This is a genomic window from Niabella drilacis (genome assembly GCF_900101395.1).
GTDB lineage: Bacteria > Bacteroidota > Bacteroidia > Chitinophagales > Chitinophagaceae > Niabella > Niabella drilacis.
Map to the genome: position 1 here is coordinate 57,672 of NZ_FMZO01000017.1, position 54,988 is coordinate 112,659.

Genomic DNA, 54,988 nt, shown 5'->3' on the forward strand with positions numbered 1-54,988 from the left:
CACTCTGCGCATTGGGAATTGATGTGATAGACCTTGGACCCAGCACAACACCTACTGTAGAGATTGCCGTTCCATTGGAAAAAGCAGACGGCGGCATTATTTTAACGGCAAGCCATAACCCCAAAGAGTGGAATGCACTTAAACTACTGAACAGGGATGGCGAGTTTATTTCAGCAGAGCTGGGTAAAGAACTGCTGGATATTGCTGCTGCAGAAAATTTTGATTTTGTATCGGTTGACAAACTGGGTAAAATTGAGCAGAACGACACCTATATGCAAAAGCATATTGATGCCATCCTGGCCTACCCACTGGTGCAAAAAGAAGCCATTGCAAAGAAGCATTTTAAAATTGTGGTGGACGCCATTAATTCTACCGGCGCCATTTTTGTTCCGGCCTTACTGAAAGCATTGGGAGTGGAAAACGTTATTGTTCTGAACAGGGAGGTAACCGGCAACTTCGCCCACAACCCCGAGCCGCTGCCCGATCATCTGACGGAGCTGTCGAGCGTGGTGGTTAAGGAAAAGGCAGATCTCGGAATAGCCGTGGACCCCGATGTGGACCGTCTTTGCTTTGTGAACGAAGACGGAAGCATGTTTGGGGAGGAGTATACCCTGGTAGCTGTCGCAGACTATATCCTCTCCCAACGGAAGGGCAATACGGTAAGCAATATGAGCAGTACCAAGGCACTGAAGGAAGTTACGGTTAAGCACGGCGGCGCTTATTATCCTTCAGCTGTTGGGGAAGTCAATGTTGTTACAAAAATGAAAGCCGTTCAGGCGGTTACCGGAGGTGAAGGCAACGGGGGCATTATTGTACCCGATTTTCATTATGGGCGTGATGCGCTGATCGGCATCGCATTATTCCTGAGCCACCTGGCCAATCAGAAAGGGAGCATCAAATCCCTCCGCGGTATGTATCCTGATTATTTTATCAGCAAAAACAAAATAGAGCTGGATCAAAATACCGACCTTCCGGCCATCTTTGCCCGGATAAAAGAAAAATACAGCAAGCTGCCCCTGAACGACGAGGACGGTTTGAAGATCGAGTTCGACGAGGATTGGGTGCATTTAAGAATGTCGAATACAGAACCCATTATCCGCATTTACTCCGAAAGCGATTTTGAGTTAAAGGCCCGGAATATTGCGCAAAAGCTCATGCAGGATATTAAGGAGAGCATGTAACAGAAACAGACTTTAGACGACAGACCTTAGACAATAGACTTTGGATAAGAGATGCTAAAGGAAGTTTCTGCGTTTGCTTCGGGTTGAAGGTAGTGGAACCTTGTTGCATGTGGTTGAATATCGTTTAAGACGCTTTGATAGCGGAAGACGCCTATGTTTGTTTAAAGTTTCAGGTTCAACGTTTAGATCCGTGTGCGTGACTCAATGTTCTATTGAAAGCTGATAACTAAAGACTGCCTGCTGACCGCTCCTCCTATATTTGTTTGACGTTCCGGGCTGAGTTATCCGTGAATGATCGACTATGAACCATGCTCCCCGTCAGGGCAAACGCATCTAATTTCAGCATTGTTCAGCTCCGGAGGAGCAGCGTGTTTATGGTAATCTGCTGTTTTATCAACCCGGCTCCTTTAATATCCTGCTATAAACACGAGGCACTTACAGTGCCTGAAAATGCTCCCGGTGTGCTCTTTTCACCCAATTTAGATGCGTTTGCCCTGTGCTCCCCTGTAGTCTACAAAATCAATATGCCATAGCTTTCGTAACTTTGCAGACCGTTTTTTGTTCCAATCCCGTCCCGGATGATCGGGATTCAGGATCGGGAAAGAGCACCGGGTAAAAAGGAAGGAATATTTCAATGGAAAAGATCTACTTAGACAACGCCGCAACCACTTGCCTTGATAAGGAAGTACTGGATGCGATGCTCCCCTATATGACCACCTATTTTGGAAACCCCTCGTCGGTTTATTCTTACGGACGGGAGACCCGTCTCGCTGTAGAAACAGCGCGTAAGACAGTAGCCCGGCACCTGAACGTAAAGCCCGGCGAGATCTTCTTTACCTCCGGGGGAACCGAAAGTAACAATACGGCCATCAGCGCCGCGATCCGCGACCTGGGCTGTACACATATCATCACGGCAGCTATCGAACACCACGCAGTACTGCATACAGTAGAACATTATTGCGATGGGAATACTGTCAGCCACAGCCTGGTAAAGCTGCTGCCGGATGGACATATTGACCTTAAGGACCTGGAGCAGCAGCTCGCATCACAGGAACGCAAATGCCTGGTAACCCTGATGCATGCCAATAACGAGATCGGGAACCTGCTGGCTATTAACGCAGTGAGTGCATTGTGCCGGAAATACGGAGCTGTTTTTCACTCAGACTGCGTACAAACCGTTGGTCACTACCCGATCGACCTGCAGCGTATCGATGTTGATTTCATTTCTGCCTCGGGCCATAAATTTCACGGGCCCAAGGGCTCCGGTATCCTCTATGTGAACGGCAACCTGCAAATAAAGCCTTTTATAATTGGCGGCGGGCAGGAGCGCAATATGCGTGCGGGCACCGAAAACGTATACGGCATCGTGGGCTTTGCAAAAGCACTGGACCTTGCTATGAGCCACTATGAAAAAGATGCGGCCAATATTAAAGAGCTAAAACAATATATGGCCACAGAACTGCAAAAAAGGATCCCTTCCGTTACCTTCAATGGCGATGCGTTTGGCAGTTGCCTGTATACGGTCCTCAGTGTTTCCTTCCCCCAAACCGAACGCTCCGAAATGCTGCTGTTCAACCTGGATATCCACAACATTTGCGTTTCCGGAGGCAGTGCCTGCAGCAGTGGCGCCAGCCAGGGCTCTCATGTTATTGCGGCTTTAAATACGCCCTCTGATCTTGTTCCGGTACGTTTCTCCTTCAGCAGGTATAATACAACAGAAGAGATCGACCACACCATTGACACCCTGGCAGCGTTAATATGATCGGAAGGACAGAGCAGCCAGTTGTCCCCCCCCAAAGTTCAGGACAGTTATCAGCAATCAGTCTTCAGCTTTCAGCCTCCGACACTTTGCATGCGCGTCAAGATAAAAAACAGGTCTATTCCCATAAAATACAGCACGAATAAGCCTTTGAAGGCCCAAAAAGATCGGATCTTTTGGTAGTAGGCAGACGCAGCAACTGATTGCAACAGGAACTTGCAGTAGTCGCAACGCGACGGGGATCATTGGGGGAGGTTTATATTACCGGTGCGCCGCACTTCCATTCTATCTTATGTTCGTTGCAAATAAGCGCAACGCTGCGCCGCAACTTTTACTTTTGACCACTAAATTCGTAAAATCAACCTGACACACATGCGATGTTTCAGGACTGAAACAAACATTGGAGCCATCAGTTTTCAGTTTTCAGCGTCCATTAAACAATATTCAACCGCATTCAACAATGTTCCACCACGTTAAACCAGGAACCTACCTTTAATCTTTGAGGGGGCCCCACACGGATGTGACGTGAAACTTGAAACCTTATCCCGATGGCAATCGGGGAAACAAACACAGGATTCTTTAGTTTTCAACGCCCTTTAAACAGCATTCAACCATATTCAACAGGAAGCCCGCCTGTGAACATTGAATTCCTCCTAAGCATTCGGGGCTCGGAAGAATTTCGGTTTTGTCTGACCCTCATTTTCATATTGCACACCGGTTTCTTGACCAATGTTGCCCAACCTGGTTTAGGACGGTTTAACATTGCGTTTCTTTTATCATTCTCACTCCCGAACGATCGGGATCCACATTTCCACTCCCGTCCCGAAGCTTCGCATGCCCGTCAAGCTAAGCAACGAACCCCAAATGGGGTTATGCCTGTATAGCCGGTGGTGTAACCGCGGGTTGCATTGAACCCCGTCGGGGTTCAACCAGGATCTTGATCATGAAGGTGTATCAAAAGGTTTTTGAAGGCGCTGAGAATCGCGTATTTGACTTCACGCTCCATCACCTTACCGAATAAAAAGAGGCTGTCTCGGACTTTTGAGACAGCCTCATCAAATAAAACCCCTTGCGGGGCTATCATGGTAGCGGCCCCGGGAAAAGCTTCGGTTTGACGGTAAGTTATATATAGAACCTGTACCAATCCTGATCCATTGTTACCTGCAATCACCTACTGGCCAAAATTAACCTGACACATATGCGAAGCTTCGGGATCGGGATTCATATTTCCAAAGCATCATAACTAAAAAAGCTGCCTCTATACAGAGACAGCTTTTTTAGTTTAAATCTTATTCTTTATCCAACAATCCGGAGATTGCTGTTTAAAATATGATCTTATTTACCGTAAGACTCAGCGAACCGAGACAGCGCAGCAACGTTATCCACGTTAACGCCTTTAGCAGCAGCAGCCTTTACGATATCTCCAGGAACAACATATACCTGAACCTGGATCAGCGGTTTGCCTTCAAACCATTTTGCTGATTTACCATTTTTAATACGGATTTCAGGTAACACGTTCCAATTCTGGAAGTCGTTGTGCACACCTATACCGCCAGGACCAGAGTATGATGCATTAACAGGTACTCCGTTAATCCAACCAAACAGGTTATTTTTGTTTGCCCTGTAATAGTTATTGGCAGGTACACCATCTTTCCAGTAAGGAATGCTGTTATTACCCACACCCAGCATAGCATTGAAGTAGTTGTACTCGCCGGTGTAATAGTTACCACCGATCCAGCTATCATCAACAGGGTTGATGGAGTTGTTGGGGTTCACCAGGGTAATAGGACCAAAAGGAACTTTAGTAGCTGTATCGTTCCAGTTTGTACCGGTTCTAATGCTCCAGTTTACTCTGAACACACCGCTTCTCGCGATCGGGCTCTTACCATCGAAAAGGTTGTTGCCTACCACTTCCAAGCTCTGGTCTGCATCAATCCAGTACTTATGAGTATATTCACCAAAGGATTTAGCAGTACGGTTCGCAAAAGTGAACGGACCATTTACTGCATATCCCCACAGGTATCCCTGGTTGAATACATCAAAGCCCTGAACACCACCACCCGGTGCGCTCGTTCCATGCAGCGGATCTGTTAAACCGAATGCAGGCCATGTTTGTGTAGTCATCACTTCACCAGGGCCGTATTTAACACCACCGATGGTATAGCTGTACAGGTAAGGAGTAGCCTCGTACCAACCAGCCTGGGCTCCGTTCGGATAAGTATCATGATGTGCATCTGCATTGTTACCATTATCATCCCCAAATTTATTAGCGGTAGCAAAGATTGTTGCACCCGTCATCGGGTTCACGTAACGGTATTTCAGGAACACTTTACCATCCTGCTTGTATTTTTCCAGCTTGGTTTTTAAACCATCGATTTCATTCAGGTTCAGGTTGGTTTCAGCAGAATACTGTGCATGATACTTACCATCAACGTTGGCTGCATCATCGCTCAAATCATTAACCTGAACGTTTTTAATCCGCCAGAAGTTAATACGATCGCCATCATTAACCTTGCTCAGATCTGTGTTATGGATCGTTGGAGTTGCCTGGGCGCTGGAATATGCAAACGCAGCATAAGTCCAGTATTTGAAACCTTCGCCTGCTTCAGATTTCATACGATCGATATCTACCTGGCTCAGGGTAAACTCCTGGGTGGCAGAAGTCTGCGTATTGTCATAGTTGGTATAACCGGAGAAGTTCTGGGTATAACGGAACTTCATACCCACCTGGGCCCAACCCGGGAAAGGACGAATGATCAGCGGCTGTCCCAATTCGGTTGTGCTCCATCCAAAATCACCTGCATTTTGGGGAACCCTGTTAAAGATACCGGAACCTGGATTGGTTTCAAAGATCATCTCACGGTTATATCCCCAACCATTGTATTTAGAAATACGGTTGCGGTCATCCGCGTTAAAATAGAATTCGCTGGCGCTGATCTCTGCCTTATCGAAAGCAAATGAATGATCTTGCGCATTTTTCCTGTAAACCTGTTTTACATTTTCCAGGCCTCTTGTCAGGTAGAAAGTTTTAGCAGCGTAAGCAGAACCGATCGGGAAGATATTGGTTCCCCAGGTATTGTCCACAGCCTTCGGACCATAGAAAGTCGAAGTCTCTGTATCAAAATAGTAATCCCCTGCGGCACCGGTTCCGGCATTAGGAGCACCTGCACCTGTTAAGAACTGTGTTCCAGGATCACCTTTATCACCTTTGTCGCCTTTAGGACCAGCGGCACCGGGAGCACCAGTGGCTCCAGTAGCACCGGGAGCACCGGTATCACCTTTGTCGCCTTTATCACCTTTATCACCTTTGGCACCGGTTTGGCCAGCTGCACCGGCCATTACTGTACCGGTTCCCCAGCCATTGGTGGCATCTTTAGGACCATAAAGTGTTTTGGTGGATTTTGCAAAATAGAAATCGCCAACAGCGCCATCGCCAGCTGCTGGAGCGTTGTCCCCGGCCCACATTTTGGTGCCATCTTTACCTGCAACACCTTGAGCGCCTGCAGCGCCCTGAGCACCCTGGTCCCCTTTGTCGCCTTTGGGGCCCGCAGCGCCGGTGTCACCTTTCTTACAGGCATCCAAACCTGTAATCAGGGAGGCTAGAACTAGGACGGATAAGAATGTACGTCTCATAAAAGTTTAATTTAATTTTATTTACTAGTTAATGATTAAATAATGCCTACTCTAAAAACTGCTTTTCGGCTTACGCAGGGTTGATTTTTTTATTATCCCACAAGAATACGATGTTCTGTTTTCACATTCACCAACAAAGGACATAAAGTGATTTTTGAAGGACGAAACGATATTAAAAAACAATACGTCCTTCGTTTTTGCGGTTATTGGAGACAATTTTATACAAACGGGTCATGCCAATTTTGCTAAGCGATTTGTTAATTTCATTGCCGTTGCTCAATTTTAACTTACACTCTTTATTAAAAACATCACTATCAAGATATACGATCTTTGAAATGTTAATAATGGTGCTTTTATCGATCCTTACCAGCTCCTTCAGGTGGATCCGCTGGTCGATAAAAGTGATGTTCTCATTCACTGTTTTCTGGGTCCCGTCCTTGAATGTAATTTCGCAGATGTTCCGGTTGGATTCTACAAAAAGGATATCCCGCTGATTCACATACAGCAGGGAACGATTGGCCTTCAGGGTTATAAAATGATCCTCAATAATGTCCTTGGCGTCTTCATGCAACAAACCGATCACCCGGCCCATGGACTTGCGGAGATCATTGGAATTGATCGGCTTCATGATCAGGGAGGTTACGCCTATATCAATAATATTCTGAAGCTGACTTAGCTGGTTGGGGGATGCCGTAACCATGATCTTAACCCTCAATATCTTTTGATTGATCAGGTTTTCAATAATCTCAAATTCCCTGTTCTTCAAAAGTTTAAGGTCGAAGATAAGAATGTCAGGGCGGTGCATAAAGATAGCACCGATGGCTTGTTCCATAGAGGAGCAATATTCCAGGAATTGCAATTGGCTATCGGTTACGCTTTCTATTTTAAATTTCAGCAAATTCCATGAAACCCTATCCTCTTCAACAATCTGAATTTTAAAACTCATAGATAATTACAGCTTGTTTAAATGATTGTTTTTCGCAGTTATGTTTTACAAACGTCAATAATCCCAGAACCATTACCCATAACAGAAAAAAACATATTGGTAGCTGCAATATATATTAACTTTTAAAAAAATATTAACTTTTTCCCATAATTTTTTTTTGACAAGCAACCCTCATAATATATATTACGTTGATAATCAATATATTTGATTGATTATAATTCAATGTTACTTCTTTTGCACATAGACGCTCCCTGTATTGCTCACCGTTCCGGATATCCGGAACCAGGGATCTTCACGGGATCCTGTACGTATCTCAAAGATCGGCACCAATGATACCTTTAAGAAAATACATTGAATAATCATTGGTGCATTCCGTTTGCCGGCAGAAACCCGGCATTGTAATAATCCGGAAAGATCCTTCCCGTATCAGGGACGAGGCCATCAGCAGTCACATTTCAGCGATCAGCAATCAGATTCAGCTACGCAGTGTCCCGGTTTTCAACCACACCCAACCCGCCGGTGCAACCAGAAAACAGGGCCTGACTTGAAACGTCAAACCCGGCGCCTACAGAACGGCTTCTTTTTTACGTTCCCCGATCTGTTGCCGCCACATGGCATAATAAAGTCCTTTTTGCTCCAGCAGCCGTTCATGATTACCCATTTCAACAATTTCGCCCTTTTCCAGCACATAGATCCTGTCTGCATGCAGGATGGTGCTTAACCGGTGAGCGATCAGCACGGTGATCTGGTTTTTCTTTGATGATACCAGTTTGATGGTCCGCGTGATCTCTTCTTCTGTGATCGAATCCAGGGCAGAAGTAGCCTCATCAAAGATCAGGAGATGCGGATGCCGCAGCAATGCACGGGCAATGGCAATGCGCTGCTTTTCCCCGCCACTCAGTTTTAAGCCCCCTTCCCCGATCACGGTATCCAACCCGTTCTCCGCACGTAACAGCAAACCGGTGCAACTCGCCTTTTCCAAAGCATCATTCAGGTCATTGTCTGTCGCCTGTGGATTTACAAATAACAGGTTCTCTTTTATGGTGCCCGCAAAAAGCTGGGTGTCCTGGGTTACAAAACCGATCTGCACCCGCAGCTGGTCAAAATCGATGGAATCCCCGTCTACATGGTCATAAAAAATCCCCCCCTTTGCCGGCCGGTAAAGCCCTACCAGTAATTTTACCAGGGTGCTTTTCCCGGACCCGCTGGGTCCTACAAAAGCGATCGTTTCTCCCTTTTCTACCTCGAACGAAATATCATTTAATGCATTGAAATGCGCCGTCTGATGACGGAATACCACATTCCGGAACTCAAGGGTCTCAATCATCCCGATCTGCCGGGGTTTGACAGGCCGGGGCTCCGCCTTCCGTTGCATCAGCTGATGAAAGTTATTCAGCGATGCTTCTGCTTCCCGGTAGGAAATAATGATATTTCCGATCTCCTGCATGGGACCAAAAATAAAAAACCCATAAAAGGACAGGGACAAATACTGTCCCGGGGAAATGGCATCTTTAAAGATCAGCCAGAGCAGCGTAAACGCTATTACCTGTTGCAGGAAATTTACCATCGTTCCCTGTATAAAACTCAGCGCCCGGATGCTTTTGACCTTTTTTAATTCCAGTCCCAGTATCTTAAATGTATTGTTGTTAAGCCGCTGTACCTCCTGCTCTGTCAGCCCAAGACTTTTTACAATTTCAATATTGCGCAGGCTTTCTGTTGTGGTTCCGGCCAGCGCAGTTGTTTCCTTTACAATATTTTTCTGGATCACTTTGATCCGCCGGCTAAGCAAACTGGTTACATAGGCGATAGCAAAAATACCGACGGCGTAAACCGGCATAATGGACCAATGCAGCTGAAACGCATACACAGCAACAAAGACGACGCTGACAATGATAACAAAAAAAACATTGATGAAACTGGTGATAAATTTTTCTGTATCGGTCCGCACCTTGGTAAGGATCGAAAGGGTTTCCCCGCTCCGCTGATCTTCAAAATCCTGGTACGGAAGCCGCATGGAATGTTTTAGACCATCCGTAAAAATGGTAGCCCCGAACTTCTGGATGATCACATTTACAAAATAGTCCTGGAACGCTTTCGCAATACGGCTTACCATGGCCGTACCGATAAGCAGCATCAGGAAGAACAGCAGCCCCTGGCGGCCATTTCCTCCAAAGAGATACTGGTGCTCCGTACGCGGTATGGTTTTGCCGGCATCAAAATAATGGGGGTTCGTGGCAAAAAGATCCAGCAGCTTTCCGCTGATCAGCGGGGCAAAAAGGGAAAAGACCTGGTTGACCGCAGCAAGGAACAGTGCCAGTGCTACCAGCCATTTATAGGGTTTAATGTATTGCAGAAGAATGCGCATAATAATTTAAAAAATATTTTTTTAGAACAACTTTTTCCGCTTTTTGTTCGATCGTTCGCCGGACCATCGCATAAACACCATTTTAAAATATTCTGACATATGCGTATATTCACTACCTATATGCACATTACCAATGAAAGCTGCATTAAATTTACGATTCGATAAAGATACGATTGAAGCGGCAAAAGAATATGCAAAAAGACGGTATATCAGCCTGTCTCAAATAGTTGAATCCTATCTTAAAAAGTTGCTATGCAAAAGCGGGAGAAAAGAACCGGCCCCAGACAGGTGGACAGGTATACCCGGCCGGCACAAAGGCCTTTCTGATGATGCGTTAACGAATATACCTGGAGGAAGCACCATCACGCGTAACATATATTCAGATGCTCTTGTTATCCCGGACCCTGTCATACAACGGCAGAGCTATATGCAGGCAATGCAATTTTTCCATCTTGTGGAGTCAGCAATTATTAAATATGATACATCAACGGCAACATTTTTAACGCTTGCATTTTTTTGCGAAAAGGGGAAATGCCCTTTTAATTTTTCAGGATCCCCAGTGCGGCCATCATTTGTTCCGGATTATTGAGAAAGGTTTTATAAACGGCATAATGATCCGTTTCTGCGAATGACACCACTTTGGGGCCAGATGATGTAAGTTCAATGATCTTCGCATGGGGATATGCAAGAATAATGGGAGCATGCGTGGCAATGACCAGTTGGCTTTTTGCCTGCACCAATTCATGCATCCGTACTAAAAATGATAATTGCCGCTGGGGCGACAGCGCTGCCTCCGGCTCATCCAGGATATAGAGCCCCTGGCCGTGAAACCGGTGCATAAATAAAGAAAAAAAGGATTCCCCATGGGATTGATGGTGCAACGATTTGTTGCCATAATGCCGTAGCAATCCCGGCTTTTCTGTTTCCAGGTCATCCACATAAGACGCAGCATTATAAAAAGATTCAGCACGCAGAAAGAAGCCGTCCCGGGGCTTTATGCCTCCTCTTCCGATCCGCAAAACATCCGTCAGGGAAGAATGGGTCTTTTTTGTTGCAAAGCTAAAATCCCTGGAGCCTCCTTCGGCATTGAACCCATATTGTACGGCAAGTGCTTCAAGCAAGGTTGACTTGCCGGATCCGTTCTCCCCGATGATAAAGGTTACTTTGGGATGCAGGATCACTTTTTTTAATCGCTGAATGGCGGGAATACAAAACGGATATACAGACGCATCTGTGATATGGCCCTTAACAATTTCAAAATAGTTGATATATTGCTGTTCGATCATTTACGCTTCATAAAACAGTTTTTTTCAAATCTTCACCTCAAATGCTGCAGCGTCCTAACCCGCCCAGCCAGCCCGGTCCAGGCTCCGGTACTGGATCGCTTCTGCAAGATATTCCGGCTTAATATTTTCAGAGCCTTCTATATCAGCAATGGTACGCGACATCTTTATAATACGGTCATAGGCCCTTGCCGAAAGGTTGAGCTTCTCCATTGCCTTTTTCAGGAGTGCCATTCCCACAGCATCGATGATACAAACCTCTGTTAACTGCTTGCTGCTCATTTGAGCGTTACAGTAAATGCCGGGTAGATCCTTAAACCTTTCCAGCTGGGTTTCGCGGGCACGGATCACTTTTTCCCGTATTTCTTCAGAACGCTTTTCGCGATTGCCGGTGGAGAGTTCATTAAAAGGGACCGGGGTCACTTCCACATGCAGATCGATCCGGTCCAGCAATGGCCCCGAGATCTTGTTGAGGTATTTTTGCACTGCACCGGGCGGGCAGGTACATTCTCTGTCCGGGTGATTATGAAACCCGCAGGGACAGGGATTCATAGATGCTACCAACATAAAACTGGCCGGAAAATCGATGGCCATTTTTGCCCGTGAGATAGTTACTCTCCGTTCCTCCATGGGCTGACGCATCACTTCCAGAACCGCCCGCTTAAACTCCGGCAATTCGTCCAGGAATAAAACCCCATTATGAGCCAGTGAAATCTCCCCGGGTTGTGGCGTACCGCCCCCACCCACCAGGGCTACATCGGAAATAGTGTGGTGGGGAGACCGGAAAGGTCTTTTTGAGATCAGCGTGGCATTCTCCGGCAATTTTCCGGCAACAGAATGGATCTTGGTAGTCTCCAGCGCCTCCTGCAGGGTCAGCGGCGGAAGAATAGTGGGCAGGCGGCGGGCAAGCATGGTCTTTCCCGCACCGGGCGGGCCAATCAGCAGTGCATTATGCCCTCCTGCCGCAGCGATCTCCAGTGCCCGCTTAATATGCTCCTGCCCCTTCACATCTGAAAAGTCGATATCAAAATCATATTGTGAGAAAAAAAACTCATCGCGGGTATTAACTGCTACCGGTGTTAGTCCCTGCTCGCCATTTTCAAAAAAAGCAACCACTTCCTGTATATGATCCACCCCGTAGACCGCCAGGTTATTGACCATTCCGGCTTCCCGGGCATTTACCCTGGGTACGATCACCCCTTTAAACCCCTGCTTGCGCGCCTGGATGGCAATCGGCAACGCACCTCTGACAGGGCGCAGGGCCCCGTCCAGGCTCAATTCGCCCATGAGCACATAGCCCTCCAGCGCCGCTGCATTTTTTAGTTGTTCGGTTGCAGCCAGTAACCCGATGGCGATCGGGAGATCAAATGCCGCTCCGCTCTTTTTTATATCCGCAGGCGCCATGTTCACCACAACCTTGGTCCGGGGCATTTCAAATCCATTCGTTTTGATGGTGCTTTCTACCCGCTGCCAGCTTTCCTTAACGGCATTATCCGGCAAGCCAACGATCATAGGGTCTTTACCAGAAGGCATCCAGTTTACTTCTATAATGATGGGGATGGCCTCTACTCCATAAACAGCACTGCCATTGATTTTCACCAGCATGAAATGAAGTTACTGCATTTTATGCAAATTGCCCGGCAAACTGCAATGTACTCAGGGCAAACGCATCTAATTTCAGCATTGTTCAGCTCCGGAGGAGCAGCGTGTTTATAGTAATCTGCTGTTTTATCAACCCCGCCCCCGTAGGAGCCGCGTGTTTGTTGGGCCCGAAATTTTACGCGGCTCCTACAGGAGCCGGGGTTTCCCCTTTAGAGCCTGTTTAAATTTTATTGATGGAATTTATTATGAAGCTATTTTGGAGCGAAACAAGGAAAATTTTGCAGGCATAGCAGGCCACTATGGCGAAAAATTTAACGCAGTTGCAGCCCAAAACAGCCATAATAAAGCCATTGAATGAATTTTAAACAGGCTCTTAATATCTTGCTATAAACACGAGGCACTTACAGTGCGTGAAAATGCTCCTGGTGTGCTCTTTTCACCCAATTTAGATGCGTTTGCCCTGGCAATGTACTTCCGGGCGGCTTTTGGGTAACAGACCAACTGAGGAGCACATGATCCGATGCAGGCCACGACTACCTACTCCGGGATATGCTCCGAAAACCCGGAACCGGTGCCCGTGGTAAGCCCATGAAAGCGGATCACTACCGGGGTCGCAGACCTCCCATGGCCGGATCTGCGGGAAATGACGCCCATCCGGAACAAACCAGATAAATACCAGGGATAAAATGGAACAGAAAACCCGGTGTCTAATACACCTCCCGGTTGGTTTTATATTTGCGCAGCCGTTTTTCGGCCCGTTGCAACTTCCCATAGATCTCATTCTGCTCCTTAGGACTCAGATAATCATCGGCCTTTGCCCGCTCCATCGCTTTCCGGATCACCTCCTGTTCTTCCTGCAGTTTATAATACTCTTTGGGCGTAACCTGTTTCTTTCTGAATGCCGATTGAATCGCAGCTTTCTGCCGCTGCTGCATCTTCTGAAGATCCTGTGCGTTTACCCGGGTGGCTAAGCCCGACAGGAGCAACATCAACCATAATAAGACTCTTTTCATTTTTTTTTGATTTATGGCCCCGTTTTAAGCGGTAAGGGGGCTGCTTATAACGGATCATTTAATAACAACCAGACCCTTTTGCGTAATGGTCATTCCTCTTAAATTCATCCGGTTCTTTTTTAAAAACCGGTGGTATACGGCATCCGAGTCCTGTTGTTGCCGGGCTTTATTCCCTGCTTTCCGTGAGCTTTCGTATGGTTCATTGGCAAAAATGAGATCATATAACAGGTATTCTGCGCCCTCCTGCTTCTTCCGGTTCGTCCACCCATCTGTATTTATTGCAGCAGCCACCTGGTTGCGAACGGCACGGATCTGCCCTGCCGAGGGATCCGGCTGCTTGTTAGCGATCCGCCACATACCCAGTATGTAAGCCGTAAAAGCATCCGCGTAATTGTGCTGCACATCCAAACCCAGGTTTCCCAGGTAGCTCACATACGCAGGAAACGGGTTATCCCTGTTTAGTGCTGTTTCCAGATGCTGACCCGAAACAGCGTTCTTCCGTTTCAGATCATCAATAATGGAGCGCTTTACAGCTGCCGACACCCTGGTGTCCGGATCAAATAAAAAAGCAGGGGTACGCCCCGTATTTTTTGAATTACTGGCATTAAGCCCCCTGTTCCCGTCCAGCCGGCTCTTTTCCCGTTCATACTCGCTCCTGATCCGCTCCCGCTGAAAATCATGCACCGCAATATTGGCGATGGTAGCCGTAAGCATATCCTGGCTTCGGGCATTGCCGGCAAACAGGCTTAACAAGTACAGGATAAAAAAAGCACGTTTCATGATCTTGATTTTGATATACCTCATTTACAAAACCTGCTGATCCAGGTGTTGCTACCAATGCCTCATCAGGGCAGCTCCGATGCTTTAAAATAATCGACCTGCACATTCAGGCCTTTCCCTGCGCCCAATCCCATTAAATCCAATTTAGCATTGTTCCCGGCGGCCATACTATACACTTCCCGGCCATTGATGCTGAAATGATATTGCCCCTGCTTTAGCTCAATCCCAAGTTTATTGAATCCATCCGGTCTGACGATGCTGTTAGTAGTCCAGTCCGCATAGGTTACACCCGGGTTATTCAGGCCATTGGGAAACCCATATACCGTGTAACCGCCCCTCGGGGAAATATAAAAATAATAAGCAGTCCTGGTAGCGCCCGAACCGGATTTACCCCATACAAGGCCTGCCCCGTAACTGTCTGTAGTCTGATTCCGGGCCACTTTTAAAGAAATCTCCACCGCCGTATTTTTTTGCCCCCCGGTAAAAACGCCCTGGGTAAGCGTATTATTCTGCCCGTTACCTGTAGGAGGGGTAACCATGTTATAATAGCCATTACTGATGAAAGTGGTGCCATAGACGTCTGTGCCGGTCCACCAGTATCCGTCATCGCTACTAAAATCGGTCTCATACAATACGGTGTTCTTTTTAGATACATCCTTTTTTTTACAGGATGGCATCCATACAAATAAGGTTAGAACGGCCAGTAACAATTTTTGATAATTCTTCATAAATTTTCCTTTAGCTTTAGACGACAATGATCCTGCTAAAATGATTCAAATACCGGTCACAAACAATCAGCAGAAACCTTCATTTTTTTTATCCATGAAAACCGGTAGATGAAATACGGGTATCCGGGTATTGACCTTATCAACAGGAAATTCGATTTTTGCAGCTCCGGGAAGCATCATTGCGTTGATGCGGTACCAAGATAAATGATCTGAAAAATGGCAGCAACCGTCTCCTATATCAAAAAAAGCAGTTTCCTTTTTGCCATCCTCTGGCATGCTGTAAATCTCTTTGCACAATACGGTTCTGCTGCTGACAGTTTGCTACAGCTGGCCAATCATCAGAAAACAGACACGGCAAAGGCCCGGATCCTTTACCTGGTGGGCGACGAACTATCCGCGACAGATACCGCCAGAGCCTCCCGCTTTATACAACAGGGGCTGCATCTCTCCGGGAACCGGTCCTATTACCAGGGACTCGCTTACTTTTATTGGGGACGGTTGTACATGGATTACGACATACGCAAAGGAGAAGCCTTTTTTGACCAGGCCCTTTCCCTGCTGAGCCGGCATACAACACCTGCTTCCTATAGGTACCAAAGCCGTTCGTGGGCAAATAAGGGAGTCATAGCACAGTACCAAAACGACAACCAAACCTTTATTGATATCGTATTAAACCAATCGATCCCGCTTGCCCTGAAAGCCGGGGACAGCCTGGCTGTTGCGCAGGGTTATACGAACCTTTCGCTGCCGTTTTTAAATTTTGGCAACTTTGAAAAAGCTATTTTGTATGCCGGCAAATCGATCGCTATCTTTCAGCGCAACCAGCCACGGGACCTGCGGCAGGCAGATAACTTTATTAACCTGGCCAAGATCTATTTACAAAAGGAAGATAACATAAAGGCAAGGGCTAACCTGGATAGTGCTCTCAGCATCATCCGGACCCAGCCGGGCTCCCTCTACGACCCATACTATTATACCACCGAAGCCCAATACTATATCAATACCCATCAGCCGGCGCCGGCTATGCAAAATATCGACAAAGGGCTTTCCGTTGCCCGGAAAATAAAGAGCCGCAACGACCTCCGCACGCTGCTTTACCAGAAGGCGCGGTTATTTCAAAGCCAGCACAAAACCCTGGAGGCGCGGGACATCCTGCTGCAGCTATACAGGAACGGCTATATTACAACGGACCTTGACCGGAAACAGATCTATCGCGACCTGGCCACAACCGAGGCCGACCTTCAGCATATGACGGCGGCCTTTGACTGGCTGAGCCAATACGCCGCGCTTTCGGACAGTATGAACGATGTGCAGACGCGGGTCCAGATCGCCAGGCTGGAAGCTAAATTTAATTATGTACAAAAGGAAAATGAGCTGCTGGCCATCAGCAGCAAAGTCAAAACACAACGGATCATCATGTGGGGCAGCATTGGCGGACTCCTGCTGGCGTCGCTGCTCTTTGTATACTTCAGCAGGCTCCGGCGATCAAGGGCCGAACAGCAGGTACGGTCATTAAAGCAGGAACAGGAGATCGCTGTAACGCAGGCGCTGTTACAGGGAGAAGAAAAAGAAAGGGCGCGCATGGCCCGTGACCTCCATGACGGGTTGGGAGGTATGCTCGCCGGTGTAAAAATAAACCTCACCAACGCGCTCCACGATGATCCTTCCAGCGAAATCAACCGGGTCATTATTCAGCTCGACGATTCGGTAACAGAGTTACGACGCATTGCCCGCAACATGATGCCCGAAGCCCTCCTGCGTTCGGGATTACGCACGGCCCTTTCTGATCTCTGTCAATCTTTATCCAACGAGCAGTTACGGGTCGACTTCAGCTTCATGAATATCAGCAACAGCCTGCCCCGGCAGGTGCAGATCATCATTTACCGGATCATACAGGAGCTGCTGGCGAATATTGTAAAGCATTCCGGCGCTTCGGAAGCCTTTGTGCAGTGCAGCCAGGATGGCACCGTTTTTTTTATCACCGTAGAAGACAATGGCAGCGGGATCAACCCGGATGACCATGGAAACCGCCGCGGGATCGGGCTGGATAATATCCGGAGCCGGGTCGACTTTCTCAAAGGCAGCATGGATCTTCACTCCGAACCCGGCAAAGGCACTATTGTAAATATAGAATTAAGGATCCATGATAACCCATAAATTATCCGTACTTGTGGTAGAAGATCATTCCATCATTGCAGAGGGATTAAGCAGTATCCTGCAGGGCAGTGAGGGACTGGAACTAAGAGGCGTTTTTTCAACAGCGGAAGCAGCACTGCTGTTTTTAGGTTCCCAACCGGTAGATGTGCTGTTGCTGGATATCAGCCTTCCCGAAATGTCGGGAATTGAAATGTGCCGCACCGTAAAAAAGCAATACAAAAAAACGAAGATCATTGCACTTACCAATCATACCGAAAAGAGCGTGGTCCAGGAGATGCTGGAAAGCGGAGCCGACGGATACCTGCTGAAGAATACGTCGAGGCAGGACCTCGTTGCCGCTATTTCCCAGGTAATGAACAACCAGTTCATCATGCAGTCAGAAATACAAAAACTCCTGTTCAGCCCCACGCCCGCAGGCAAGGCATTGCCCCGTCTTACCACACGTGAAAAAGAAATACTCCAGCTGGTTGGCCAGGGCGCCACAACCAGTGCCATTGCCCGGCAACTATTTATCAGCCCCCAAACAGTAGAAACCCACCGCAGGAACCTGATGCAGAAATTTGAGGTTAATAACTCCGCCGCGCTGATAAAAAAAGCTACGGAAAAAGGGCTTCTTTAACCTGCGCAGCGGAGCTGTTCCGCCACTTATTTACCTGCTGTTTCCTTTTTCAGCTTCAGCAGTTCTGCCTTCAGCATTTCAATTTCTTCCTGCTGCTGCTTGATGGAGGCAACCAATACCGGTATCAGACCGGATTCATCAATCGTGGATACTTTTGCATCCCGGTAGGCATTTTTGCCAAACATATAGGACACTTTTTTTTCCTTAACAAGGCCGGGAAATACCTTTTTCACATTATCATCCATAAAACCATACTGCGCCCCTTCTGACAGCTTCAGGTATTTATAGTCCTTTGTTTTGTATTCGAATTGCCGGGGCTCAAGCTGTACAATTTTCTGTAGCGGGTTTTCAATTTCGGCCACCCGGGTTTTGAGTTCCTTATCGGTTAAGGTTTGCGCACCGGCAACGGATGCCAGGCTAAAGAAAAGAAACGCACCCAGTGTACGCACAACAATTTTGCGGTTGATCATGATCATCAATTAAATTAAGGGAATAAAAAATAAGAACCCGGGCATCATAACCCGGTAAACATAAAGCGATCTTTAAACTGCTAACCGCGGAGGTGGTGTTGGTATGGGGCTGTGAAGCGGATGAACATAGGGCTGCAGGAAAGCACCGAATATTTTTACAAAAGAGAGCCCCGGGATCGGTTCCACGCAGCCGTTATTGTTAATAAATTCTTTTTCAGGCAGCAGCTCTTTGATTTCGCTGGTCTTTTCCTCCATGCCCGCATCGGCCGCGAGGGCAATATGCTCCTTATTGACAGATTTTTCATACATCAGAACGATGTCCGGAGAAAAAGCTGCAAAAACGATCACCAGCATTAAAAAGCCGGCAAAAATATGTCGGAGCAGACCAGCCATGAATGCAGCAAAGATAGACGAACCGGCTAAAGCATACAAATGGCAGTAAAGGAATTAACCTATAAATGTACCCCCTGCCGATGCGGGCACTGAAGATCAGCCCGGGCAATCATATATGGGAAATAACAAAAGCTGCCTGGCGGGCCGCCTCCCCTTTTATGTACATCGTTTTAAAATGCATTCCCTTCTTTCCATGGTAGGGGCGCCCCAACTAAAAATATCCTAATTTGCGGGCATGGAAATAAAGATACGCAACGCTGTGGCAGCCGACTGCCAGCGGATACTGGAACTGGTAAAGGAACTGGCAGATTATGAAAAAGCCCCGCAGGAAGTTACCGTGTCGCTGGAGCATTTTACAGAAAGCGGCTTTGGCCCCAACCCGGTTTGGTGGGCATTTGTGGCGGAAACCGAAAACGGGATCGTGGCTTTTGCACTTTATTATATCCGCTTCTCAACCTGGAAGGGACAGGCCATGTACCTGGAAGATATTCTTGTAACAGAAAATATGCGCGGCCATAAGATCGGCGCCCGCCTGTTTGACCGGTTATTTGAAGAAGCAAAAGAAAAAGGATTCAAGCGGATCTGCTGGCAGGTGCTCGACTGGAATGCGCCCGCTATCAATTTCTACAAGAAATACAATGCCTCATTTGACGGCGAATGGATCAATTGCGCGGTCTCTGTATAAGCCTGTTTTCAGGAAGTTTCCCTTTGCGGAAAGAAAAGGCCCCGCCATATGCAGGGCCTGGAAATAACCAGCAGCAATGGTCTTAATCAGAAAGCGTATACAGCAGCCAATAAAAAGGTACCGGTACTTTTTGTTCCGTCACCGGAGTTTTTCATAAAAATGGGATCTTTTGCACTATCGATCCTGAATTCGGGTATGATCGTTAGCCCGCTGGCCGGTTTAATATTCAATGACAGGGTGCCCTGTATAACGGAAGTGCCCAGTAAAGCGCTGCCATCCGGGTTGGTGATCACACCTTTCTTGTCGTCAAAATATTCCCCGCGCAGCGTTATGCCAAACTTTTCAGAGGGATCAACATTTACATATAACGCGGATCCCCACCAGCTTTGGGAAGAGAGCTCCTCAGGCTTCACCATTTTCACGGTGCCATCATAACCCAGCGAGAACAGGTCGCTGATCTTTGCTGTAGCCGTCAGCCCCAGTTGGTTTGATGCGATGCCCGCCGTATCCTTTCCGCCCACATAGTTCAGGTAAACATTTACCTTTTCAGAAGTTTTGCTGAACTGCCCGATAATGAATTTTTTATTCCACGGAGCGGAAAGATAGTCGGTCGGATTGGTGACGCCCGCCATCATCCCAAATCCTTTGCCCAACGAAAAGTCGGCCTTCAGACCGGTATGAGAGAAGGGGCCATAAGAGAACATATAGCTCATACTATAATTCCGGTTCAGTTGGGGATCGAGCAGTTCGTAACCCACATGGGTACCCCATTTCCCTGCAGATAACTTAATGGCATCTGTGGGGGAATAGGTAATATAAGCCTGTTTAATGGCCTGGGTAACTCCCGTCTCATTATAGGAAAACTCTCTTGCTCTTGTACCAAACCCCAGGTCAACCACCACTCCGGCCCGACCCTTGGTGTACCCTGCTTTCAGCGATGCCATACCCAATTCAAATGAATTATGCGAGTTGGTAAAGCTGGTAAAATTATTTGCCTGCTGGACGGATTTTGCATGATTAAAATTAAACCGGTAATAAGCATCCACAGAACCACTGATCTGCAGATCGCCTTTTTCTTCTCCTCCGCCGGTGGTTCCATCCTGGGCAAATAAGGCTCCGGAAATAAAGATCGTTTTTGTGAGCAACAGAATTTTTCTCATTCAATAAAATTTTAATTTGTTTTAAAACTGGTTTATGTCCATCCACTGGCAGGCCCTCTTCATGTTAGTTTTGGTGCTTTTACCGGTTAGAAATGAGTGTCAAATCCTCAGTTTAAATAATATTATTTATATTAATAATGTATATAATTTATTTAAATAGTCATAAAAACAAGTAAAACTAAAAATATAACTGATATTATTAGCAATAAAAATACATAATTAAGAACAAATGTTAAATATTTTATTATATATATTTTATTATAATGTATAATACAGTCTTGCATTATTTTTCTTTCCGGGGATATTTTTCTGGTGGTAAGTTTGCGAACTTATCAGCAACTATTATCTTTGCGCCTCCCCGAAGGGGTCCTTCGGACAAAAAAATTTACATGGCAAATACAGCAGACATCAGCCGCGGCATGATCTTAAAACTCGATGGCAATCTTTATTCGGTAGTGGAATTTGGTGAAAACAAAACTGCACGTGCGGCAGCAAAAGTTTGGGCCAAGTTAAAAGGTGTGGACAACAGCCGCACTATTGAAAAAACGTGGAATTCCGGAGATACGATCTACCCCGTTCGTGTTGAAAAGAGGGCTTACCAGTACCTGTACCAGGATGAAACCGGCTACAATTTCATGGATAATACCACTTTTGAGCAAATGAGCGTTGCAGAAAGCCTGATTGATGCGCCGCAATTCCTGAAAGAAGGACAGGAAGTTGCCATTGCCATAAATACAGAAACCGAACTTCCCGTTAGCGTGGAGCTTCCCGATAAGATTGTTATGCTCGTTACCTATACCGAGCCGGGACTGAAGGGCGATACCGCTACCCGCACGCTGAAGCCGGCTACGGTTGAAACCGGGGCCACGGTGAGCGTTCCTTTATTTGTGAACGAAGGAGAGCTCATTCGCGTTAATACCAAAACGGGCGAGTATGTTGAACGTGTAAAGGACTAAATTAAAATAACCTTGAAAAATGGCTTAAATCATCCGGTTTTAAGCCATTTTTCGTATAAATTGTAGTGTTTTTCTAAAATATCAAAAGAAAATGCTACTGAATTGTTTACCTTAGCTTTCTTCTTTCTTATTAATTTTCTATTGAGAGAAAAAATAAAGAAATCAGACTCCAAACTATTTTAAATCTTGAAGAATATGGACTTTAAGCAAATCCAGGAGTTAATCAAAATGATTAACAAATCGAATATTGGCGAATTAAGTATTGAACAAAAGGATTTCAAAATCTGCATCCGCCAGAAAGAAGAGCAGGTGACCCAGGTTGTTACCGCAGCACCTGTACAGCTGCATCAACCCCAGGCGCCCATAGCTTCGCTTCCTGCACAGGCGGCACCTGCAGCTGCCGGCGCACCAAAGGCTGCTGAAGCTCCTTCTAATGCCATTACTATTAAAAGCCCGATGATCGGTACCTTTTACCGGAGACCGGCCCCCGACAAACCCAACTTTGTGGAAGAAGGTGATGTACTGGCACCCGGCAAGGTTATTTGTGTAATCGAAGCCATGAAGCTTTTCAATGAAATCGAAAGTGAAGTAAGCGGAAAGGTGATCAAAGTATTGGTAGATGATGCCTCCCCGGTTGAATTTGATCAGCCCCTTTTCCTGGTAGAGCCTTAATTTAATTTGATAAATAACCAATTTGAAGATTTGAAAACAGGGTGCTGTTTTCAAAATACTTTTAATTGGTTTTTTATTTCCAAATCGGCCTATTATCAAATTATCAAATTAGAAACATGTTTAAAAAAATATTAATTGCGAACAGGGGTGAAATTGCCTTGCGTGTGATCCGGACCTGCAGGGAAATGGGCATCCAGACCGTTGCGGTTTATTCTACAGCAGACAGTGAAAGCCTGCACGTGAAGTTTGCAGATGAGGCTGTTTGTATCGGAAGGCCTGCCAGCGTAGACTCATATTTAAATGTACCCAATATCATGGCGGCGGTGGAAATCACCAACGCGGATGCCGTGCATCCCGGTTATGGATTCCTTGCCGAAAATGCCAAATTTGCCAATATCTGCAATGAAAACGGGATCAAATTCATTGGCCCCACTGCCGAAATGATCAACAAAATGGGCGACAAGGTTACGGCCAAGGAAACCATGATCAAGGCAGGTGTACCGGTGGTTCCGGGAGGCGAAGGCCTGCTGAAGAGCCTGGATCATGCTAAGAGCGTTGCAAAGGAAATCGGGTACCCGGTTATCTTAAAAGCAACAGCCGGCGGTGGCGGAAAAGGCATGCGCATCGTTTGGGAAGAATCAGAAATAGAACGGGCCTACGATACCGCAAAAGCGGAAGCAGCCGCCTCCTTTAAAAACGACGGGATCTATATGGAAAAATTCGTGGAAGAGCCCCGTCATATAGAAATACAGGTAGCCGGTGACCAGTATGGCACCATTTGCCATCTCAGTGAGCGCGACTGCTCCATTCAGCGCCGGCACCAGAAACTGGTGGAAGAATCCCCCTCTCCGTTTATGACGGATGAACTGCGCCACGCTATGGGCGAGGCGGCAAAAAAAGCAGCAGGCGCCATCGGCTATGAAAGCGTAGGCACCATCGAGTTCCTGGTGGATAAGCACCGGAACTTTTATTTTATGGAGATGAATACCCGGATCCAGGTAGAACATTGTGTAACTGAAGAAGTGATCAATTTTGACCTGATCAAAGAACAGATCAAGATTGCAATGGGGGAAAAGGTTTCGGGGGCCGACTACCTTCCCCAGATGCACGCCATCGAGTGCCGGATCAATGCGGAAGACCCCTATAACGATTTCCGTCCCTCTCCCGGCAAGATCACCAACCTTCATGTTCCCGGCGGACATGGTGTTCGGGTTGACAGCCATGTGTATGCAGGCTATACCATCCCTCCCTATTATGATTCCATGATCGGGAAACTGATCACAGTGGCACGCACACGCGATGAGGCCATCAATACCATGTACCGTGCACTGAGCGAATATGTGATCGAAGGTATAAAAACCACCATCCCCTTCCATCTGCAACTGATGCAAAATGAAGATTTCCGTAATGGGAACTTCAACACCAAGTTCATGGAAAGCTTTGTAATGAAAAAATAACGAAACACAGGTATACAACCACAACCCGGCAATGCCGGGTTTTTTTTTGCTCCCCTGCCTGGTTGGGCCCGCCATAACAACTGCTGCTCCAATTCATATACGGAAAACCACAGTTCATGCAATGCTGCATTGCGCAAAAATAGCAATGAAGCTATTTTTATGCGCGGAAGCAAGTTTTTCTACAACCATAAACAAAGCAATATGCGCAATTTACTCTTACTGGCTGCTTACACAACAGCCCTTCTCTGTTTTTCATGCGATCAGGCTGGCAATACGAAGACGCCGGCAGCCGGCCCAACCACCACCAACGATTCAGCCGCTATGGTAACCCGTGGCGCGTACCTGGTAACCATAGCAGGATGTAACGACTGTCACTCGCCTAAAAAAATGGGGCCCAACGGCCCGGAAGTGGTTCCCGAAACCCAGTTATCGGGTTATCCTTCTGACCGGCCGGTCAGCAGCTTCGACAGTGCGCTGGCACAAAAAGGGATCGCCCAGTTTAACGAGGACATGACGGCGGCCGCGGGTCCCTGGGGAATCAGTTTTGCTTCAAACCTCACCAGTGACGACAGTGGTGCCGGGAGCTGGCCGCTTGAAAATTTTAAAAATGCCCTGAGACACGGAAAATTCAAAGGCATGGAAGCAGCCCGTCCGCTGCTGCCCCCAATGCCCTGGTTCAATTTAGCAAAACTTACCGACGAAGATATACAAGCCATTCATGCATATCTTAAAACCACAGCACCCGTTAAAAACGTAGCTCCTGCACCTATGCAGTTTAAAGACATGGCAAAACAGCCTGCCCGGTAAGGCAGAAGCGGACAATAAGAACCACGGGCCGGTCAGAAAGGCTGTTCACCCTGAATTGTTGTTCAGAACACGATTCAAAGCAGACTTTTTGATCGGTCTTGCTGTTTAAGCGCAATGCGCGGCGGCCGCAGCAACACCAACAGCGCTGCATTTTTTGATACCGGTACAACGGTACCCGTTCAGTTGCAATACCTGTGGCAGGAACCGTTCATTTTGCAGCGCGGACTGTATACTGCTCTCATTTTTTTCCGGTAGCTTTGTTCTCTACAATCTGATTTGCTTGATCAAACGACTGTTGTGTTTCCTTTTACTGGTAAAGTGCCTTACGGCAACAGCGCAGCAGAACTACCTGTTCGCACACCTGGGTCTGCGCGATGGTCTTTCCAGTAATACCGTGAGCAAAGTTCAACAGGATTCGAAGGGATATATCTGGATGGCTACTCCTAATTGCCTGCAGCGTTATGATGGCTACCGCTTTCTGAATTTTTTCACCGATGGCCGGCTTCTCCCGCAAGGCGCCCTGAACGACCTCTATGTAGACCGGAAAGACCGGATCTGGATGGTGATCGCGGATTCGATACTGGGCTATTTTAACACAACCGATTTTAAATGGCATCCTGTAAAAGTGCGGTTACCCGGCCATATCCGCCCCAGGAATGCAACTTTGTATGCAGACAGGGACGGAACCCTCCTTCTTGTATACCGGTTGCAGGGCTTTCTGACGATGAATGCCGGCTGCACAGAAGTCAGTGAGCAATACAACCGGATCCCGTTGCCCCCGGGATGGCTTCCTACGCAATTTTACCAGGATGCCGAGCGGAACTACTGGATCGGCACAGCAAATGGCCTGGTCAAATATAACCCTTTCCTCCGCCGGCTTTCGTATGCCGGGCATAACAGAGACAATGATGCAGTTATCAATGCCTTCGCCGACCTTAAAATGGTCAACTTCTTTTATGAAGATGCTGATAAAAGAAAATGGATCGGCGCCTGGCCTGAAACGGGTCTGATCATTAAAAGCTGGGATGCCGGCGGATCTGTACAGCGTTGGGATGATGTGATCCTGCGTGCCACAAAAAATGAGTACTATACCGTATATGGCGTTATTGAAACAGCCGGAGCTACATGGATCGCCGGTGAAAACCTTTTTGCCAAACTGGTTCCCGGGCAGCACAAGGTGGAGCCGGCGGGGAAAGATGCACCCGGGGCTTACAGCCTGCGGTATGATGTCATTCACCATCTTTTTGAAGACCGGGAAAAAAATATCTGGCTTGCCACCAACAAAGGCGTTTATCATTTTAACCCGCCGCAGCATGTTTTCAATTTTATGCACAACCGGGTAGCCGGCAAGGACACCGCCTTCAAACAGGAGGTTACCGATATACTGGAAACCCGCTCCGGCGAGATCCTTGTAAGCACCTGGGGCTATGGGATCTTTAGTTACGACCAGCAGCTGCAGCCCGTTTCATCCGGTTTATTTCCCAACAATTCAGGGTTAAAAGAAGGAATGGTATGGTGCCTGGAAGAAACCCGCGATGAAAATATCGTATGGGGTATGCAAAACGGATGGGTTGGGTTTTATGAAAAAAAGGGCCGAAGGGTTACCCGCATCAGGCCTCCCGTTTTTCAGAACACCACCGTGCGCCAGGTAGCAGAAGATCAAAACGGCAACCTGTGGTTTGGGACGCAGGGCGGACATATTGTAAAATATACCCCCGCCAGTAAAACCTGGAAGCTGGTCGAAAAAACCAGTTCACCCGTATGCCGGCTACTGGTGAACAGGCATAACGAGGTATGGGCGGGCACCATCTGGGATGGTCTGTACCGGATCCAGGCAGAAAAAGAACAAAGAATTCATCATTATATGCCCGGCCGGCCACGGGGAGAAGGGATCCCGGGCCTGGCAGTACCGGATATTGCGGAGATCAATGACAGCATCCTGGTGTTTAGTTTAGACGGGCTCAACATCCTCAATACAAAAACGGGCCGTTTCCGCTATCATGAAAAAAAAGCATCCCTGGCCAACCTGGCTATTGACCGTAACGGTGTGATATGGACAAGCTCCGCCACGGGAATTACAGCCCGCTCATCGGATAAAAGTGCAGCAGCATACACTTTTGATGAACGCAACGGGCTCGACGACTTTAGTTACAACTATGCCGCAGAAGCCAGTTTAAAGGATGGCCGTATTGTTTTCGGCACCAATCACGGCATGGTCGTCTTCGACCCGGAGCATATTTTGCATGGAATAAAAAATCATTCGACCCCGAAGATCCGGCTCGCAGAGCTTTATCTGAATGACATACCGGTTCCTGCAGATTCCATACTGGCCTTAAAAAAGATCGTACTGGGACCGCGCAGGATATCGCTCAAAGCCCGGTTCACGACCAATACCTTTCATACGGTTTACCCGGTTTACTACCAGCTGGAAGGAATGGACAGGAAATGGAAAACGGCCACAGCCACCGGTGAGGTACTGCTCGACTATATTCCCTCCGGAAAGTATCTCCTGAAAACAGCATACCTTGCAGAAAACCATTCGCTCAACGGAATACTTACGATCCCCATCGAGATCCGGGCGCCGTTCTACAAAACGCTCTGGTTCTTTATCCTGCTGGCGCTTACGGTCCTCTTTCTTTTATACCTTTTGGATCATTACCGGATGAAGCGCAGGGAAGAAATGGAAAAACTACGCACCAATATCGGCAGCAGGCTTCATAACGATGTGAGCGCGACCCTGGAAAACATTAATATCCTGAGTGAAATAGCCGTTCTAAAGCACCTGTCGGACCCGAAAAAGTCACTGGAATTCCTGGAGCAGATCAAATTCCGGAGCTCAGAAATGATCTCCGCAATGCAGGATATGCTCTGGGCCATTTCACCGGAAAACGATAATACCTCCCAATTGTTACTCCGGCTCCAAAAATATGTAGGCATCCTGAACAACCGCTATCATACGCATATCGACCTGGCCAGCGATCCGAAAGTAGCCCTGCTGAAGATGAATATTCAGCTGCGCTACGAGATTCTTTTGCTATTCAAACGCAGTATAAAAGCCCTGATCCATGCAGCAGCCGAAGATATTTGTATTCACGTGGGCGCAGACAAAAACCGGTTACTGTACACCCTGCAATTTTCTCACCAGCATTGCGACAGGGAGCAGCTGCAGCACTTTTTCAACAACCGGGAATTTGTCAGCAGGGTAAAAAACCTGAATGGAAAGATCCACTCATCCATACACACCAACCAGGCTGAGATCGAGTGCCGGATACCGTTATAAAACCATGAGCATTTATTCATTAACATACACTCCGCAAAGGCTCAAAACGATTGCCCTCATCTGTATTGTAACAGCCCTGATCATTAACAGCATTTATTTCGGCGGCGGCTATTACAGCAACCCACTCTTTTTTGGGATAGCCTCCCTTATCACCTTCCTGGAGCTTGCGCTCGTTTCGCTGGTTTGCACCACGGTTTCCCCCCTGATCCGGAGGCGGTTCCCGAAAGAAGAGCAGGTCATCAAAAAGCTAAGCCTGATGATCGTCACCTTTATGCTCGTTACCTTTTTTTTCAAATACCTTCTTTTTAAAGCCTACGCGGCGCTCCCTTATTTCCAAACAGAATTTAATGAAAGCAGGCTGGCCTGGGTATACCTTTCCATATCCATCATCATCATCTTTCTTACGTTTCTCATGGAAAGCATCTACCGCTTCAATGCCTGGAAGCGTACCCTTGAAGATACCGAGCTTTTAAATACCTCTTATAAGCAGAGCCAGCTCAATGCACTGAAAAGCCAGGTCAATCCCCATTTTCTTTTTAATTGCCTGAACTCGCTCAGCAGCCTCATTGAAGAAGACGAGGAAAAAGCAGAAGACTTCCTGAACGAGCTGACGAAAGTGTACCGGTACCTGCTGCGGAACGACCATGAGCACCTGGTCCGGCTGCATACCGAGCTCGATTTTTTAAACGCCTATATCCACCTGCTCCGGAAGCGCTTTGGAACGGGATTGCAGATCCACATCTCCATCCATGAAAAAGACCGCTCCTGGTATATACCCCCGCTGCTGCTACAGGTAATTACAGAAAATGCCTGTGCGCAGCATATCATCAGCAAGCAGCAGCCCCTTGTGATCCGCATTGAATCTGCGGGCCACCACATATTGCGGGTCGTATACAATCTCCAACCCAAAACTTTTTCAAAAGACATGGATCATGATACTGCGCTCAACACCATGATCATGAAATACAAGCTACTGGGGCTTGAGCTGCTTATTGTCAAAAACCAGGATGGACAACAACATATTTCGATACCCCTGATCGTTGAAAAAAAAGAAACTGCACCATGAAGGGACTCAGATGGCCTAAATTAAGATTATACTCATTTCTCTTCTCCATGCCGTTCATTACCGTCATGTTGCAGTTGGTAATGTTTGAGGACCGGTTATGGGAAGAGCCATTGATCTGGCTGCTTTCTTCACCCCTGATCTTCGCCCTGGGCATCTTATCCATGGACGCGCATACCCGGTATGATCTGTGGATCGAAAAAAAATACCCTTCGCTTACCCAAACCCGGCAACGGATCATGAGCAAGGCGCTGGTCACACTTTTTGTAATGACGCCATCCGTTTATCTTATCTTTCTCCTGTACCACGTATTCCATATCCTTAACTACCAACTTGAGAGCCAGCATCTCTGGCAGGGCGCGCTGGTAGGACTTTGTGTAAACCTGGTCTTTGAGCCATTGTATGAAACCGATTATATTTTCAGAAAATATAAAGAAAGCGCCTCCGGAAAAGAAATGCTGCATCAACGCTCACTAAAACAGGAATTTGACACGCTGAAAAACCAGGTCAATCCCCATTTTCTTTTTAACTGCTTCAACACCCTGTCTTCGCTGATCAGTCTTGAAAAAGAGCGCGCGATCCGGTTCCTGGATGAACTGAGCAAAGTATACCGTTACCTGCTGAAAAACAACCGGGAAACACTCAGCACCCTGGCAGACGAATTGCAGTTTATCGAATCGTACTTCCAGCTGCTGCAAACCCGTTACGAAAGCGCCATCGAACTGCATATCAGTATCGACAAGCAGTATTTTTCATATTACCTCCCCTCACTGACGCTTCAGCTGACCGTAGAAAATGCTGTAAAACACAATGCTATTTCGAGAAACAGCCCCCTGGTCATTGAAGTTTTTACCGCCGGGGAAAACAAACTTGTCGTCAACAATAATCTCCAGCGAAAAACCACATTGGTTCCCACAAACGGGGTAGGACTGCAGAATATTAAAGCCAAATACCAGCTATTGCAGCAACCTGGTTTTCAGGTAATGGAAGGTCCTAAAAACTTTACGGTTGTATTGCCCCTGCTTTGGAAACCATAAACGGGTTGCCTGTCCGGCGCAATCCAATACTCTTTTGAAACAGTTGATACAGATAAAAGAACATTTGCACATACAATTCTCTATTTTTATACGGCAAATCTTTTTTATGAAAGTGTTGATCATCGAAGACGAGGAACTGGCCGTTAAAAAACTGGAGAAGACCCTGGTCTCCGTGGATCCCGCGATTGAGATACAGGGCGTAACAGACAGCATCAGGAGCTCGGTAGAATGGCTGGAAAGCAACCCCAGCCCGGACCTGATCCTTATGGATATAGAATTAAGCGACGGGCAAAGTTTTGAGATCTTTAACCTGACGGCTATAAAAGTGCCGGTCATTTTTACCACTTCCTATGATGAATTTGCCCTTAAGGCATTTAAAGTGAACAGCGTAGACTACCTGTTAAAGCCGGTACAAAAAGATGAGCTGAAAAAGGCCCTGGATAAATACAGGCAGAACTTTTCAAAACCCGAATCCCCATTGGGCCTGGAGCACCTGGTCAGCGAATTGCAGCAAAAGCTGCAACCCAAAGAATACCGGAAACGCTTTCTGGTTAAAAATGGAAGCCGCCTGGTAAGCGTAGACGTAAGCGAGATCGCTTACTTTTACAGCGATGGGAGGCTGATATTCTTTAAGACAAAAGATAACCGCAAATTTATTGTGGATTATACTATGGACGACCTCGAAAACATGTTAAACCCGGCCCTTTATTTCCGGATCAGCCGCTCCTTCTTTGTATCGATCGGTTGCATCGAAAAGATCGATGACTACTTTGGCAACCGGCTTATTCTGCAGTTAAAACCTGCCATGGAAAAAGAGGCACTGGTGAGCAGGGAACGGGTTACAGATTTTAAGATCTGGATGGGAAAATAAGGCCGGCTCATTTTTCATATACCAGGTTCTTCAGCAAAACGTCAATCCGTTTCTGAGAAAGCAGGTCGGTCAGCAGGACGCCTTTTTCCTTATTGGTATCCAGCAGGGTCACATCATGGTCATAGCCCAGTTTAAAAAACACCCGGTCATCAATGATCCAGCCCTGTACACCAAATTTATAGCCCTTATAAGACAGGCCTTTCCTGGCCGTTTGCAGGTCTTCATCCAGGACCACCTCAACAATATCACCGTCCTGAAAATTCCGGATCCGGCCCTGTACATGCGCCATGATGTATTCTTCCTTTACAACGGTCTCCTTCCGGCCGGCGTTTTTAGCTACTTCCTTTTCTATCTCCTGCAATACATCCGGATCGTTCACCACTTTCAGATCCTTTTGGGCAGGCATATTCCCGGGGCCGGATCCGGGGTTAAAAATATTATACCCGAATTTGGAGTTATACAACTCCGGGTACTCAAACAGTTCTTTCACCGCAATGATCTTATATACATACAAAGCCGTTTCGGGGTTCAGCTTCATTGTAAAATAATTGTAGCCCTGTGCCTTAACGGCTTTTACAATATTGCCGATGCCAAAGTTATAAGCGGCAATGGTCAATGGCCAGTTTGCCCGGCCAACAAATTTGATCAGCATATTGTAATTGTCTTTTATAAGTGTGCAGGCCAGGCGCGTGGCCTTATCAAAATTCTCCCGTTCGTCCCGGGTTTCGCTGATCACCAGCCCGTAGCTTCTTGCCGTAGCCGGCATGATCTGCCAGATGCCTTTTGCGCCTACCGCGGATTCTTCCTCGGTTAAAAAACCACTTTCTACAATTGGAAGATATTTCAGGTCCCGGTGAAGACCATAAGCTGCCAGGTATCGCTCTACCAGCGGAAAGTAGGCAAAGGCCCGCTTACGCAAGGCCGGGAAATTGACCACATTCACCTGCTTCCGGATCGTATTGATCAGTTTGTCCTGTATGAACTGCTGGTCCATCGGCACCGGTTCACCACAAAAAGACACTACGTGCTGGGCGCTTACATGCAACGCTAATAAACCGAAGCATCCAATTGCCAATATCTGTTTTTTATAAGTCATGAGGGTCTTTGAAGATTCAGGGTATACCAGCCGTTATTCTTTTTTTGCGCGTTTCCTGTTTTTCTGACCGGTTGCAGGTGCCGGAGGTTGCTGAGGCAGCTGTCCCGGGACCGGGGTCTGCACTTTCGCCAGCTCCCGGTTGTACACGGCACCCGGGATCACAATGCTGGCGGTTCCTTTTTCTTTTCTCCGCTCATCCACAAACAATACCAGGCTCTCGTTGTTGATCACATTCGGAGAGCGGGTAACAAAGACCACTTCCTGCGTGGTTTTGGGTCGCACCAACGGAAAGAAGCCTATATAAGTAAGATAGCTTCCCTTTACCATCATCCTGGCCCGATCGGCGGCATCATACCAGTACATATAGGTTCTCCCCATCAGAAAATCCTCCTCTGTATTGTTCGTTATCCTCAATTTAAAATAGGTATGAACATCCTTAAACACGATATTTTCCAGGGAAACCACTACCCCTTTATTGATGGGTTTATCGGCTTCAATATTCAGCTTACCGGCTATATCCGTATGCAATAAAGAGTCCGAGATCCGGAAATTCCTTAAGGTGTCCCGGATCACATAAAAATCTGAATTCACGGTAGGCACCTGGTTCCTGGGGAAATTATAAAGATCGATCCCTTTTTTTCCGTACCGTTGCCACAGCCCTGCTTCGGAATAAGCCTTTTCAGCTTCCTTTTTCCTGTTCTCCGCCTCCAGTTGTACCAGCCGCTCCTGTGCTTCCTTCCGGGCGGCTTCTTTGAGCGCCAGTTCTTCAGCGGCTTTTTTGCGATGTTCTTCCTCCTGCTTTTTCTTTAGAGCCTGTTGCGCCTGCCGTTGTTTTTCTTTTTCCGCCGCTGCTTTCTGTGCCCGGGCCAGGGCCTCCGCATTTTGCTGGTCTTTTAGCTCCTTTTGCTTTTTCTCATCCTGCTCCTTTTGCGATGCCAGCTGTGCAGCCTCCTTCCGGGCCAGCTCATCAGCCGCCCTTTGCTCGGCTGCCGCTTTCTCTTCCGCCTGTTTTAGCTGCCGCTCCTTTTCCTGCGCTTCCTTCCGTGCCAGGTCCAGCGCTGCTTTCTTTTGCTGCAGCTCCACACTGTTGTCCTCCGGTCCCTTTGCCGGGGCCTTTGCTGTTTCCGCCTGCTTTTGCGCAGCCAACGCCTCTGCATTACGGGCAGCAGCCTCCTGTTTTTGCCGTTCCTTTTCCTTTGCCAGTTCATCGCCCGCAGAAGCCTCCGCCGGCTCTTTCTGGTTCTTTACAAAAGCTTTCAATGCCTTTAAATCGGAATGATCATACCACAACGGCGGGCGGCTGTCATCATTGATGTCATACGTGGAGTCGAACAGTAAACGGAACATATGACTGCGCCCGCCCTCATTTACCAGTAACCCCGTAACGGGGCCGCTGGTTTTTTCTTTGTTAAACTGGATGGAGATCGACCGTTCTTCTCTCCTCTTGGGTATATAGTAGTCATAAGCCGATTCTTCGGATAAATTAATGTTCACCACTTTATCCGGAAAATTGATGATCGTAATGCTTTCGCGGCCTACGATGATCTTTTCTCCGTTGATATTCTGTGAGTTTGCTGCTGCACAGTAAAAGGCGCAACACCCTATAATAAGGAAATATCTTTTTAAATACCGGAGCATATCAATGGTTTTTAGTTTTGAACCCCGTCCTAATGAATACCGGGACTATGGGAAAAGGTTTGAGAATTGAAAATCGAAAATTGAGCGTCCTGAATCCGAAATCGGGAATCCATCATCTGCTATCTGTTGTCTTTATTTTCCAGCCTTACGAATCATCATAATCGGTATCCCAGCTATTGCCATCATCATTCTTTTGTCCTTCCATTTTGATCAGAAAGTTCTTGGCCGGAAAATAGGGTTTCATGTAGATATCGAGATGGATATTGTCCTTTTTCACCGCATCCTGCTCGAAACGCCGTATGGTAAAATCTTCCACCAGTTTGCGCGGCCCGGAAATACTATCCAGGAACAGCACCACCTGCGTCATCAGCTCCCTGCGGGTATTGGCATTAAAATTCTCAAAGGCCCTCCGGTTCAGGAAGTCGATCAAAACTTTGGTCACATAGTCAAATACCCGCACTACCGAATACGTCTGAAGCCCCATATTGTCACCGTTAAACAATGTTTTTGCAGAGTAGGCTACCACTCTTCCCTGTTCCTTTACCATTGGTATCAGGCTCATCTTTTCCAGGTTGGCGATCTCACTTTTTTTTAATTCAAAAGCTACACCGCTGACCTCCCGGAGCACGCCAAATTTTTTTCCGGCAGCTACCTGGCTCATCAACGTGGTATATAGCTTTCCTGCCAGTGCAGTGGATGGTGGCATATACAATGCCTCGTCCTCACCGGCATCCGTATAGCTTCCCCTTGCCACCAGCCAGTTACAGGTCATCATTACGCTCGACAGGAACTTATCGCCTCCCGTGTGATGCACTCTTTCAAACAGCTCCATAACATCGTCCGGTTCATCCAGGTGCTCAAAATCTGTAACCAGCATCACTTTGTTCTCATGCGCCAGCTTTGCCCAAACCTCCACCGCTTCCCGGCTACCCAGGTATCCCGGAATAACCAGTATACTGTAATGATCGCGGAGGTCCAGGCGGTCATAGTTCTTTTTAAATTCTTCCCGTACAAAATCGATAAACAGTGGATCGTCCCTGTCCTTCAGCTGTTCCAGGTCTGCATTGATAAAGGATACATTGCGGATCCGCTCCTGTTCTGCATTGATAAAAAAGGCGTTCACCGACCGGTACATCCGTTCCAGCTGCCGGGTATGCATCAATATTGCTGCCAGGTTTTCATCATATTGCTGTTGTTTGCCTGCAGCGGTCTGTTCACAGTGAACTGCCATCTGCTCTACTTCCATACCCGTATCCAGCAATGCATCCCAGATCCTGAGACGGTCCATCAGGCGCTCCCGCTCTTCCCGGAATCCCGCGTCCTGCAGGAACAGGTCCTGTTGCGCTTTACGTCCCGGAGTGAGGTACTGTGCCCCTTCTATAAAAGAAGAAAGGAGGGCAAGGTTTTCCCCTGCAAGCGGTGTCGTATCCGCAAGGTCCTGCTGCAAAAAGCCTTCTTCCCTATGCGCTGTTTTTTCTGTCATTGCGGGTCTTTTTCACTGCTCTATTAATCGGGGATAAAGGAATTCATTGCTCCTCCTGAAGCATTGCTGTTCGTTCCCGGGGCTCCCCCCGGATTGGAAGCGCCGGAACCTCCGGAGCCGGAACTGCCCCAGAACCTGGATTTATCAAAGGTCTCTCCATCGATCTCCATCTTGCTGCAGGAGATCAGCAGGCTGATGGTCATCGGGTTTTCTCCTGATCCGGTAAAGGTTTCCGAGTAGTTCAAACAATATCCATTGGTAAATTGCACCCTCCGCATCGCCGCTTTTGTATCCCGCTTCATGAAAATGATCTCCCCCTCCTGCGTCATAGTGGGTGACAGTACCCATTTTATGAATGTGGTATCAAGGGCGGATTCAATGGTAAGACTGATCAACCCGCCATCGGTGCCCACTCTCGGTTTTCCATACTGGTCCACCGACTTTTTAAAATCATATGCGGCGCTTAAGACATTATACGTCTTGCCGGAAATTTTTAATATCGCATAGAATGACATACCGTATTTTTTACTGTTTTTATAAATAAGGCCCCAGGAGTGCCATCATGTTTTTTATGGTCTCCTGCAATGCGGCCCGTTCTTCCTCTGATCTTAGCGTCTGCTTCAGCGATCCGTCCGTTCTCAGTGCCCGGGCTGCTTTCAGGTATTCCGTCGCCTGAAAGTGAAGCCGTCTTAATACCTCGCTTTGCCGTCCCAACCGGTCCGGCGCAAAATCCCCCAGGGTTGTAAAATGCAGTGTTTCCCGGATAACCCCGTTGTCCCCGCTCTTCATGGGCACCGTGATTGCCGGCTGGTACTGCGCAAAAACCATCTCCAGGTTTTGCAGCCCCTGTACGGCAACTGGTTTCAATGGCGCCGCTGCCGTCAGCAACCCTGCAATCAACGTCCGGTTAGGAGCAATCTCTGCTACTGTTTCTGCGGCTTGCCGTCTTTCGGAATTATGTTCATTGGTCCCGTTGGTCATCATCAGTTATTTTATGTTATTGATGTGCTTCACATCCAGCCCGGCAAATACACAGAAGGCATCGAAAGCACGGTTGTGCCGGTTGTTACATAGTCTGCGGCTCCCGAGGTCTTCAGCCGCTCCATAGCCTGGTGAATGCATTGTGTGGGCCGCTGCTCATCGGGATGCCAGGTATAGGGATCCCGAATTGATATCCGCACCCGGATCAAAAAAACCGCGCCAGGTCTTAAAGCCCGCAACCAATAAGCCCTCTCATCTGTTTCGCGGTTATCATAGGGATTATAATCCCCTTCCAGCTGCCAATGTACCTCATCAATATTCCCATTGGCATTCAGCCAGTCTTCCGAATCATAATCTGCCTGGCTGATGGGGGGCGGAATACCATCATCCGCCCCCCGCCCTATAATGCTTCCGGAGTCCGCATGAGGCCGGGCCCGCAGCTGGCGGCCGATGGCATCAAATACCCTGGACCGGACCCTTGGGTTGGCATTAAAAAGGTCGCCCAGCTGCGGCTCCGCATATTCTGCCCCTCCTCCGCGCCGGTAGTGCCGGAGATGCGCTCTTGCATTGGGCTGCGGGGAGATCCAGGTCCAGTAATTCATGATGGAATTATACACTTCCTCGTCCGATGCCCCCGCACAGATAGCCTGTGCCTTTAAATAATCTCCCAAACCATCAAACATGATCTGTTTTTTATGTTTCCTTTTTCCGGACCGCCGGTGCTGCCTGCTGCGACGGGCCGGCTCCGGCGGACCGGTATTCATTTTGTTCCAGGTTGAAAAAATGCGTATTCCCCGTGCTCTCCATATAATCCAGGTACCCGGTTTCACTATCGATGGCATTCAACACCGGGCCATACGCTTTTTTTAGCATCAGGTTATGACTGTTATAAATAAAATACAGGCTGTTTACATCCTTATGTACCGGGTAATTGTTCCGGTTCAAAAAACCCTTCACACGCCGGAGCTCTGTATCAAAATTCCTGATGGAGGTCTTCAGTCCCGGTTCTTCCGGTGTTCCCTCATCAAAATCACCCAGGACCTTCCCGGTAAGCTTTTGCAACGGAGCAAAAGCCGCATCCCCCGTAAGTTTTGCAAGGAAGCCATTAACCCCGCTCAGCGGCAGGTATTCCAGCACCTGGGCATAGAACTTTTTTTTAGACGGCATCATGGGCAATAACAGCGCTGCAATTGCTTCAGCCACCCTGGCCTTATCTTCATCCGGAAGGGATGAAGCGGCCAGATCCAGATCTTTATCTTTTGTTACTGCCGCGATCTGCTCCCGGCATTTCCGGATCATGCTCACAGACTGATCGTATTGGAGCTGTGCTGCTGTTTGGGGCGGGAGGTCCTTTCCATCTTTCTTTGCTTCGGCTTCCTGCTTCTTCGCATCTTCCGCCATTTTCGCCACTTTCTCCAGGTATGCATCTACCCCCAGCCAATCGGTACCGGCATCCCGGGGAGCCAGGATCTTCTTCACCTTTGCCTGTTCCATGAACTTATCAAATGCTGCATTGGAGGTTTCCGATCCTATGGCAAACAACTGTAGCATTCCCGTTAGTTTATCTACCAGCGGGCAAAGGAAATTGAGAATTTTCTCTTTCCTGATCCGCCCCGTATCCAGGCTTGTTCCCTTTGCTGCGTTCTTTATCTCATCCAGGAACTTTTCCAGTCGGTCAACCGACTGGCCCGGTACCGCGTCAAAGCCCTGAAGCAGCTGGTCAAACGCCGGCAGGTCACCCGGCTTTACAAGCCCCGGTACCGCGTCTACCAATACCTTTACAGCACTGATGCATTCCTCTACCAGCCCCCGGATCTCGTCCTTGCTTTGTTTTAACCTGTCGATATGCCCGGCATTGTCCTTCCCGGTACCAAATCCATCAATGCTCAGCAGATTGCCCAATGCCGCCACCAGTCTTGCTTTTATTTTACCCGTAAAAACGGAAAGTGTATTTGCATTACATTCCGCCACCAGTTTCCGCAGTTCGTCGTTGGGTTCAAAATATTCGATCACCTGCGCGGTAAGATCAAAGGGATTTCCGAACGCATATTTTTTTCCTTTTCCTTTAAACGCGGCCTGCTCGTCGAACAGATGCTGGTAGCGATATAAGGGTGTGGCTACATAGATTAAGGACTGAACCCACCATTTGTTTTTAAAGCTGCTTTCACTACTGAGCTCGCGGATGCATTCATTAGCTACATTCCCTCCCTGCCCCAGTCCTACAAAATGAAAACAGGAACTGTAGCCTTCCCAACCTGCGGTCTTCGCTTTTATCCGGGCACATAACTTTTTAGCCTCCTGTTTTCTCCCGTCTACCCCCGAAGCTTCAAAGTCAAATACCAGCACTTCGTTGTCAATATACAGTTTATCGGACAGCTCGCTTTTCATTTTCTTCATGTAGCCATCCCAGTCCTTATAATCCTTATAATAGGTATATTCCTTATCACATTTTTTTTCCGGTTCGGTCTCCTCTTTAAAAAACAGGCTCAAACCCGGTATCGATGCCGCAGCACCTTCCACTTTATCTATCGCTCCCTGGGCGGTATCCGCAATTCCGCCCAGCATGGCATCTGCCGCTATGGTTCCTGCCGGTTTATAGCGCACCAGGACCAACATTTGTCGGACATCCTTCAATTCAAAATCCTGTTTTGTATCGGCTCCTTTTCCGGACATATTGTTATTGCTATTTCAGAAAAGTTACGGCGCAATCTGCGGTCGTATATCCCTGCAGCGGTTCCGTTGCCCCGCTGCTGTTCGTTTTTCCTTCATGCGTCTTTCCATCTCCCGTCCGGATCTCATAACGCCGGCCGGCAACGGCTTTCTGCGCCTCATCGTTTAATGTGAATGTTGCTGTAAAGTCTTCCTTCGTTGTTTTTTTGGCAACAGCAGCACCTTTTCGGGCCGCCTCTTTCAGGGCTTCGCCGTTTATGATATCCTTTGCCCGGGCGGCTCCTATAGTACCTTTTCCTGCCAACCCGGCCATGCCCCCAGCCTTACCCGCACTTCCCCCGCCTGCCATTTCCCCAATGAGCACGGTAAAACATCCCAGCACAATGATGCCGCCATGTGCGGTGGCGTCACCCAGCCGGGCGGCAGGTCGTCCCCCGATCAATACCCCGCTGCTGCCCTGGACAATCACATCCGGCGGGCCGGTACACACACATGTATCTCCCGATACCGCAGCAGGCTGCCCGCCGATCAATACATTGGGCACGCCTGCCGGAAGCACCGGTCCGCCTACATGCGGCACCAGCCCGTTCACCAGCGGGCAAACATGCATATCGCCTACTCTTGCTGCAGGTTTTCCCATCGTTCCTGTTTTTATTCGATAAAAAATCTTCTTCGCTTTGGAGGCGGATCCGGTTCTGAACCCGGTGGCGGAGCTGCGGTTCCCTCGAAACCCTTCTTTCCCGGGGCCGCCGCTGCCCCCGGGTCCTCTACCCGCTCTTCCGGGAATAATCCGCTTAACAGCCGTTCTTCTGCAACCAGGTCCTGCTTCTTATCCAGTACCCACCGGTCCATAGAACCCGGTTCGGCCCCTTCTGTATAAAAACAATCAAAAAACTCGAAGAAGACCTGCCGGTCCTTTTCACCCCACTCCCGGAAGCTGTCCAGCAATACCCGTGCATCCCATACCCGTAAATAAACCGGCCCCTCCGCCGTGTTTTTATAAAAGAGCCCCTGTAAGAACCGTATCACTTCTTCCCGGGGTTCGGCCGTTTCAAAAATGATACACCGATCCAGGCGAATAAGGGTGTCCTCCTCTCTTAATGCATAACAATCCGTATTTACTTCAAAAATCCATGGCGCGGCATCCCATATCCCCTCATCATCTGTACCACTGAAAAGCGAAACAGCATGCGGGTAGCGCTGCAAGAGTTGTATCAGGGTATACTCTTCATTTAAAGCTGTATCATAACATAAATACCGCATTAATTTATTTTGACAAGCGCTGCCTCCAGCGAGGCCATACCATCGCCCTTTAAGCCCAGCATGGCACCACCCAGGTTGGCCTTGGCATTTCCTTTCATATCGAGATTTACATCTGCCGCTATATTGATATTCATTCCCGAAGCATCGATGCCCTGTGTTCCTTCCATTGTTATTTTGTTATCCGCTTTCAGGCTTATGTCCTTTGCTTTCAAATTGATCGCCGTTGCTTCCAGGTTCAGGGTATTATCTGCTTTGATATTGATCACTCCTGTGGAGGTAATGTCCATACTGGTTCCGTCCTTTTGCATATCGATCTTCAGGATCACCGTACCACCGCTTTTGATACCAACGGTAGCACGCCCCTTATCGCCATCCAGGAACATAATAGAAAAATTATCATCATCGTTCCCGCTACTGAGCTTTACGATCTTTTGCTCCTTATTTTTCAGCAGGTAGAGCCTGTTCCCGATCTCGTCTTCAAAATCATCAGCCAGAATGATCTCACCCTTTTCATCATCGATCTCCAGTCTTCTGCCCGTTCTGGTTCCGATCCGTTTTATGTTATTGCCTTTTTCCGGTATGCCGGGCTTGTGCTTTTCTGTATACACAGCTCCCGTTACATAAGGCAGCTCAGCATTCCCATCTGTAAATTGTACCATAACCTCATCTTCTATTTCCGGTATGAACCGGAATCCCTTGTCTTTTCCCGCATGAGGCGCCAGAACGGATATCCAGGGGCTTTTTTCATCATCTTTCATCCAGGGGAACCGCACTTTTACCCTTGCCATGCCCGCGTCATCCACATTATCGGTAACCACGGCCATCTGTTGTTTGGCCACCGGAAAGATCCCCGCATTGGTATAGGGAGGCACTTCTGCTTCGGCAGGAATGGCTACAAAGCTGTTGCTGTAGTGGTCCTGCTGTATGCAGTTATGATGAATGGCCGTAATGATAAAGCTTTTGCCGCCGGGATCATCCTTATCTTTTATTTTTATGACCGTTCCTATCGCCAGTTTATTATTCCGCGTTGTTCCGGTAATGGAAGCAGACCGGGTATAACCAGCCTGCTGTTCGATCCGGAACATATGTTCGATCCTGCTCTGATTAAAACCGGATCCCATAAAATGATGTTCCCAGGTTTCCAACGCTTTTTTACCCGCATCTCCCGTTGCCTGTAATACCGGGTTGCCCGGAGCGGCTTCTTCCCTGGTTGCCTTTATCGCATCGCCCTTGTAGGCATCCGTTCCCACGGCATCAACCGGGTTCCGGAACAATTGTGCATGCAGGTTCAGATTGGATACATCATCCGGGGCCATTAGTTCCACAGCGGTTCCCCCCGGCTTTTTACCAAACAACAGGTGCTCCCCATCATAATACATCCATTCCCCAAAACGCATAGCCAGTGCTGCAGTAAATCCGAACAGGGTCTGGTTGTATTGAACAATGTAGAGCAGCTCGGTTGTAAATTCAGGGTTGTTCTTTATGGCTGATCTGATGTCGGAATCCTTATATGCCTTTTCGATAATATTTGAAAGTGGCTGCTTATAAAAGGAGTGGTACTCCGGTACTTTATCAACTTTGGAAAAGAGGCCGGCGCCCCGGATCTGAAACTCGTAATTATGCTCATCCACCAGCGACGAGTTCACTTCCCGGACCAGTCCTTTAAAACGGTGTTGTAAGGCGCCGGAGCCATCTTTAAACTCGATCTGCAATTCTTTCCCCAGTACCTCCTTCTTAAACCGGATGATCGAATCCAGTGTAGCCTGGTCATCATCGGCCCTTATCGAAAAGGAGCAATGGTTTACATTGATGAACGCCTCGTCCAGCAGCAGGTTGGAGAACACGATGGGCTGATTGTTCTTATATCCCTGGATAACAATTTCGGTCTTCGTTAAAATAGCATCGTTTGACATGAGTTATTGTTTAAGCCGGCTTAAAGCAGATGCAATGAACCATTTGTTGTACTTTAGCAGGGCGGGGCGGTAAAAAATGCAATCTGTACCCCGTTATCCTTTTCCAGATTACACAGCGCACTATTGCTTAGTTTATAGAACAGGTTTTCATCTTCGTAAAAGTAGATCATTGCCCAACGGCAAACCATCGCTATTATTAGGTATAGATACCCCTCCTGTTTTTTTCTACTTTTGATAATGCCAGGTTGTATTTACCTGGCCATGATATCGTAATTAAAACAACATGAGCTCCCGGGGCCAACATATTATGAAACCTCCGTTTCGCGCAGAAACCATATGCGCCGGGCTGGTTGATTCGGGGATCGGGCAAGACCAGATCACCGTTCATACAAAAGGAGGATTCAGAAAAAGTTTTAGTAACGATATATCCGAAATGGTCGCAACCGAAACAGACTGCACTTTTGAACTGGTTGTGAACCGGGATGGCATCTATGACAAGCTCCCGGAGGGACTCTTTCATCAAACCAGGGGAAACAGCCGGGTTCGTACGGTGCAGGATGCCGTTGACGAACACAAACGGTTCAGGGAAGAGGAGCGGCGGGCCCGGAGTTTTTTTGCCCCGCTGGAACAATTACTGTTCCGGTACCAGGTCTTTGTTGAAATGGAGGAGCGGAAGGGGATGTTTGATCTTCAAAGCGGAACGCAGGATCCTGCCTGGTTCCGTTTCTGGAATTTGGACGAACCGCTCCCGGAAGCGGAAGCCGGCAGGATGCTGCAACTGATGCCCTATCTTCATTTTATTAAAGGGGATGCGGCATCTACAGAAGCTGCGCTTGGCCACATCCTTAACAGGGAAGTAATGTTGCGGAGGGGGGAACGCCAGAGCTCCATTCCCCTGCAATGCCCGGCCACCCTGGCAGAAAGCAGTATCAGCCTCAATGGAACACTGGGAAGCAATACCGGCGAGCTCTTCCCGCACTGGATCTTTTCCATTGAAGGCAGGTCCAACGACGAAATGCAGTCATTTGTGCGGCAAACCAACAAACCCACCATTCTCCAAAAATTTGAAGACCTCTTTATCCCTTTTGAAATAGATGTGCAATTTGAGTTTGAACTGCAGGATGAAGAGGCGGGTAAAAAGTCCGGGGCAGTGCTAGGCTATGGCGCCCATATATGACCCGCGGCTGATAAGCATTTATTTCAAAACTTCAACACTATGGCGTTAAAGTTCTTCATACTCTACGCAGGTATCTTCTTTTTCTCTTCACTGGCTTTAATACCCCTGGTGCGGCAGATCAGCAGCACTTTTGGCAATATGGGCAAAAAGCCCTGGATCTTTAGTTTTATTACCGCAACGCTTACATCCGGTGCTGCTTTTGCTGTTACCTATATGACCCGCGACCTCTTCACCACCTTCTGGCTGCTGGGCACCCTGTTCCTGCTGCTGGGCATCCTGTTCCTTTTGCTCGTACACAAAAAATATTTCCGTGCCCGCAGCGATAACCGGAACCGCCAGTTGTCTGCCGAATTGCTCTTTGGTTTTTCCATTCTTTTTTTATGCGTAGCCATTTTCTCGTCGCTCCAATACTTTTTAAAGGACCGCAACTTTATGTACTTTCCCCTGTTGCTGAGTGCGCTGTTCTTCTTTATCCCGGTTTTACTGCTGCATACCTTCGACGCAGCCATCAGCATTCCCCCGCCGGAATATACAACCTGGAGCTACCCGCAACAGGCCATTGATATGCCGGACGAAAAAGAAGGAGAACACCTTTACGTGATCTGGTTCGAGATCGCAAAAAAAATTACAGGCGCAGGACAAAACACCTTCTTCCGGGGGAAAGCCCCGGAGGATATGCTCCTGGGAGACCTGTTCTATCATTTTATCAACGAGTACAACGAAGATCATAGCGAAACGCCTATCGAATATTCCAGCCAGGAAAAGGCAGCTGAATGGCTGTTCCGGACCCGTCCCCGGTGGTACAATTTTTCAAAGGTGCTGAATGCGGCCACAACGGTGGCGCAGAATCATATAAAAGAGAATACGATCATTATTTGCGAACGCGTTTAATCAATACCGCTCAAAAGCTACAACATGGATAACGGATCAAATTTTCTGCGTGTAAACTGGTCAGATGGTATGAAGCTCAATAAGGAGCTGTTCATTGCCCAGGACAATGCCGCCGCTGCCGCTGCATACCAGCTAGCGGCAACCGGCCTCACCCCCTTCCGGTACGGATTGCTTCCCGGGGAAAAGAATTTTAATGTCCGGATGTCGGTCGATAACCAAAACACCATAAGGATATCCGTGCTTTCCCTGAAAGCGCTGACGCAGGGCGGATTCCCGGTTACCATCGATGCTTTTACGGATGCTGCTGCAACCGATGGCGTTCCGGCCGCGGCCCTGGAGATCAACGTCAATCAGCAGGCCACCTGCTGGGCCGTATTACTTGTAAACCCTTTTGAAAGAAATCCTGCGGGCAGTATTGACCCCGCGGAAACCCCGGCACGCTTTCCTTATGTGAAAGCCGGCTTCAGCGTGCTCATCGCCGACGACCGGGAAATACCCCAGTATACCCAACACCCTGCCGCCCTTATCATTGGAAAGATTGCTGTTAACGGCAACGCCGCATATATTGATGAGGATTATATCCCTCCCTGTATGGCTACAGCAGCCTATGCCGACCTCCTGGGCCTGCATGCGGAACTGGACCAGTTCCTTGCGGGGCTGGAACAGGCCTGCTCCCAGATCGTTCAGAAGATCTACAAAAAAAGCCAGCAGAACGCATTATCAGAACTGGCCCGGTTCCTTTGCGACCGGATGATGCTTTTCCTGGGGCCTACCATTACGGAATACCGCTGGGATATTATTTATGAGCCTCCCGCAAAAATGCTTGGCCCGATCGCCGCACTGGCAAGAGTTATCAAAAACACCATCGACCTGCGTATCGGTTCGGGCAAGGATGAGCTGATGAGTTACCTGTGTGAGTGGTGTGAGCTGAACCAGGGAGCGTTGGAAGCCCTGCTCAATGAAATGGCACTCCTCCGCTACAACCATAATGATGTCAATGAAAATATCCGGCAGATCGTTCAGTTTGCCAGGGTTATCGGCAAGCTGTTTACCACGCTCAGCAACCTTGAGTTTATTGGCAAGCGCAAGGACGCCGGTCTTTTTGTAAAAGAAGAGCAAACATTCCCGGATAATGATACCAATGCTCCCAGACCCAAAAGGAGATTCTTCGGATAACGCTTTCCGGAGGACCCGGTCATCATCAATACCCCTTATTAAAAAAGATCATTCATGAAACCCAACAATACTAAGGAAAGAAGCCAGGCTTTTGCCCGTTTCCTGCTTTTCTTCCTCCTGACCATTGCACTCATTGTGACCACCATCTTCTTCGGGATAAGGATCCCCTATGCCGAGAACGAAAAACTCCGTGAGCAGCTGGCGATCATCGAAAAAGAAAATGAATTCAGGGACCACTTTGCGGGCAATATGCAGCAGGCCCAGTCATTGCTGGACACCGTAAATATGGATCCCGCAAAATCCGGTCTTATCGACGGGCGTATTACACAAAAGATCCAGGAAATGGACGCGCAGCTGAACAGGAACAGCACCAGCTCAAAAGAGATCTATTCACAGATCATTAAGGCATTGAACAATACCCAAACCGATAAAAAGGGGTTAAGGGCAGCCAGCAGCAAGGACTCGGTAGTTGCCATGTATAATGCCCAGGTCCAGGAACTTAAAAATTCACTTACCAAATGGCAGGACTCGTATAAACAGCTGGAAATGCAGAACCTGTTACTACGTCAAAAATAACCGGATCCTTAAACCGATACACGATGCATTTTGTATATTCTAAACAATGGGGCCGGCTCGATTTCAGGGTGTGGATCTCCCTGATCGCCGTTACGGTTATCGCTTTGGCACTGCTGGGCTACAAGGTGGCCACCCATGTTACCTGCCCGGAATTTCATTTGAAAACGGCAAGCAACATCAATCATATACAGGACGGCCCCCGTACCTATTTTGTAAACGAACAGGTGCAGTTCTTTGCAACCCGCAATGACGCAAGCCTGATGGTAACCTGGAATTTCGGAGATAAATCCGCCACCCGGATCGGTACATCTGTCACACATAGCTTTATAAAAGAAGGCAACTACCTGGTTACGGCAATGGTAAACGGAAGTTGTACGGAATCGGTGAACATCCGCGTCATTCAAAACAGTACGCCCATCACCGCCGGCGGCAGTCCCGATCTCAACCGGATCGTTTCGGATGATGTGGTGGCAACCGGGGATGCCATGGTCTTCAATACCACAGCTGTTTCATCCGGATACAACTGGAGCATTAATGAACTTCCGGAGATGGGACAACAGCTTACCAGAACAGCAAAGTTTATTTTCACAAAGCCCGGAACCTTTACGGTAACGTTGAAGCTGGACCAGGGTTCATCCTACCAAAAGACCATACAGGTTACCGATCCGCTGGGAACGGGGAGCGGCACCTCAAATATACCGGTACTGCCGGGGCCGGCAGAGGTAGGGCCACCTCCGCTGCCTGCAGACATTCCCGATAAGAAGCCGGAAGAAAACAAACCGGAAGAAGCCAAACCGGCTGCACCGGAGCCAGCTCCTGCAGCAGCAAAGGTATACGAACAGTTGCCGGAACCTGCCATACAGGCCATGCTGGAAGAGCTGGCCGAAGGAAAGAAAAACCTGGGCGACTTCAACAATATTTTGTGTAACGGAGCCGGCACAAAAGTAATGGCCAACAATCAGTCCACCACATTTGCAGCGTTGTGTAATGAGCTAAAGGAGAAAAAGGGGTTGCCTCTTCTTAAACGGAAAAAACGGATCCAGTCTTTTAAAGTAGTACGGGATCCGTCTGCCGGCAATTGCGTAAAGATCATCTATATCACGTACAAGTAAAAACCGGAGTACCTTGAAAGAGTATCTGAAACTACCCTTGCGTTTTGACCAGTTTTTCGACAAGAAAAAACTACCCTCCTGCGGGCTGGCCGATTCTATTTACCGCAACCTGCACCTCCTTATTACTACTGTGCCCGGGGAGAACAAGAACGATGAAACCTATGGCGCTTCGTTTTGGGAAACAGATTATGACATTCACCTGGACAATGACTCCAGGAAGGAGCTGATCGTTGGCAATCTGAAAAAACAGATCGCCCTTTACGAAAAAAGGATCCATAACGTGGAGGTCACCGTTGATGTAAAGCTGGCGGTCCTTAAAACACAAAGTGCGGATCTGCCCAGGAGGAAAATTGAAATTACCGTAAACGGGATCATCCGGAAAACCCTGGAGCCTTTCCGGTTTCAGACCGGCTTGTTTATAGGCCCGCTTACGCTGGATTAACCATACTCACTTTTATTCTGTTATCAACTATGGAACTATTAAAAAAAGAGCAGATCCGCGACCGGATGACCCGCCTGGCAGCAGCCCACTGGCAGGTACCGGAGAACGAAATTGAGGCCAGCTTTGATCCGCTGCTGATGCTGATCTTTGATGTACTGGCCGGTGAAATCGAAAGCATTGGCCACCAGATCCATGATGTCAGGAGCCGGTTGCTGAACGAGCTCTCTTCCATTATGCTCCCTCATGCACTGTTAAGAGCAAAGCCCGCCTCCTGCGTGTTAACAGCAACCCCAACAGAAAGCACCGCCGTACTGAACGAAGAGCAAAGCTTCAGCACCGTAGCGGTTGCTCAAACGCCCGGGGCCCCGGCAACCGAAACCGAGCTCAATTTTACACCCAACGGGGAAGTAAAGCTATTCCGGCTCCATCTCCTTTTCTTAAGAACCGGGAGCCGCGTTTACAAACTGGGCGAGGCCGGACGTAAATTGTCCGTACACGAGGATCCCCAGGATAAAGCGCCCGTCAACGAGATCCATTGCGCATTGCATAGCCGCGATGCCATCTCCTCCCTGAAAGGTCTGCAGCTGTTTTTTGATCTTAAAGGACACTCCGAGGCAACCGATTTTTATTTTGCTGTTCAGCATGCCCGGCTATTCATCAATGGGCAGGAAGCCCCTTTTACAAAAGGCTATTATAAACAGGAACAATATGAAACCAACCTGAGGGACAGCCTGGAAAAGGAGGGAGATTACAGCCGGAAAATACGGAGGGAGATAGCCGGCATTTATGCACAGCAGTTCATCACTGTACAACAGGAAGCGCCGGGTGCAGCCCCCCCGGAGCCCCCGATCCTCAAAGAGCTGCCCGGCAAGCTGCAGGAGGAGATCGGGTCAAAAGACATGATTTATATAACCCTGAAGCTGAGCCGGTATTTTCAGCAGGAAGTACTGGAACGGCTGTTGATGAGCGTAAATGCATTTCCTGTATTAAACCGGAAACTGGAAAAAATCCATTTCAGAACTGAAAAATGGATCAATATTATACCCCTCCCCGTAAAGGGCTCTTATCTTGATATCAAAAGCATTGAAAGCACGGAAGGCAGCCGGTACCGGTTGCGCCGCGATGCGGGGGAAGACAACATCCATGAAGGGCAGGCAATAGTAAGAACAACCCGGGTGGCCCGGAACAGCAGCAGGGATGTGCGGAATATGATCAACAGCCTTCTTGAAAGCATCCGGGATGAAAGCGCCTATTTCAGCAGGATCAGTAATGATTTTATCGCGTCCCAGCTCAATGAGATCTCAAAATTGCTGTCGCGCCTGCAAGACCGGCTGAGCGTTTCAAAAGATGAAAAACCCGCCTGTAATTATGTGCTTCTAAGATCAAAAAAAGAACAGGAAAACGTATTGGTACAGTATTGGTCTGCATTACCGGCTGCAGCCACAGCTGTAAAAGCCGCTGCCACATTCAAGCCGGTAATGCATGCACTCACCGGCGGCCCCTGCTTTGCGCTCACCACCGCCGGCGGGGGCGTGGAAACTTATAGCGACTATGCACAGCAGCAAATGCTGGTACGCCAGCTTTCTTCGAGGGGCAAGATCATCAGCAAAGAAGATATCCGGCTGCTTTGCTTCGAATTGTTCGGGCCCCGTCTTCAGAACGTGGTTATCCATAAAAAAATGACCGTGCCCCAGGGCTCCCGGACCGGCATTACCCGAACGATCGGGATCGATCTGCACCTGCAACAAAATGACTATACGGAAGAAGCATTGTATTACCTGCAGCAATTGCTAGCCTACCAGCTGGAGACCCATGCCTCTTTTGCCTTCCCGTTTGAGATCCATATTGTTTTAGTGCCCCAGGATCTCTGAAATACCGGGCCCCATTGTTGCTTCGGATATCCGCAATCGTCTCAAAAAAAGTTGTACTCCCGTGCCGGGCTTACCACAAAACAATTTTATTTACTCCGTTAAAAACAGGTCGGCGGCAATACCGTCCGCAAACAATTTTCCCTGCCGGGTCAAACGGATAGACCTGGTATCAATCGACAGCCAGCCGCGTACCTGGTAGTCCGCAGCCTGCTGCAGGACCCGTTGCCGCGTCGTTTCATCCAGTTGCTGCAATAGAATCCCTTCAGATGTGCGCAGGGCGATCATTATATATTCATTCAGCTTTTGAACGGTTGTTAATACCTCCTCCTCAAAGGGTATCTCTCCCGAACGGATGGCGCGGATATACTTTTGATTATTGGCAACATTCCAGCGACGGGCTTTACCATTAAATGAATGTGCTGCCGGCCCCAACCCATAATAGGGCGTCCCCTTCCAATAGGCACTGTTATGCCGGCTGCGGAATCCGGGTCTGGCAAAATTGGATATCTCATAATGCTCATAGCCAGCCTCCTGCAACCAATCCATCAGCAACAGGAACTGGGTAGATTGCAGGTCCGCATCCACATCTGCTGCGCGGTGTGTCCGGATCATTTTATCCAGTGGTGTCTGAGGCTCTACCGTTAGCGCATAGCAGGACAAATGAGGGACTCCCAGTTTCAATGCCGTTGCTACATTTTGCGCCCAGCGCTCATTGCTCAGCCCCGGTGTGCCATAGATCAGGTCCATTGTTATGTTATCAAAGTACCGCATTGCGAGCTCCAGCCCCTCCCTTGCCTGCACCGCATTATGCGCCCTGTTCATCCATTGCAGGTCTTCTTCAAAAAACGATTGCACACCAATGCTCAGCCGGTTGACGCCGGCAGTCCTCCAGTCGGCCAGTTTACCGGGCGTAAGATCATCCGGGTTGGCCTCAAGCGTTATTTCCGCATCACCGGTAACCGGGAAGGACTCCCGGACCTGTTTTAGCAGGAGACCGATCTCGGCGGCCGGCAACAGGCTGGGCGTTCCGCCTCCGAAATAAACCGTTGCAACCGGTTCCGGTTTGATGAACCCTGTGGCAGCAGCAAGCATAATCTCTTCCCGGAGCGTCTCCACCAGGGCCTCCCGGTAGTGCAGGGACGTTGAAAAATGAAAATTACAGTAATGACAGGCCTGCCTGCAAAACGGAATATGAATATAAATACCAGACAACGATTGATTGTTTATAGTGACAAATAGTTAATGGCCTGCGGGAGTTGCTGATACTATGTATGTCCCGGCATCCCAACCCATGCTGAGGCTTTCCCGGGGCATACCCATATCCCGCTCCCATGATGCGCCGCTGCCTGATCCCTCCTGCCCAAACCCAGCGGCCCGCCATTCGCCAAAATACTGTTTATTTGTATTTCCGAATGGCAAAGGTACAATACCATTTAACGCTCCTGCTATTTTTATGGACGGGCTTTTATGCCGCCTCCCAGGACCGGTATGCCCTGAAGATTGATCCGGTTGATAAAGACAGTAATTTTATTAAAAAAGACCTTGCCATTAAAACGGATTTCATCAACCGGGATGATTGCCGTCAGTATACAGGGCAGCTGCTTTCCCTGTTGCAGGCCAGGGGGTATGTAACGGCATCCGTCGACTCACTCCGGTTCGATTCCACCGCTGCTTATATGCAGCTTTTCGTTGGGAGCCCTTACACCTGGGAATCGCTCAGCACCTCTGAAGAAAGCCTTAAATGGCTTGCCCTGGTTGGCTATGATGCACGCCTGTTCACCGGCAGGTCACTGGATTATGAGCAGCTGGAAAATATTCAGCAGCGCATGCTCACGTGGTTTGAGAACCACGGTTACCCATTTGCAAAGATATCCCTCCAGGCGTTACAGATCAATGACCATAAGGTATCCGGCCAGCTGCAGGTTCAGCCGGGTCCCCTGTACAGGGTGGACAGCATCCGGATCACAGGAAACGCGAAGCTCAGCAACGATTATCTCCAAAATTACCTGGATCTTAAAAATGGTTCTGTTTACAATAAGGAAAAACTGCAACGCATCAGTGCAGAACTTAAAAAGCTCAATTATATTGAAGAAACCTATCCCCCCCGGGTTTACTGGGGAAGTACGGGAGGAATTGTAGAACTGTTCCTGCAGCAGAAAAAAAGCAACCAGGTCAACTTTATTGTTGGTTTTTTGCCCAACAGCACTGCCGCTCCCTCAAAAAAACTGCTGATCACCGGCGAAGGACTGCTCAATCTTAAGAACGCACTGGGCGGCGGGGAAAGTATCGGCCTGGTATGGCAAAAACTGGAGGCAGCCTCCCAACGGCTGAATGCAGCCTTCCTGCAGCCCTACCTGTTCCGGTCGCGCTTTGGATTTGACCTGGCGCTGGATATGCTGAAGCGCGACTCCAGCTATCTCAACTTTGAATACCGCATCGGTACGCAGTATACCATTAATACCCGGCAAACAGCCAAGCTCTTTTACAACCAGTTCTCAACGATCATTAATACGATTGACAAGAATACGTTACTGCAAACCCGTAAACTGCCCGCCGAAGCAGCCGTCAGTATTTCAAATATCGGGGCAGAGTACCAGATCAACACTACCAATTATATTTTTAACCCGGTATCGGGACTGGATATCCGGTTTACCGGGACCGCCGGCAATAAAAAAATAAAAAAGAACAGCCAGATACTGGATCTGGAGGATCCGGAAGACCCGCTTTTTGACTTTGCCAGCCTTTATGACACAGTAAAACTTCAGTCCACACAGGTACGTGTGCTGCTGTCTGCCGCCAATTATTTTCCGCTTTCCGCGCACGGCACCAGCACCCTGAAAGCCGCGGTGCAGGGAGGGTATCTTACCGGGGATAATATTTTCCGGAACGAGCTGTTTCAAATTGGCGGATACCGGCTGCTGCGCGGGTTTGATGAGCAAAGCCAGTTCCTGTCGCGGTATGCCATTGGTACGCTGGAGTATCGGTACCTCGTGGGCGAAAACTCCTATCTCAACGCCTTTGCGGACGGCGGATGGGGCTACGATGGCAGCAGGGGTGTGCATCAGCACTATAACTTCCTGGGCATGGGTATTGGCCTGGCCTTCGAAACCAAGGCCGGCGTATTCAACCTGGCATGGGCCGTAGGAAAGCGGAACGATACCAGTTTCAACCTGCGGCAATCCAAGATCCATTTCGGGTTTATTAATTACTTTTAATTAGCGGGATGTGAAATGGGGATCCCGGCAGCTCCCATCGGGAGGGAAAATATAGAAACGGGACTTGAACACCGGGTATAAACACGGGATCTGCCGCTGAACTTTAAACATCAAACCTGGAACAAAGAAAGTACCTTTGCACAAAATTTTTTCACATGAGAAAATTATTCATTCTTCTATCTGCATTTTCTATGCTGAAAACAAACGCACAACAACACCTCACCCCGGAAACATTGCTAAAGCTGGGCCGGGTATCTGCCATCGGCATTTCCAACGACCAGCAATCATTAATTTATAAAGTGTCCACTCCCAATATTGCCGAAAACAAAATGGACACGAAAGAATATGCCATACCGCTCTCCGGCGGTGCTGCGGCCGGGCTGACCAACGCAACCGATCTTGTAAAAAACAACCGTATTGCTCCCAACGGGCAGTATATCCTCAGCAGCGATGAAGTACTCCTGGAAAAAGTGCTGGGCAAAGATCTTTACCCGGAGCTGGACAAAACATCGGCACAGGTCTATACGGCGCTTAACTACCGCCATTGGGATAAATGGTTCGACGGGCGTTTCAGTCATGTGTTTTTTGCACCCTATGTAAACGGGCAGGCCGGCGAAAAAAAAGATATCATGCCCGGTGAGCCTTATTTCTGTCCCCAGCAACCCTTTGGCGGGGACGAGGACTTCATCTGGTCGCCGGATAGTAAAAAGATCGTCTATGTAACCAAGAAAAAGTTCGGCACCGATTACGCGGTAAGTACCAATACGGATATCTATGAATACGATATTGCTACCGGTACCACAAAAAATCTTACCGGAAGCAATAAAGGCTATGATGTAGCGCCAGCCTTCAGCAAACAGGGAAAAATGGCCTGGCTGCAAATGAAAACAGCGGGCTATGAGGCAGACAAAAATGACCTGGTAGTAATGACCAATGGAACCACCGTAAACCTGACGGGGCATAATGACCAGATCAACGTATCTTCCTTTACCTGGAGCAACGACGGTAAGAGCCTGTTTTTTATTGCCCCTATTAATGGAACCGAGCAGGTATTTTCGGTAAACGACATCGGTCTTACCCGTATGCTGCCCCGTATCCGGCAGCTTTCCAAGGGCGATTTTGACATCACTTCCATCATTGCCCAAACCGGTGAAGAGCTGATCGTAGCCCGGGAAACTATTTCGCGCGCTTCCGAAATTTATAAACTCAATATCAAAACCGGGCTGTTAACACAGCTTACCCATGTAAACGATGCGGCTTATGAAAATATTGCCCCGGTAAAAACAGAGCGCCGCTGGGTTACCACCGCCGATAACAAAAAGATGATGGAATGGATCGTTTATCCTCCCGATTTTGATCCTTCCAAAAAATACCCGACACTGTTGTATTGCCAGGGAGGGCCGCAGTCTGCCACCACGCAGTTTTATTCCTACCGCTGGAACTTTCACCTGATGGCATCCCAGGGGTATATCGTTGTGATCCCCTCCCGGCGCGGTATGCCGGGCTTTGGCACCCGGTGGAATGCCGAAGTGAGCAAAGACTGGGGTGGAAAGGTCCTGCAGGACTACCTGGATGCCATTGACGATATTTCAAAAGAGCCTTTTGTGGATAAGGACCGCAGGGCTGCCGTGGGCGCCAGCTTTGGAGGCTATTCTGTTTTTGCACTGGCCGGCTGTCATCAAAAACGGTTCAAAACATTTATTGCACACGACGGCGTTTTTGACTTTACGGCTATGACCGGCACCACAGATGAGCTCTGGTTTGAACAATGGGAGAAAGGCGGCTATTACTGGGAGAAAAATAATAAGGCAGCACAACGCTCCTACGCGGCTTCGCCGTTGAATTTCGTAGCTAACTGGGATACGCCGATCCTGATCGTTCAGGGAGGGAAAGACTACCGGGTACCCATCGAGCAGGGACAGGGCGCCTTCCAGGCCGCACAGTTAAGAGGCATTAAAAGTAAGTTCCTCTTCTTTCCGGACGAAAACCATTGGGTGCTGAAACCACAAAATGCAACGGTCTGGCAACGGGAATTTTTCGGCTGGCTCAGGGAAACACTATAGTTTTCAACGGCCGGCTGTCAGCGGTTGTCCCATCTGTTTCAATTTTTAGCGACCTTCAAAAATATTAAGCCGGTGAAAAATGAAAAGGGTCCTTCTTGTGTAAGGGGATAACGGAACCTCAGGCACAAGATCTAACGCTCAACGTTATAATAAGCCGGCATCAAAATTATTTCTTTTCTCGGTCAGTGAGGACACTGACCGTGGAGTGGGCCGTGGTTTGTGTCCTCACCAATGCTATTAAAATAAGGCGTATAATCACCTTATGGGGAAAAACGCCTTATTTTGTGTTTGAAAACTAAAATATATGTCAAAAGTAACAAAATCTGAAGGAGCGCGCAGTAGCGAAGGCTCTAAAAAAAATCTTTTCTTTTGTTGAGCGCCCCGTTCTGGATAAGCAATATCTTAACCGTTCGGTTGATTTTACCCGTAACACCAAACTTAGCTTTTCATCCATTGTCCTGAAGATTGTTCATGGTTTTACCGATTCTGTGGAGTATGAACTAT

The 54,988-nt window shown here is 48.2% G+C and carries 45 protein-coding genes (1 of these 45 running past the window's edge); 23 read left to right on the plus strand and 22 right to left on the minus strand.

Annotated features, from left to right (window positions below):
* On the plus strand, positions 1–1,181 hold the 3' portion of the coding sequence (gene glmM / locus BLS44_RS21785; RefSeq protein WP_090392395.1) for a phosphoglucosamine mutase. The gene continues 208 nt to the left of window position 1, outside the view; only the last 1,181 of its 1,389 coding nucleotides appear in the window; its start codon lies beyond the left edge, outside the window; it ends in the stop codon at positions 1,179–1,181.
* Positions 1,182–1,815: 634 nt separating this feature from the next.
* Positions 1,816–2,943 carry a cysteine desulfurase family protein gene (locus BLS44_RS21790; RefSeq protein WP_090392397.1) on the plus strand — a complete coding sequence of 376 codons (1,128 nt, stop codon included), beginning with the start codon at positions 1,816–1,818 and terminating at the stop codon, positions 2,941–2,943.
* A gap of 1,332 nt (positions 2,944–4,275) precedes the next feature.
* Here the strand turns inward: BLS44_RS21790 and BLS44_RS21800 are convergent.
* From BLS44_RS21800 to BLS44_RS21815, 3 genes are all read right to left on the minus strand, one after another.
* Entirely contained in the window at positions 4,276–6,573 is a 2,298-nt protein-coding gene (locus BLS44_RS21800; RefSeq protein ID WP_090392401.1) for a hypothetical protein, read from the minus strand.
* Between the two features lie 172 nt (positions 6,574–6,745).
* Complete coding sequence (locus BLS44_RS21805) at positions 6,746–7,519, minus strand: LytR/AlgR family response regulator transcription factor (RefSeq protein WP_090392404.1); 774 nt, start codon at positions 7,517–7,519, stop codon at positions 6,746–6,748.
* Positions 7,520–8,084: 565 nt separating this feature from the next.
* Positions 8,085–9,884, minus strand: coding sequence for an ABC transporter ATP-binding protein (locus BLS44_RS21815; RefSeq protein ID WP_090392406.1), 1,800 nt, complete (start codon positions 9,882–9,884; stop codon positions 8,085–8,087).
* A 133-nt stretch (positions 9,885–10,017) separates the two neighbouring features.
* Between BLS44_RS21815 and BLS44_RS21820 the strand changes: the two genes are divergently transcribed.
* Positions 10,018–10,473, plus strand: coding sequence for a DUF6364 family protein (locus BLS44_RS21820; protein WP_090392409.1), 456 nt, complete (start codon positions 10,018–10,020; stop codon positions 10,471–10,473).
* On the opposite strand, the gene BLS44_RS21825 is transcribed toward BLS44_RS21820, so the two are convergent.
* The 5 genes from BLS44_RS21825 to BLS44_RS21850 form a co-directional block, all read right to left on the minus strand.
* Positions 10,424–11,170 carry an AAA family ATPase gene (locus tag BLS44_RS21825; protein ID WP_090392411.1) on the minus strand — a complete coding sequence of 249 codons (747 nt, stop codon included), beginning with the start codon at positions 11,168–11,170 and terminating at the stop codon, positions 10,424–10,426. The two genes, BLS44_RS21820 and BLS44_RS21825, sit on opposite strands and share 50 nt — an antisense overlap.
* A 54-nt stretch (positions 11,171–11,224) precedes the next feature.
* Positions 11,225–12,772 carry a YifB family Mg chelatase-like AAA ATPase gene (locus BLS44_RS21830; RefSeq protein WP_090392413.1) on the minus strand — a complete coding sequence of 516 codons (1,548 nt, stop codon included), beginning with the start codon at positions 12,770–12,772 and terminating at the stop codon, positions 11,225–11,227.
* A 704-nt stretch (positions 12,773–13,476) separates the two neighbouring features.
* Positions 13,477–13,782 (minus strand): hypothetical protein, encoded by a 306-nt coding sequence (locus BLS44_RS21840; protein ID WP_143019883.1) that lies wholly within the window; start codon positions 13,780–13,782, stop codon positions 13,477–13,479.
* 54 nt (positions 13,783–13,836) lie between these two features.
* Entirely contained in the window at positions 13,837–14,562 is a 726-nt protein-coding gene (locus BLS44_RS21845; RefSeq protein WP_143019884.1) for a hypothetical protein, read from the minus strand.
* 65 nt (positions 14,563–14,627) lie between these two features.
* A complete protein-coding gene (locus BLS44_RS21850; RefSeq protein ID WP_090392423.1) occupies positions 14,628–15,290 on the minus strand; it encodes a hypothetical protein in 663 nt (220 codons plus the stop codon).
* Between the two features lie 216 nt (positions 15,291–15,506).
* Here BLS44_RS21850 and BLS44_RS21855 point away from each other — a divergent pair, with 216 nt between their 5' ends.
* Entirely contained in the window at positions 15,507–17,447 is a 1,941-nt protein-coding gene (locus tag BLS44_RS21855) for a tetratricopeptide repeat-containing sensor histidine kinase (RefSeq protein WP_090392425.1), read from the plus strand.
* Positions 17,434–18,066, plus strand: coding sequence for a response regulator (locus tag BLS44_RS21860; protein ID WP_090392427.1), 633 nt, complete (start codon positions 17,434–17,436; stop codon positions 18,064–18,066). The genes BLS44_RS21855 and BLS44_RS21860 overlap by 14 nt, the downstream gene beginning before the upstream one ends.
* A gap of 26 nt (positions 18,067–18,092) precedes the next feature.
* On the opposite strand, the gene BLS44_RS21865 is transcribed toward BLS44_RS21860, so the two are convergent.
* Positions 18,093–18,536, minus strand: coding sequence for a tail fiber domain-containing protein (locus tag BLS44_RS21865; RefSeq protein WP_176954512.1), 444 nt, complete (start codon positions 18,534–18,536; stop codon positions 18,093–18,095).
* A 72-nt stretch (positions 18,537–18,608) separates the two neighbouring features.
* On the minus strand, positions 18,609–18,929 hold the full coding sequence (locus BLS44_RS21870) for a hypothetical protein (protein ID WP_090392431.1): 321 nt from the start codon (positions 18,927–18,929) through the stop codon (positions 18,609–18,611).
* Between the two features lie 235 nt (positions 18,930–19,164).
* Between BLS44_RS21870 and BLS44_RS21875 the strand changes: the two genes are divergently transcribed.
* Positions 19,165–19,614, plus strand: a complete 450-nt coding sequence (locus BLS44_RS21875) for a GNAT family N-acetyltransferase (RefSeq protein ID WP_090392433.1) — start codon at positions 19,165–19,167, stop codon at positions 19,612–19,614.
* Between the two features lie 86 nt (positions 19,615–19,700).
* On the opposite strand, the gene BLS44_RS21880 is transcribed toward BLS44_RS21875, so the two are convergent.
* Positions 19,701–20,774 carry a porin gene (locus BLS44_RS21880; protein WP_090392435.1) on the minus strand — a complete coding sequence of 358 codons (1,074 nt, stop codon included), beginning with the start codon at positions 20,772–20,774 and terminating at the stop codon, positions 19,701–19,703.
* A 389-nt stretch (positions 20,775–21,163) separates the two neighbouring features.
* Here BLS44_RS21880 and efp point away from each other — a divergent pair, with 389 nt between their 5' ends.
* From efp to BLS44_RS21920, 8 genes are all read left to right on the plus strand, one after another.
* Positions 21,164–21,730 (plus strand): elongation factor P, encoded by a 567-nt coding sequence (gene efp, locus BLS44_RS21885; protein ID WP_090392494.1) that lies wholly within the window; start codon positions 21,164–21,166, stop codon positions 21,728–21,730.
* Positions 21,731–21,925: 195 nt separating this feature from the next.
* The gene (gene accB / locus BLS44_RS21890) at positions 21,926–22,402 is read left to right on the plus strand and encodes an acetyl-CoA carboxylase biotin carboxyl carrier protein (protein WP_090392437.1); all 477 of its coding nucleotides are present in this window, start codon (positions 21,926–21,928) and stop codon (positions 22,400–22,402) included.
* A gap of 116 nt (positions 22,403–22,518) precedes the next feature.
* Positions 22,519–23,859, plus strand: a complete 1,341-nt coding sequence (gene accC / locus BLS44_RS21895) for an acetyl-CoA carboxylase biotin carboxylase subunit (RefSeq protein WP_090392439.1) — start codon at positions 22,519–22,521, stop codon at positions 23,857–23,859.
* A gap of 201 nt (positions 23,860–24,060) precedes the next feature.
* The gene (locus BLS44_RS21900) at positions 24,061–24,666 is read left to right on the plus strand and encodes a c-type cytochrome (RefSeq protein WP_176954513.1); all 606 of its coding nucleotides are present in this window, start codon (positions 24,061–24,063) and stop codon (positions 24,664–24,666) included.
* A 280-nt stretch (positions 24,667–24,946) separates the two neighbouring features.
* Complete coding sequence (locus tag BLS44_RS21905; protein WP_143019885.1) at positions 24,947–27,946, plus strand: ligand-binding sensor domain-containing protein; 3,000 nt, start codon at positions 24,947–24,949, stop codon at positions 27,944–27,946.
* 4 nt (positions 27,947–27,950) lie between these two features.
* A complete protein-coding gene (locus BLS44_RS21910; protein ID WP_176954514.1) occupies positions 27,951–29,012 on the plus strand; it encodes a sensor histidine kinase in 1,062 nt (353 codons plus the stop codon).
* A complete protein-coding gene (locus BLS44_RS21915; protein WP_090392445.1) occupies positions 29,009–30,046 on the plus strand; it encodes a sensor histidine kinase in 1,038 nt (345 codons plus the stop codon). Before BLS44_RS21910 ends, BLS44_RS21915 begins: the two co-directional genes overlap by 4 nt.
* Positions 30,047–30,152: 106 nt before the next feature.
* Positions 30,153–30,917 (plus strand): LytR/AlgR family response regulator transcription factor, encoded by a 765-nt coding sequence (locus BLS44_RS21920; RefSeq protein ID WP_090392447.1) that lies wholly within the window; start codon positions 30,153–30,155, stop codon positions 30,915–30,917.
* A gap of 7 nt (positions 30,918–30,924) precedes the next feature.
* On the opposite strand, the gene BLS44_RS21925 is transcribed toward BLS44_RS21920, so the two are convergent.
* The 10 genes from BLS44_RS21925 to BLS44_RS21970 all read right to left on the minus strand — a co-directional run bounded on the left by BLS44_RS21925 (position 30,925) and on the right by BLS44_RS21970 (position 41,961).
* A complete protein-coding gene (locus BLS44_RS21925) occupies positions 30,925–31,992 on the minus strand; it encodes a lytic transglycosylase domain-containing protein (RefSeq protein WP_176954515.1) in 1,068 nt (355 codons plus the stop codon).
* A gap of 54 nt (positions 31,993–32,046) precedes the next feature.
* Complete coding sequence (locus tag BLS44_RS21930; protein ID WP_090392451.1) at positions 32,047–33,651, minus strand: hypothetical protein; 1,605 nt, start codon at positions 33,649–33,651, stop codon at positions 32,047–32,049.
* A gap of 145 nt (positions 33,652–33,796) precedes the next feature.
* Positions 33,797–35,134 (minus strand): type VI secretion system contractile sheath protein TssC, encoded by a 1,338-nt coding sequence (locus BLS44_RS21935; RefSeq protein WP_090392453.1) that lies wholly within the window; start codon positions 35,132–35,134, stop codon positions 33,797–33,799.
* A gap of 23 nt (positions 35,135–35,157) precedes the next feature.
* Entirely contained in the window at positions 35,158–35,649 is a 492-nt protein-coding gene (tssD, locus tag BLS44_RS21940) for a type VI secretion system tube protein TssD (RefSeq protein ID WP_090392455.1), read from the minus strand.
* Positions 35,650–35,668: 19 nt separating this feature from the next.
* Positions 35,669–36,118, minus strand: a complete 450-nt coding sequence (locus tag BLS44_RS21945; protein ID WP_143019886.1) for a type VI secretion system contractile sheath small subunit — start codon at positions 36,116–36,118, stop codon at positions 35,669–35,671.
* A 26-nt stretch (positions 36,119–36,144) separates the two neighbouring features.
* Positions 36,145–36,798 carry a hypothetical protein gene (locus BLS44_RS21950; protein WP_143019887.1) on the minus strand — a complete coding sequence of 218 codons (654 nt, stop codon included), beginning with the start codon at positions 36,796–36,798 and terminating at the stop codon, positions 36,145–36,147.
* 10 nt (positions 36,799–36,808) lie between these two features.
* Positions 36,809–38,788: a hypothetical protein gene (locus tag BLS44_RS21955; protein ID WP_090392461.1), complete on the minus strand. Its 1,980-nt coding sequence runs from the start codon at positions 38,786–38,788 to the stop codon at positions 36,809–36,811.
* Positions 38,789–38,798: 10 nt separating this feature from the next.
* Positions 38,799–39,425 (minus strand): PAAR domain-containing protein, encoded by a 627-nt coding sequence (locus BLS44_RS21960; protein ID WP_090392464.1) that lies wholly within the window; start codon positions 39,423–39,425, stop codon positions 38,799–38,801.
* 11 nt (positions 39,426–39,436) lie between these two features.
* A complete protein-coding gene (locus BLS44_RS21965) occupies positions 39,437–40,048 on the minus strand; it encodes a DUF4123 domain-containing protein (protein WP_090392466.1) in 612 nt (203 codons plus the stop codon).
* Positions 40,048–41,961, minus strand: coding sequence for a type VI secretion system Vgr family protein (locus BLS44_RS21970; RefSeq protein WP_090392467.1), 1,914 nt, complete (start codon positions 41,959–41,961; stop codon positions 40,048–40,050). The genes BLS44_RS21965 and BLS44_RS21970 overlap by 1 nt, the downstream gene beginning before the upstream one ends.
* A 307-nt stretch (positions 41,962–42,268) precedes the next feature.
* On the opposite strand from BLS44_RS21970, the gene BLS44_RS21975 reads away from it, so the two are divergent.
* Genes BLS44_RS21975 through BLS44_RS22005 form a run of 7 tightly spaced genes read left to right on the plus strand, consistent with a single transcriptional unit; the run spans position 42,269 to position 49,206 of the window.
* A complete protein-coding gene (locus tag BLS44_RS21975; protein WP_143019888.1) occupies positions 42,269–43,138 on the plus strand; it encodes a hypothetical protein in 870 nt (289 codons plus the stop codon).
* Positions 43,139–43,177: 39 nt separating this feature from the next.
* The gene (locus BLS44_RS21980; RefSeq protein WP_090392471.1) at positions 43,178–44,029 is read left to right on the plus strand and encodes a TssN family type VI secretion system protein; all 852 of its coding nucleotides are present in this window, start codon (positions 43,178–43,180) and stop codon (positions 44,027–44,029) included.
* A 24-nt stretch (positions 44,030–44,053) separates the two neighbouring features.
* Complete coding sequence (locus BLS44_RS21985) at positions 44,054–45,205, plus strand: hypothetical protein (RefSeq protein ID WP_090392473.1); 1,152 nt, start codon at positions 44,054–44,056, stop codon at positions 45,203–45,205.
* Positions 45,206–45,259: 54 nt separating this feature from the next.
* A complete protein-coding gene (tssO, locus tag BLS44_RS21990; RefSeq protein WP_090392475.1) occupies positions 45,260–45,781 on the plus strand; it encodes a type VI secretion system TssO in 522 nt (173 codons plus the stop codon).
* Positions 45,782–45,804: 23 nt separating this feature from the next.
* A complete protein-coding gene (locus BLS44_RS21995) occupies positions 45,805–46,893 on the plus strand; it encodes a PKD domain-containing protein (RefSeq protein ID WP_143019889.1) in 1,089 nt (362 codons plus the stop codon).
* A 13-nt stretch (positions 46,894–46,906) separates the two neighbouring features.
* Positions 46,907–47,335 carry a GPW/gp25 family protein gene (locus BLS44_RS22000; RefSeq protein WP_176954516.1) on the plus strand — a complete coding sequence of 143 codons (429 nt, stop codon included), beginning with the start codon at positions 46,907–46,909 and terminating at the stop codon, positions 47,333–47,335.
* Between the two features lie 29 nt (positions 47,336–47,364).
* Positions 47,365–49,206, plus strand: coding sequence for a type VI secretion system baseplate subunit TssF (locus BLS44_RS22005; RefSeq protein WP_090392482.1), 1,842 nt, complete (start codon positions 47,365–47,367; stop codon positions 49,204–49,206).
* Positions 49,207–49,296: 90 nt separating this feature from the next.
* Here the strand turns inward: BLS44_RS22005 and hemW are convergent, their stop codons facing one another.
* Positions 49,297–50,418 (minus strand): radical SAM family heme chaperone HemW, encoded by a 1,122-nt coding sequence (gene hemW, locus BLS44_RS22010; RefSeq protein ID WP_090392484.1) that lies wholly within the window; start codon positions 50,416–50,418, stop codon positions 49,297–49,299.
* Positions 50,419–50,618: 200 nt separating this feature from the next.
* On the opposite strand from hemW, the gene BLS44_RS22015 reads away from it, so the two are divergent.
* Both BLS44_RS22015 and BLS44_RS22020 read left to right on the plus strand, forming a co-directional pair.
* On the plus strand, positions 50,619–52,421 hold the full coding sequence (locus tag BLS44_RS22015; RefSeq protein ID WP_176954517.1) for a POTRA domain-containing protein: 1,803 nt from the start codon (positions 50,619–50,621) through the stop codon (positions 52,419–52,421).
* Positions 52,422–52,576: 155 nt separating this feature from the next.
* On the plus strand, positions 52,577–54,484 hold the full coding sequence (locus BLS44_RS22020) for a S9 family peptidase (RefSeq protein ID WP_090392488.1): 1,908 nt from the start codon (positions 52,577–52,579) through the stop codon (positions 54,482–54,484).
* Positions 54,485–54,988 lie beyond the last annotated feature (504 nt).

Excerpts from the sequence above, each read along its gene's own strand:
- BLS44_RS21800 (WP_090392401.1), bottom strand. The coding sequence starts at position 6,573 with ATGAGACGTACATTCTTATCCGTCCTAGTTCTAGCCTCCCTGATTACA.
- BLS44_RS21935 (WP_090392453.1), bottom strand. The coding sequence starts at position 35,134 with ATGACAGAAAAAACAGCGCATAGGGAAGAAGGCTTTTTGCAGCAGGAC.
- BLS44_RS21980 (WP_090392471.1), top strand. The coding sequence starts at position 43,178 with ATGGCGTTAAAGTTCTTCATACTCTACGCAGGTATCTTCTTTTTCTCT.
- tssO (WP_090392475.1), top strand. The coding sequence starts at position 45,260 with ATGAAACCCAACAATACTAAGGAAAGAAGCCAGGCTTTTGCCCGTTTC.
- BLS44_RS21825 (WP_090392411.1), bottom strand. The coding sequence starts at position 11,170 with ATGATCGAACAGCAATATATCAACTATTTTGAAATTGTTAAGGGCCAT.
- BLS44_RS21910 (WP_176954514.1), top strand. The coding sequence starts at position 27,951 with ATGAGCATTTATTCATTAACATACACTCCGCAAAGGCTCAAAACGATT.
- BLS44_RS21855 (WP_090392425.1), top strand. The coding sequence starts at position 15,507 with ATGGCAGCAACCGTCTCCTATATCAAAAAAAGCAGTTTCCTTTTTGCC.
- BLS44_RS21970 (WP_090392467.1), bottom strand. The coding sequence starts at position 41,961 with ATGTCAAACGATGCTATTTTAACGAAGACCGAAATTGTTATCCAGGGA.
- BLS44_RS22015 (WP_176954517.1), top strand. The coding sequence starts at position 50,619 with ATGGCAAAGGTACAATACCATTTAACGCTCCTGCTATTTTTATGGACG.
- BLS44_RS21950 (WP_143019887.1), bottom strand. The coding sequence starts at position 36,798 with ATGTTTGATGGTTTGGGAGATTATTTAAAGGCACAGGCTATCTGTGCG.
- BLS44_RS21900 (WP_176954513.1), top strand. The coding sequence starts at position 24,061 with ATGCGCAATTTACTCTTACTGGCTGCTTACACAACAGCCCTTCTCTGT.
- BLS44_RS22005 (WP_090392482.1), top strand. The coding sequence starts at position 47,365 with ATGGAACTATTAAAAAAAGAGCAGATCCGCGACCGGATGACCCGCCTG.
- BLS44_RS21930 (WP_090392451.1), bottom strand. The coding sequence starts at position 33,651 with ATGCTCCGGTATTTAAAAAGATATTTCCTTATTATAGGGTGTTGCGCC.
- BLS44_RS21945 (WP_143019886.1), bottom strand. The coding sequence starts at position 36,118 with ATGATGACCAACGGGACCAATGAACATAATTCCGAAAGACGGCAAGCC.
- BLS44_RS21965 (WP_090392466.1), bottom strand. The coding sequence starts at position 40,048 with ATGCGGTATTTATGTTATGATACAGCTTTAAATGAAGAGTATACCCTG.
- BLS44_RS21960 (WP_090392464.1), bottom strand. The coding sequence starts at position 39,425 with ATGGGAAAACCTGCAGCAAGAGTAGGCGATATGCATGTTTGCCCGCTG.
- BLS44_RS21920 (WP_090392447.1), top strand. The coding sequence starts at position 30,153 with ATGAAAGTGTTGATCATCGAAGACGAGGAACTGGCCGTTAAAAAACTG.
- tssD (WP_090392455.1), bottom strand. The coding sequence starts at position 35,649 with ATGTCATTCTATGCGATATTAAAAATTTCCGGCAAGACGTATAATGTC.
- BLS44_RS21995 (WP_143019889.1), top strand. The coding sequence starts at position 45,805 with ATGCATTTTGTATATTCTAAACAATGGGGCCGGCTCGATTTCAGGGTG.
- BLS44_RS21860 (WP_090392427.1), top strand. The coding sequence starts at position 17,434 with ATGATAACCCATAAATTATCCGTACTTGTGGTAGAAGATCATTCCATC.
- BLS44_RS21870 (WP_090392431.1), bottom strand. The coding sequence starts at position 18,929 with ATGGCTGGTCTGCTCCGACATATTTTTGCCGGCTTTTTAATGCTGGTG.
- BLS44_RS21955 (WP_090392461.1), bottom strand. The coding sequence starts at position 38,788 with ATGTCCGGAAAAGGAGCCGATACAAAACAGGATTTTGAATTGAAGGAT.
- BLS44_RS21830 (WP_090392413.1), bottom strand. The coding sequence starts at position 12,772 with ATGCTGGTGAAAATCAATGGCAGTGCTGTTTATGGAGTAGAGGCCATC.
- BLS44_RS21985 (WP_090392473.1), top strand. The coding sequence starts at position 44,054 with ATGGATAACGGATCAAATTTTCTGCGTGTAAACTGGTCAGATGGTATG.
- efp (WP_090392494.1), top strand. The coding sequence starts at position 21,164 with ATGGCAAATACAGCAGACATCAGCCGCGGCATGATCTTAAAACTCGAT.
- accB (WP_090392437.1), top strand. The coding sequence starts at position 21,926 with ATGGACTTTAAGCAAATCCAGGAGTTAATCAAAATGATTAACAAATCG.
- BLS44_RS21850 (WP_090392423.1), bottom strand. The coding sequence starts at position 15,290 with ATGAAGAATTATCAAAAATTGTTACTGGCCGTTCTAACCTTATTTGTA.
- accC (WP_090392439.1), top strand. The coding sequence starts at position 22,519 with ATGTTTAAAAAAATATTAATTGCGAACAGGGGTGAAATTGCCTTGCGT.
- BLS44_RS21820 (WP_090392409.1), top strand. The coding sequence starts at position 10,018 with ATGAAAGCTGCATTAAATTTACGATTCGATAAAGATACGATTGAAGCG.
- BLS44_RS21915 (WP_090392445.1), top strand. The coding sequence starts at position 29,009 with ATGAAGGGACTCAGATGGCCTAAATTAAGATTATACTCATTTCTCTTC.
- BLS44_RS21815 (WP_090392406.1), bottom strand. The coding sequence starts at position 9,884 with ATGCGCATTCTTCTGCAATACATTAAACCCTATAAATGGCTGGTAGCA.
- BLS44_RS21805 (WP_090392404.1), bottom strand. The coding sequence starts at position 7,519 with ATGAGTTTTAAAATTCAGATTGTTGAAGAGGATAGGGTTTCATGGAAT.
- BLS44_RS21880 (WP_090392435.1), bottom strand. The coding sequence starts at position 20,774 with ATGAGAAAAATTCTGTTGCTCACAAAAACGATCTTTATTTCCGGAGCC.
- BLS44_RS22020 (WP_090392488.1), top strand. The coding sequence starts at position 52,577 with ATGAGAAAATTATTCATTCTTCTATCTGCATTTTCTATGCTGAAAACA.
- BLS44_RS21790 (WP_090392397.1), top strand. The coding sequence starts at position 1,816 with ATGGAAAAGATCTACTTAGACAACGCCGCAACCACTTGCCTTGATAAG.
- BLS44_RS21975 (WP_143019888.1), top strand. The coding sequence starts at position 42,269 with ATGAAACCTCCGTTTCGCGCAGAAACCATATGCGCCGGGCTGGTTGAT.
- BLS44_RS21845 (WP_143019884.1), bottom strand. The coding sequence starts at position 14,562 with ATGAAACGTGCTTTTTTTATCCTGTACTTGTTAAGCCTGTTTGCCGGC.
- BLS44_RS21840 (WP_143019883.1), bottom strand. The coding sequence starts at position 13,782 with ATGAAAAGAGTCTTATTATGGTTGATGTTGCTCCTGTCGGGCTTAGCC.
- BLS44_RS21865 (WP_176954512.1), bottom strand. The coding sequence starts at position 18,536 with ATGATCAACCGCAAAATTGTTGTGCGTACACTGGGTGCGTTTCTTTTC.
- BLS44_RS21875 (WP_090392433.1), top strand. The coding sequence starts at position 19,165 with ATGGAAATAAAGATACGCAACGCTGTGGCAGCCGACTGCCAGCGGATA.